Raw genomic sequence first — 55997 nt, forward strand, 5'->3', positions numbered from 1 at the left:
CATCAATAGACTATGGCTTTTTATAAGTTTTCAGTAACGGTTTTTCTATGTCATTTCCCAAGAATTTTCTCTGGGGCGGCGCTGTCGCCGCCAATCAATGCGAAGGTGCATACCAGGAAGACGGCAAGGGACTCGATATTCAGGATGTCCTGCCACATGGCTTCTCTTCACCGCCGACCGCAGAACCGACCCCGGACAACCTCAAGCTCAAGGCCATCGACTTTTATCATCATTATAAAGAAGATATCAAATTATTTGCTGAGATGGGCTTCAAGGTTTTTCGCACCTCGATTGCCTGGAGCCGCATCTACCCGCATGGCGACGACCTTGAGCCAAACGAAGCGGGGCTGCGCTTCTACGATGACCTGTTTGCCGAGTGCCATAAATACGGAATTGAGCCGCTCGTGACGATTTCCCATTACGAAACGCCGCTGCACCTGGCGAAAAAATACAACGGCTGGGCCAGCCACGAACTCATCGGCTTTTATGAGCGCTATGTGCGCACACTCTTTGCGCGCTACAAGGACACGGTCAAGTACTGGCTGACGTTCAACGAGATCAATTCCGTCCTGCACGTGCCGCTGACGAGCGGCGGCATCATGACACCGAAAAAGCAGCTTTCGCTGCAGGATCTCTTCCAGGCCTGCCATCACGAATTCGTCGCCTCGGCCAAGGCGACAAAACTCGCACACGAGATGATGCCGGATGCAAAAATCGGCTGCATGATCCTGGCCATGCCCATCTATCCCCTGACCCCGGCCCCTGATGACATCATCGCCGTCATGAAGGCCGACCATTTCAATGACTTCTTCGGGGATATGCACGCGCGCGGCATCTACCCCGGCTACATGAAGCGCTTTTTCCGGGAAAACGGGATTGCGATCAAGATGACGGAAGAGGAACTGCGCCTGCTGCGTGAGAACACGGTGGACTTTATTTCCTTCAGTTATTACATGAGCATCTGCGAGGGTACTTCCGGCCAGGCGGGCATCGGCAATATCCTCGGCGGCAAGAAAAATCCGTATCTCAAGGATTCCGAATGGGGCTGGCAGATCGACCCGCAGGGTCTGCGCTACATCCTGAACAAATACTACGACCGCTGGCAGAAACCGCTTTTCATCGTCGAGAATGGTCTCGGCGCCAAGGACGAGCTCTGCCGCGATGAAGCAGGAGACCTCACGGTAAACGACGACTACCGCATCGCCTATCTGCGTGACCACCTGCGAGCCGTGAATGAGGCCATCGAGGACGGCGTTCCCGTCATGGGGTACACCTCCTGGGGCTGCATTGACCTCGTCTCGGCCTCGACCGCTCAGATGAGCAAGCGCTACGGCTACATCTACGTCGACCGCAACGATGACGGCAGTGGCACACTCAAGCGATACCGCAAGAAATCCTTCTACTGGTACCGGGATGTCATCCACACCAACGGTGCCTGCCTAACCGCAGGCAAAACGCGCTGACACTTCTCCTTTTGACAAGAAACAGGGCTCCCTGGCTGCAATCTGCCGACAGGGGCCCTGTTTTTGTATATGCATATTGAATTAGAATAATTGCCATCATAACCTTCCGAAAACTTTTTCTGCCAAAGCTTTCAGTCCGTCGTGAACACCCCGCAGAGGCAGAGAACGAACGTGATCATGATTCCCAAAACAACGATAGCCATAATTTATCCCTCCATAAAAAGTTACAAGAAGCACAAGCGAAGAATTTACGCAGTAAACACAGGATATCAGGATGAATATGCCGTGATTCCTCAGTCTGTCGTAAATACACCGCAAACGCAAAGAACAAATGTGATCATAATTCCCAAAATTACAATAGCCATGATTTATCCTCCTATTTATTTCATTGATTTCATTTGTTCATATTATAACATACTTTCGGCGCTGTGACACAACTTTTTCGCTAATTTGTTAAAAAAATAACTATCATAAGAAAACCGACAGAATCCGAACAAGCAAACAAAAAAGACGAAACTTATCGCAAATTGTCGACAAATTTCGTCTTCTCTTCTAAGTTATGCTTCGGAAAAGTACCTGCTCAAACAGCAATCATGCCTGCTGCAAGAGTGCAAAGAGCTGGGCGATATTCTTTTTGCCAAAGTAAGGGCCTGCCTCATCGATGAGGAAGCAGGGCACGCTCATGACCTGGTATGCTTCGCGCAGCGCCGGATAACGGTTGAGGTCGTAGACATCCACTGTTATCTGCGGATTCAGTGTGGCGAGACGCTCGGCAGCGGTGACGAGTTCCGGGCAGAGCGTGCAGGAAAGGCTGACGAAGATGCGCAGATGGCAGGGCTTCTGCCAGGCAAGAATCTGTTCTTTCAGCTTCGCCTCGACAGCCTGTCCCGTTCCCGCCGCATTGTAGAGGCCCAGGACAAACGACGTGAATTCATGACCGCCCGGCACGCCGTGGAAGGCAAAGCCGGCGGGACGATGATCGCCGCGATAGACGCGGACGCAGGGCAGCTCTTCCTCCTGTTCCCCGGGAGCAGCCAGGGTAACGGACAGTTTCGGCGTCAGGCGGGCCAGTTCTTCCATGTAGGCCCGCAGTTCCTGGCTGGCCGGGGAAGCATCCAGGAACAGGCGAAGCTCCAGAGGATGTTCCATGCGGTCAAAAACCGTCTGCAGCTGTGCAAGGATCTCGGGCTGGAAAATATCTGACGCAGCCGTTTTTTCTTCGGCAGAAGCGGAAGCAGCCTCTTGCCGCAGGGGACGCAATGGACGCAGCCCCGTCTTTTTCTGCATCTGCAGGGCATAGCGTTCCAATTCCGTCGCGGCCAGCGCACCATCGCCCGCGGCCGTGATGCATTGGCGCAGCGGCTTGATGCGGATATCACCGGCTGCATACAGACCCTCACAGGATGTCTTCATCGTTTCATCCGTGATGATGTAGCCATGCGGATCGAGCTTTGCCAGCCCCCGGACGAGTTCCGTCGCCGGCTCATAGCCGGCAAAGACGAAGACGCCAAACGTTTCGCCGTCCCCTGCCTCATACGTCGTCTTCTCGCCGGTCTTGAGATTGCGGTATGTGAGCGTGCGCAGGGCTGTATCGCCCGTCACGGATTCGACGACCGTATTCGTGCGGATCGTGATGTTTGGGTTCTGCTTCGTTTCCTCGGCCGTGGCCTGCGCACAGGTGAAGTCATCTTCGCGGACCAAGCAGGTGACATGGGAAGCGTATTTCGTCAGGAAAACGCTCTCTTCAGCAGCTGCAAAGCCGCCGCCGATGACGAAGACCTGCCGCCCCTGGAAGAATTCGCCATCACAGGTCGCACAGTACGCCACACCGCGCCCGCGAAATTCTTTCTCTCCTGCAAAGCCGGCCAGACGCGGATGCGCTCCGGCCGCCAGCAGGACACCAAAGCAATGCAGTTCTCCCTGCGAGGTATGTACCGTCTTGATATCATCCGCCATGTCAAGAGCTGTGACCTCAGCCAGCTTGAATTCTGCGCCAAACGCCTCAGCCTGCTGGCGCATCTCGTCCGTTAGCGCCGCGCCGCTGATGGACGCCACGCCCGGATAATTGACAACGCGTTCGGTGATGGTGAGCTGCCCGCCAAACTGTTCTTTTTCCACGACCAGCACCCGGTAGCAGGCGCGCGCAAGGTAAATCGCTGCCGTGAGGCCCGCGGGACCGCCGCCGATCACGATGACATCATAAAGTTCGTTAACGGGATGCGCTGTCATTTACAACGCCCCCACCAGATCAAGGCTCGGCTTCAGCGTTTCTGCGCCTGGCTGCCATTTGGCCGGGCATACCTCATCGCCGTGCTCATGCACGAACTGGCAGGCCTGCACCTTGCGCAGCAGCTCTTCTGCATTGCGGCCCACATTGCCGGCATTGACCTCATACGCTACGATCTTCCCTTCCGGATTGATGATGAACGTACCGCGCTCCGCGACCCCGGCCGACTCGATCAGCACCTCGAAATCACGTGACAGTGCATGTGTCGGGTCCGCCAGCATCGGATACGTAATCTTTCCGATGCGCTCGGAATGATCGTGCCACGCCTTGTGGACAAACTCCGTATCACAGGAAACCGAATAGATCTCACAGCCTGCTTTCTGGAAGGCTGCATAATGATTCTCCAAGTCTTCCAGCTCGGTCGGGCATACGAACGTGAAATCGGCCGGATAGAAGAAGAATACACTCCACTTACCAAGCAAATCGGCCTTCGTAACGGTACGGAACGCCTCGTGCTGGTATGCTTTAGCTGAAAAATCGCTGACTTCTTTGTTGATCAAAGACATAAACAAGCCTCCTTTATTTGCTTCTTTTCTTTTTAAATAACGATAATTAATATCATTTACAGTTTAAAGTTTACCATAGAAGCAAAAAAATAGCAAGGGCAAAATCAAAAACCCTTGCTATTTTTTATTTAGGTAATTTGCGCTTGCCGGTCACGGACTCCACCTCGAGCATGTAAACCGCTGTACGCGGGATGGCCGCGGGATTGAAATACGCGTGCTCACCCGGATGGTAATGATCCATGAGACACTCAAGTGCCGCCTGTTTCTCTTCGTCCGGCACCATGAAGAGCCGCCCCCTGCCGATGACGGACTCATACGCATACGTGCAGTATCCCTTTTCGGCAAAGTACTGCAGCTGATGCTTGCCGTCCATCTCAAACGACGCGCGGTTGTCCCGGGCCATGAGCGTGAGTTTCCGCCCCTCCAGGGCGCTGTGGAAAAAGAGACGCAGTTTTCCTGCCCGCTCTTCCATGCCAAAATTCAGGGGCAGGATATACGGAAAGCCGTCTTCGTCATTGAGTGCCAGGCGGCAGACCTGCGCCCGCTTCATCACCGCGATGATGTCTGCCCATTCCTTGATTTCCCGATCTTGCCTGCGCATACGCATCCACCTTTCTATCCGTCACCTGCCCTCACTTGGCAAAGCGGCGCTGAACGAGCGCCGAGCGGATCGTCTCATTGTCACGAAACAACTTGGCCTGGCGCATCTCCTTTAGCTTTGCCTCGCTCTCGAGGATGAACGTCGAGAGCTTCTTGACATCGTCTTCTTCCAGTCCCGTGAGGGCGCCGTCGTGGGCATGGCCGCCCGCGATGACGAAATCGCCGAAGACGAGGTCCGGCCCTTCCGGGTCAAGGTAGGTTTTCTGCGCATCGCCCTGCAGGTAGAGCGTTGCCACGATGGTCTTCTTGCCGCGCGTGAAGATCTCATCGTCGTAGAATACCGTATATGCCTTGCCGAGATACGTAAAAGGGAACTGTGCATTGAGCCCGTACTCCGTCAGGACCTCCCTGGTCACTTCCTCGAGCGAGCTGCCCGTGAGCTCTGCCAGCGAGATGTTCCAGCCCGCCTTTTCCTTGCATGTCAAAACCTGCATCGAATAACCGCCTTTCTGTCATTTGCTGTTTGCCATCTGTTTATTATAACACAGCCGTCCCCTGCCCCGCTGTATCGAATCGCACATTTCTCTCAACCTCCGTCAGAACATGCAAGTTGCCGGTCTCAGGCGCGAATGTTCTTGAAGAAATGGCTGTCAGCCGTATCCGTCAGACGCAGGTCATAGCCGAGGGATGCCATCTCCCGCATCTTGATGAGCATGAGGTTGATGTTGCAGTGCATGCACTTGGAAATCGTATCGATATCCTCTCCCTCCCGCACGCGGCGGTAAACTTCATCGCTGTCGAGCAGCAGATGTGAGGCAAAGGCGTTCGCCTCGTATTCCGTGCGGTTGTTCATGCGGAAGAGCTCGAACTCCTGCAGGCCGCTCTCCGCCAGCTTGCGGTGCAGCTGGTCATGCCCGATTTCGTGCGCCACAACCATCGGCAGCCAGTCATCGTCGAGGCGGCTGTTGAGGAAGATGAAGCGGTGATGCCAGTGGCTGTAGTACATCCCGAGCAAGTCCTTGTAATCATCGGAAAACTCGACAAGGATGCCCAGCTCCTCCGCCAGTCCCAGCATATCCCGTGCCGCGGACTTCGCCTTGACCTGCTGCGCCTTCCGATAAAGCTGTAGCGAATTCATCCCGTTCCGTCACTTCCCATCTCAAGACTCTCATTTCCGATACTTCTTCGGCGTGTACTTCTTGTTGTCTTCCTTGGCCAGCCAGTACGCACGTTCGAGTGAGCGCATGACGGCTTCGCGGTCCTGGTCTGAGAGCTCGCCACCTGCGAACATCCCGGCCAGACGGCTCACGAGGTCCTGGGCCTGGGCCATGCCGCGGCTGCCGTACTGCGCGCCTGCCGCCTCGATGAACATCTCGTCGTCCGTGTAGAGATAATCGAAGCTGACATCAAAGAAATCCGCCAGTACCTGATACGTATCCTTCTTTTTCGGGTAACGGTCACCCGATTCGTAGCCGCTGTACGTCTGCCGCGTGATGCCGCAGGCAGCCGCCACCTCTTTCTGCGTGAGCTTGCGGGCACGCCGCAGCTGCAGCAATTTGTCACAGAATTTCACGATGTCCATCCTTTCTCATCCTGCACCGTCCCCTTTGTCCGAAACTGCGGAACGGTCTTCATTGCGTTGTTCTCATTCTACCATCTGGCCGCGAGCGGCGCAAGGCACCCTGCCCTCAGGCGATATGACGGTGTCTGGCTGCCGGGCAGTCAAGCTCGTCCTGCCAGTCAGATTGCCGCAGCTCCTCTCGCCTGTGCATGACCGTGCGGCGGCGCGGCCGGTACGCGGGGCGCTTACTCAGGTAGACAAAGGCAAACAGGCTCGCGATTGGCAGGCACTGCAGCACGAGGCAGCGGCGGCTCGCCCGGCAGTCGTTGCAGCGCCAGAGCGTCACGAGCATCAGCGCGAGTCCGAACGGAGCCGTCATCTCGAGGGAGGCGCCGGCACCCGCCTGATGCACGAAGAAACACGGCACACCATCGCCAAGGACGCGGAAGAAGCCAGAGAGAAACCCCTGCGGCTCCGTGACATACCGCCAGAATGTGCGGTGCTCCCAGGCATGCGCAAAGTACAATGGGGCCAGCACATAAATCCCGAGACTCATCATGAGGAACGGCAGGCGGCCGATGCGTTTCTGTAAGATATCCATATGTCAAACCTCCAAGCATCATATATTTAACTTTTGTTAATTTTATACTCTAATATTAACATATGGAAAGGATAAATGCAAGCATGCAAAAGAGCCGCTGCCTCCGAAAAAGAAGGCAGCGGCTCCGTCAGGATGCACTCACTTCTCGTCGAGAAGTTCGACGAGCTCATCGTAATCTTTTTTCAGTTTGTCGTACTCATCGGCAATCTGCAGTGCCGTGAGCACGGCGATTTTCGTGCCGTCGAAACTGCTGACCGAGCGGGCCGTGCGTTTCATGAGCTGATCGACGCCCTTGGCGAGCACCTTCAGATGCTCCGGGTCATCCGTTTTCAGGGGATAACTGTCGCCAAAGATCTCCACGACGACGCGCTGCGCCGGTCTTTTTTCCGCCTGCGGGGAACGGGAATCCTGATTGGGCATAAGAAGCACCTCCACAAACTCGAATCATGCGCGCAGTTCTGCGGCAAACTGTTTTTCCACGGCTTTGAGGATGTTCTGGAAGGCAGCATCAGCCTCTTCATCTGTCAGCGTCTTGTCCTTCGACTGGAACTGGAGGTTGAAGGCCAGGCTCTTCTTTCCTCTGGCGACATGCTCGCCCGTGTAGACGTCGAAGAGTGTCACGCCCTTGAAGTGCTTGCCGCCGTTCTTCGCGATGACGCGCTCGATGTCGGCTGCAGCGACATCCTCGTCCACGACGATGGCCAGGTCACGCGCAATGGCCGGATACTTCGGCAGGGACTCAAAATGGAAGTTCTTGCCCGTGTACTTCATGAGCACTTCAACGTCCATCTCAAAGAGGTAGACCTTCTGCTTGATGCCGAAGTTCTCTGCGGCCTGCGGATGCAGCTCGCCGACCGTCGCGATGACCTCGCGGCCCTTCTTGAAGAAGGCCGTCTTGCCCGGATGCAGGGCGAAGTGCTCGCCGGCTTCAACCGTATACTTCGTGATGCCGAGCACGCGGAAGAGTTCCTCGACGATGCCCTTCATATCGTAAAAGTCCACCATGTCGCCGGCCTGGTTCCAGCCGATCTCGTTGCGGCGGCCCGTAATGAGGCCTGCGACCTTGAGGCGTTCATCCGGCAGCTCTGTGAGCGGCAGGGCCTTCGGCAGGAAGACGGGCGCGACGTCGAAGAGCTTAAGGTCGTTGTTCTTGCGCGAGAAGTTGCGCACGGCGTTCTCCATGATGGAAGTCAGCAGGCAGGTGCGCACGAGCGGCGCTTCATCCGTCAGCGGGTTCATGATGGGGATGGCCTGGCGCAGCGGCGAATCAGCCGGTACGAGCAGCTTGTCGAAAAGATCCGTGCTCGTGAAGGAGAAGGAAAGCTCCTCCGTCATGCCAAGAGAGGCGAGCGTGTGCTTGATCTTGTCGACGAAATTCTGCCTGTCGCTCTGACGCCCCTGCACCATGCGGCCGAACGGCGTCGTGCTTGCGATCTTGTCAAAGCCGTAGATGCGTGCGACCTCTTCCGAGAGGTCTTCCATGTACGTGCAGTCATTGCGCCACGACGGCACCGTAACATGGTAAGCTTCATCGCCCTTTGCTTCAACCTTAAAGCCGAGCTCCGTCAGGATCTTCACCATCTCTGCGCCCGGGATGTCCGTGCCAAGGCGGCGGTTGATCTCATCCGTCGTGTAATCGATCGTTACCGGCTGCTTCGGCTCCGGATAGCAGTCGACGATGCCCTGCGTGACCGTGCAGGCGCCCATGTCCTGCAGCAGCTGGCAGGCACGCTCGAGTGCGCGCGGCGTATTCGTCACATCGACACCGCGCTCAAAGCGGCCCGAAGCCTCGGAGTGCAGGCCGCAGGCGCGCGCCGTGCGGCGAATGCTCGGACCATTGAACGAAGCGGCCTCAAGCACGACCGTCCGCGTCTTCTCCGTGACTTCCGTCTCAAGTCCGCCCATGATGCCCGCGAGGCCCGCCGGATGCTCGGCATCGGCGATGACGAGCTCCGTGCCCTTCGCAAGGCGTGAGCTGTCGTCGAGCGTATGGAGGTTCTCGCCTTCCTTTGCGAGGCGGGCCGTCAGCGTGTGGCCCGTGATCTCATCGTAATCATAGGCATGCATCGGCTGACCGAGCTCGAGCATGACGAAGTTCGTCACGTCGACGACGTTGTTGATGGCGCGGATGCCGGCACCTTCGAGGCGCTGCTGCATCCACTCCGGAGACGGGCCAATCTTGACGTTCTTGATGACGCGGGCGCTGAAGCGGTCGCAGAGGTCATGCGCCGCAATGCCCACGGAAATCATGTCGGCAGCCTTGGCCGCATCGTCCTCTTTGCAGGCGATTGCCGGCCATTTCGGCTGATTGCCCGTGAGTACGGCGATTTCGCGCACGAGACCAAGCACGCTGAAGCAGTCGCCGCGGTTGGCCGTGAGCTCAAACTCGAGCACGACATCGTCGAGGCCCAGCACATCCTTGGCCGGCACACCGACGGGCGTATCCGCCGGCAGGATGTAGATGCCGTTCTTCTCTTCCTCCGTCAGCTTCGTGAGGTCAAGGTGCAGCTCACCGGCCGAGCAGAGCATGCCGTTTGAGGGCAGGCCACGGAGTTTTCCCTTCTTGATGTGAAGGCCGTTCGGCAGATGTGCGCCGACCATGGCGACCGGCACGACCTGGCCCTCGGCCACATTCTGCGCACCCGTGATGATCTGAATAAGATCCTTCTCGCCGACATTCATCTGACAGATCTGCAGATGGTCGGAATCCGGGTGCTTTTCAAGCTTCTCGATACGGCCCGTCACGACCTTGTCGAGCCCTTCATCGGCACGGATGACATTCTCCACCGGCACGCCGGCCATTGTGAAACGGTCTGCGAGTTCCTCCGCCGACCAGTCGAAATCAATATAATCCTTTAACCATTTGATGGAAACCTGCATGGTATATCCCCTTTCTCACTCAGAACTGGCGCAGGAAGCGCATGTCGTTGTCATAGAACAGACGCAGATCATCCACGCCGTACGAAAGCATCGCGATGCGCTCCACGCCCATGCCGAACGCGAAGCCTGAAACCTTCTTCGGATCGTAGCCGCTCATTTCGAGCACATGGGGATGAACCATGCCGGCACCCAGGATCTCGAGCCAGCCCGTGCCCTTGCAGACCTTGCAGCCCTTGCCGTGACACATGACGCAGGAGATATCGACCTCCGTCGAAGGCTCCGTGAAGGGGAAGAAGCTCGGGCGCAGGCGGACCTTGACATCATCATTGAAAATCTGGCGCAGGAAGAGCTCGAGCGTGCCCTTGAGGTCCGCAAACGTGATGCCCTCGTCGATGACGAGGCCTTCGACCTGCGTGAACATCGGGGAATGCGTGGCGTCGTATTCATCGCGGCGGTAAACGCGGCCCGGCGCGATCATGCGGATTGGCGCATTCGGCTCGTTCTTCTGCATCGTGCGCGCCTGCACTGGCGACGTCTGCGAACGCATGAGGATATCCTCCGTGATGTAGAACGAATCCTGCATATCGCGGGCCGGATGATCCTTCGGCAGGTTCAGAGCTTCAAAATTGTAATAATCCTTCTCGATTTCCGGGCCTTCCTCGACGGAGAAGCCCATGCGGAAGAAGATATCCTTGATGCGCTCGAGCGTCAGCGTCAGCGGATGCAGATGGCCGAGCGGCTGCTGACGGCCTGGCAGCGTGACATCGATCTTCTCGCTCGCGAGCTTGTCAGCCATGGCGCGTGCCTTGAGCTCCTCATTCTTCTGCTGAATGAGCGCTGCGACCTGAGCTTTCGCCTCGTTGACGATTTTGCCGACACGCGGACGGTCTTCCTTCGCGATGGCTCCCATGCTCCTGAGGATGGTCGTAAACTCACCCTTCTTGCCCAGGAACTTGACGCGGATATCGTCGAGTTCCGAAAGATTTCCTGCGGCATTCTTGATGGCTTCGGCAGCTTGTGCCTTGAGCTGTTCAATCTTCTCTTCCATACCGAACCTCCTAAATATAAAAAACCTTCGACCCCTGGCCGTAAAAGCCATAGGGGCGAAGGTCTGTTCGCGGTACCACCCTGATTTATCACTTGCTTCTGACCATAACGCAGTCCTGCGTCCGTCATTTCCTACGGAGACTCCAAAGCGAACGTTCCCCTGCTGCCGTCATCCCGCTTCCAGTCCAGGCGGGACTCCCTGTCGGCGGCGCACAGGCTACTCTTCTTTTTCATCGTCATGATTCTTAAATATAGCACAAGGCGGGGAAAATTGCAACTGCTGTCTCACACGAGCAGACAGATTCCTGCATCTGTCCCCCGATTCAGGTCGCAAAGCCGCGGAACTGCGTCATGTAAAGGTCGTAATAGCGGCCGCCCGCCGCGAGCAGCTCCCGGTGGCTGCCCTGCTCGACGATGCGTCCCTCATCCATGACGACGATGAGATCGGAGTCCCGGATCGTGGAGAGCCGGTGGGCAATCACGATGGAGGTGCGGTTCTTCATGAGTTCCTGCATGGCCGACTGGATGTCTTTTTCCGTGCGCGTATCCACGTTCGACGTGGCTTCGTCAAGGATCAGCACGTCGGGATCGGCGAGGAAGGCCCTCGTGATGGCGAGCAGCTGCCGCTGACCCTGTGAGATGTTCCCGCCGCCGGCCGTGAGTACCGTATCGAGGCCCTGCGGCAGGGCGGCGATCATCTCCTGTGCGCGGCTCAGCCGTGCCGCCCGCCAGAGCTCTTCCTCCGTGGCCTCCGGACGCGCATACAGCAGATTTTCCCGGATTGTGGCCGAGAACAGCACGGTATCCTGCAGGACGATGGCCATACTGCCGCGCAGAGCAGGCCGCGCAATCGTGCGCAGGTCAGAGGGACCGATCCATATCGTGCCGCGTTCCGGATCGTAGAAGCGCAGAAGGAGATTCGCAAGCGTGGTCTTGCCCGAGCCCGTGGCCCCCACAAGCGCCACCTTGCGGCCGGCCGGTATCGAGAGCGAGAAATCGTGCAGGACTTCCTGCCCCGGAACGTAGGAAAAACTCACGTGATCAAAGCGGATATCGTTGCGGCCGCGCGGCGGATACGCCCCTCCCGCCATCATTTCAGGCGGCTCGTCGAGCACCTTGAAGACGCGCTCGGCACCGGCCACAGCCGTCTGCAGCTGTCCGTAGATGACGGCGAGCTCGTTGATGGGCTTCGAGAACAGGCGGATGTAGACGAGGAAGGCCGCGATGATGCCGACCGAGATCATGCCGTCAAGGGCGAATACACCGCCTGCCGCCGCACAAGCGACAAAGCCCGCATTGCTGATGCTATTCATGAACGGCCCCATGACGCCCGAGCAAATGTCCTGCCGGATACCGGCCCTGGTCAGCTCATCGCTCTTCTCACAGAAGGAGCGGATGACCGCCTGCTGATGGTGGCAGGCCACCACCGTGCGATAGCCGGCGATCATCTTCTCCACCATGCCGGTCTGCTCGCCGAGCAGCTGCTGGCGGGTGCGCGAATACCTCCGCACGACCCTGCCCATGCGCTTCGTCACGAAGATGGTCACGAAAACCGACAAAAACGAGAGCAGCGCGAGCTGCCAGCAGCTCCAAAGCATGATGAGTGCCGTGCCGGCAACGGTCAAGAGCCCTGAGCAGAGCGTCGGCAGGGAGGAAGATATGATGCTTGCGATATTTTCCACATCATTCGTCATGCGGCTCATGACATCGCCGTGCGAGTGGCGGTCGAGGTAACGGACGGGCAGGTCGACGATGTGCGCAAAGAGCTCCGTGCGAAGCGCCCGCACGATGTGCTGCGAGAGGCGCGCCGCCAGCTGCCCCGTCAGGAACTGCGACAGTGAGGCCAGCAGATAACAGAGTGCGAGATACAAGAGTTCCTGCCCGAGCTGCGGCAGCTGACCGCCGGTCATCGCATCGATGGCGGCAGCCTGCAGGAGCGGGGCATAAATGCTGCAGAGCGTCCCGAAGATGACGGCCATGAACAGCAGGACAAGCAGGCGGCTCTCTTTCGTGAAATAGCGCAGCAAGCGCCGCAGGGTGCCACGGATATCCGCCGCGTATTCCGCCTCGGCGAAGTGCGGCGGGCGGTGCATGCCGGGAGCTCTTCGCGCAAGATCCGCCTTGCGCGGAGAAAGCCTGTCATCCCTCATGATCCTTCGCCTCCTCTCCCAGCTGGGAATCGTACAGACTCCGATACAGGGCAGACGTCTGCAGGAGTTCTTCGTGCGTGCCGTCAGCCGCGATGCGGCCATGCTCGAGCAGCACGATGCGGTCGGCGTGGCGGGCCGAGACAATGCGCTCTGCCACGGTGATACGCGTCACACCGGCATCCTCGCGGTCAAGTGCCGCACAGAGCCTGGCTTCCGTGCGCAGGTCCAAGGCGCTTGTGCTGTCATCGAAGATCCGGATTTCTGCCCGGCGCAGGACGGCCCGGGCGATGGCGAGGCGCTGCTTCTGGCCGCCTGACAGGCTCGTGCCGCGTTCCGCCACCATCGCATCAAAGCCATGCGGCTGCCGCCGGATGAATGCTTCGGCCTGGGCAATGGCAGCCGCACGCCTGACCTCGTCAAACGAAGCATCTTCCTGTCCCCAGCGGATGTTCTCTGCCATCGTCGCCGTGAAGAGTTCACTGCGCTGGAGCGCAAAAGCGATGCGGCCGCGCAGCGAGGAAAGGCGGTAGTCGCGCACATCGACGCCATCGACCAGCACGCGTCCCTCCGTCACCTCGTAAAAGCGCGGGATGAGCGACAAGAGCGTCGTCTTGCCCGTTCCCGTCGCCCCCATGATGGCGACGTGCTCACCGGGATGAATGACGAGATTGATATCGTGCAGGATCTCCTGCCCTGAATGGTAGCCGAATGACACATGCTCGAAGCGGACTTCTCCTCTGCCCGGCGGCACATCGTGTGCGCCGTCCCGGATGGCCGGCTCCATCCGGAGCAGTGCGCGCAGGCGCTTCCAGGATGCCAGGCCGCGCGAGATCGTCTGAAAGAGCATCACGAGCATCATGACGCCCATGAGCATCGTCATCGTGTAGCTGATGGCCGCGATGACAAGGCCGGGGCGGATCATCCCCGCTGCCGCCATCTGGCCGCCCTGCCAGAGGACCAGCACGACGAGCGTTCCCATGACGAGATTGACGAGCGGATTCATCAGCGCGAAGAGCACGAGCACATGGAGCTGGGTGGTAAGCAGCGCTTCATTCGCCCGGCCAAAGCGCCGTTTCTCATATGCCTCACGCACGCAGGCCTTGATGATGCGGATACCGGCGATGTCTTCCGACAGGATGCGGTTAATGGCATCGAGTTCCGTCTGCAGGGCGAGGAACGAACGGTTTGTCAGATGCAGGATGGTGCCCATGATGAGTACGAGCAGCGGCAGGGCGATCACGATCAGCAGGCCAAACGCGTGATGCAGCTGATACATGAAGAAGGCCGAGCCGACGAGCAGGCAGCTCGTGCGCACAAGCCCCCGGATGAATTGTGAGAGCATGTTCTCCACCTGGGTCACATCGTTCGTCACCCACGTGATGAGCGTACCGGTGCCGGCCGCATCCACCTGCGAAAAGGAAAGCGACAGGATACGCGCGAAGCAGTCCTTGCGGATCTCGTTGCCCGCATGCTGCCCCGCGAGATTCACGAACACCGTATTCATCGAGCCGCAGAAACAGCCGAGCACCACACAGCCCAGCATCCAGAGTCCCAGATGCGCGATGATGCCCATATCGCTGCCGCCCGTGCCGAGTCCCATGACGCCTTCATCGACGATCCGGCTCATGAGCTTTGGCTGCATGAGGTCCATGCAGACCTCACCGCACATGAACGCCACGGCCAGCAGGCCCCAGAGAAGATACCGGCGGATATAGAAAAACATACCTCCACCCTTTCATTTAAACATCTGTCATTTCCTTTTGCATCTTACCCTGCTTTTCTTAATCTTTGCCAAGAACGAACAAGCGCGGCATAAAAATATCCCTGTCGCCGCCGCACGGGCAGGACAGGGATCAGGCAATCAGGTACCTGTGGCAATCAAGGCTGCTGCAAAACCGTACAAGACAATCTGCACGGCGAGACCGGACACGGAGAACAGGCCGCTGAGCGCACAGATCCAGAGGCGCTGGCAGCCGGCCAGACCCGCGGCAGCGAATGCGACGCCCAGGAGCAGCAGGCTCTTGCTGAAGCCCGAGAAGAACCGCAGTTCCTGCAAGGTGCCCCAGCGCCCTTCCGCCTTGTCCGACTGGTACGAGTCGATATCCGCCCGGGCCTGGGTGTTGTGCGTGAGCGCCACGGCCTTTTCCATCGAATCCGGAAGGTTTGCCAGGAGCAGCCGCTCCGATGCAAGGATGGAGCGCAGGATGGCGACATCTTCACTCGACTTCTGGCCGAGGCCCTTCTCCACGACCCCCTGATAGACATCGATGTTGCGTTCCACGACAGGAGCCCAGAAGCTCAGCAGGAATGTGCTGAGCAGCAGGAATGCGCCCATCAGGAATCTTGTCAGCATCGTGGTCTGCCGGCGCTTTTCTTCTTTGCGGCACCGGCGCCGCGCGGGATATTGACTCAAAAAAAGACCTTCTTTCACTTCCTGCCGCGTCTGTAATCCACGAGCGGAACCACCTTAGGCGTCCATTCAACGCGTCGCCGTTCTTCACACCGCAGCCGCGAAGATTCAACTTTATGATTCCTGCGCCATGCGCAGGAGATACTGACCGTACTCGTTCTTTTCAAGCGGCTCGGCCAGTTTCAGGACCTGTTCCTTCGTGATATATCCCATGCGGTACGCGATTTCCTCGAGGCAGGCGATCTTGAGCCCCTGGCGTTCCTGGATGGTCTGCACGAAAGACGCTGCCTGCAGCAAAGATTCATGTGTCCCCGTATCGAGCCAGGCATAGCCGCGGCGCATCGTCTCGACATGAAGCGTATGGCGCGCCAGGTACACCTTGTTGACGTCGGTGATCTCAAGCTCTCCGCGCGCCGACGGCCGGATGGATTTCGCGATCTCCACGATGTCTGCATCATAGAAATAAAGGCCCGTCACGGCAAAATGGGACTGCGGCACAGCAGGCTTCTCCTCGAGGCTGACGGCCTCGCCCGCCTCATCAAAGGCAACGACACCGTAACGCTCCGGGTCGCGCACATAATAGGCAAAGACCGTCGCGCCCATCTCCTGCTGCGCCGCCCGCTGCATCATGACGGCAAGATCCGAGCCGTAGAAGATATTGTCGCCGAGCACCAGCGCGCAGCCCTCGCCAGCCAGCCACTCCTCACCGATCAGGAAGGCCTGGGCAAGCCCCTGCGGCTTTGGCTGGACGGCATACGAAATCGAGATGCCCCACTGCGAGCCGTCGCCGAGCAGGCGTTTGAAATTCGCATTGTCCGTTGGCGTCGTGATGACGAGAATATCCCGGATTCCTGCGAGCATCAGCGTCGACAGCGGATAATAGATCATCGGCTTGTCGTAGACCGGCATGAGCTGCTTCGACACCGCAATCGTCAGCGGATACAGCCGCGTGCCCGAGCCGCCGGCCAAAATGATTCCCTTGCGTATCACGCATTACACTCCTTCCTCAAAAGCCCCCGTTCTGCTGCCATCCGCATCATTCATACACGAAATTCAGCGAGGACGCCAGGCGCTCCTTCAGCGACGGCGCCTTCTGGTCCTTGTCGGACAGGATGACCGGCTCGAGCGGCCAGACAACGCCGATGTCCGGATCGTCCCAGCGGATGTTGCCGTCGCACTCCGGCGCGTAATAATTATCGGCCTTGTACTGTACCTCGACATCATCCGTCAGCGTCAGGAAGCCATGTGCGAAACCGCGCGGGATGAAGAGCTGCTTCTTGTTTTCCGCCGAGAGTTCCACGCCGACCCATTGGCCGAACTGCGGCGATCCCTTGCGGATATCGACGGCCACATCGAAGATCATGCCGCGCGTCGCGCGCAGCAACTTGGCCTGGCACATGGGGTTCAGCTGGTAATGCAGACCGCGCAGCGTGCCTTTCTGCGCCGAATATGACTGATTGTCCTGCACGAAATTCACGAAGAGCCCTGCCTCTTCCATCTTGCGCTGCGACCAGCTTTCCATGAACCAGCCGCGTGCATCGCCGAACACCTGCGGTTCGAGCACGTAAACCCCTTTGAGTTTCGTTTCGGTTGCCTTCAATCCTATTACATCCTTTCGTTCGATATTTGTTCCAGGCAATCAGGAACGCCATTGCTTCATTATAACATAGTTCTTCTCACGAGCCAAACACCGCCCGAATGCAATAATAAACAATACGTTAATTCCAAAACAAACAAAAATCATCCTCGCGTGCCCAACGCCGAAATATCCATATCGACATCGATGAGGATGTCATAAGCGGGAAATGCCGCCTGAACCTCCCGATGCAGTTCCTTCAGGACAGCAGGGATGTCCGTGCCGAAGCGCACGACGACATCGAAGCGCATGTCCTTCTTCTCGCGGTTGACGTAGAAGCCGTGCACCTGCAGGATCCATTCGCGGTGAGCCAGCACGATCTTGTAGACCTGTTTGCGCATCGCGATGGCTTCATCATCGTTCGTATTGTAGGAATAGACCGTGACCCCCATCAGGCGCACGCCGGTCGCCTCATAGACCTTGTCGTGGATGCGGCGCGTCAGGCGGTCGACCTCCTCCACCGTCATGGTATCGGGCAGCTCGATATGCACCGACGCGTAATTGCGCCCCGGGCCGTAATTGTTGAGCATGAGGTCGTAGGCCCCGCGGATTTCCGGCTCGGCCGCCAGCATGCCCTTGATCCTGCGGACGAGTACGGGGTCCGGGCGTTCACCGAGGATGTCGTTGAGCGTGTCGCGCATCATGTCGATGCCGGATTTCAGGATGAAGATCGCGATGATGACGCCGACGTAGGCCTCGAGCGAGACGCCCGTGCCCAGGTAGATGAGTGCTGAAGCGAGCACGGAGAAAGACAGTACGGCATCGAAGAGCGCGTCGGCCCCTGAGGCCACGAGCGCGCCGGACTCCGCGGCTTTTCCCTGCTGCTTGAAGTAGCGGCCGAGCACGATCTTGACGAGGACGGCCACGGCGATGATGAAGAGCGACAGCAGGCTGTAGTCCGCGGGCTCCGGCTCGAAGATTTTCTTGCCCGATTCCCAGAGTGAGGTCAGGCCGGCATAAAAGACGATAGCCGCGATGATCATGGCGCTCAGATACTCGATGCGGCCATGGCCGAACGGGTGCTCGCGGTCCGGCTTGCGCCCCGCGAGTTTCGCGCCGGCCACCGTGATGACCGAGGACAGGGCATCCGAAAGGTTGTTGACGGCATCAAGGAGTACGGCGATGGAATTGGCCGTGAAGCCCACGGCTGCCTTGAAGGCTGCGAGCAGGATGTTGACGACGATGCCCACGAGGCTAGTCCGCACGATGATGCGGCCGCGTGCCGCCATCTCCTGTTGCACGGCAGATTGTTCTTCTGACAAAATATCAGCTTCTTTCCCTATAATTGAACTGGTACAAAAATGCCTTCCCCGCCGCCCGTCAGGAGGCTGAAGAAGGCAATTCCGCTTGACCCTGGCCAATCAGATCTTGGCGTATTCGAGGACGGCGCGGCTGTCATACATGCGCTCGTAATAACTCCGGTAATCACCGCTGATGATGCCCATCCACCAGTCGCGGTGTTCGAGATACCATTTTATCGTCTTCTTGATGCCGTCCTCGAATTTCGTCTCGGGCTGCCAGCCGAGTTCCGTCTGGATCTTCGTCGGGTCAATGGCATAGCGGCGGTCATGGCCCTTGCGGTCCGTGACGTATTCGATGAGCTCTTCGGACTTGCCGAGTTCCTTGAGGATGGTCTTGACGACATCGATGTTCGCGCGCTCATTATGGCCGCCGACATTATAGACCTCACCGACGCGCCCCTTCTGCAGGATCAGGTCAATGGCGCGGCAATGATCCTCGACATAGAGCCAGTCGCGGACGTTCCTGCCGTCGCCGTAAACCGGCAGTTTCTTGTCGGAGAGCGCGTTGATAATCATGAGCGGAATGAGCTTCTCCGGGAAATGGTACGGCCCGTAATTGTTCGAGCAGCGTGAAATCGTCGTTGGCAGCTTGTACGTGCGGTGATACGCCATGACGAGGAGATCAGCGCCGGCCTTCGAGGCCGAATACGGGCTCGAGGTCTTTAGATTCGTCTCTTCCGTGAAGAAGAGGTCCGGACGGTCGAGCGGCAGGTCGCCATAGACCTCATCCGTCGAGACCTGGTGGTAGCGGTCGATACCGTACTTGCGACAGGCATCGAGCAGCACGCTCGTGCCGATGATGTTTGTCTGGAGGAAAATCTCCGGATTCTCAATGGAGCGGTCCACATGGGATTCCGCCGCGAAATTGACGACGACGTCCGGTTTTTCCGCTTCAAAGATGCGGTAGACCGTCTTGCGGTCTGCGATATCTGCCCGGATGAATTTAAAGTTCTTTTTCTCCATGGCGCCCTCGAGCGTCTCGAGATTACCGGCATACGTGAGCTTGTCCACGCAGATGATGCGGTCGGACGGATGCTTCTTGAGCATATAATAGATGAAGTTCGAACCGATGAAACCGGCTCCGCCTGTAACGATGATATTCATGCTTATTCCCCCTGTTTCTATGCTGAATGACCTGCGGGCCGTCCGCCATGCAGCGGGCCTCAGCGGTCATTTTATATCCTTTCATACATATACGACAAAGTCAAAAAAATTCCTCTTTTTTCCGGCAATATGTTTCAATTATTCGGATTTTCTGTTGAACAGAACGGTGGTGATTGCTTATTTTTGAGTTTTGGTCTACTATTTAAGATATAAGTTTGTATCATCATCGCCTGCTGCCATCAGCCCGGCAGAGAATCGATGCGGAAAAGGAAGGGATTGACATGCTGAAATGTTCGATTTGCGGGCGTGAGATCTCGGAAAAAGAAGCGCTCATCAATCAGGATGAGGAAGGGCGCCGTCGCATCGTCTGCCGGGAATGCTTTGAAGAGGCGGTCGGGACGGACTACGACACATTCCGCTACCGCAAGGAAAATGCCAGACAGACGCTGATTGCCGTGCTCTTCTGCCTCGCAGCCACCATCTACGCCTTCATCGCACGCGGCCCGCTCTACGGCCTGCTCGGCATCGTCCTGACGGTACTCGTCTACCTCTTTGCCACCAAGAAGCCCAGACGCCGGAATGGACACACCAGGGAGAAATAACGCAGCGTGACCGCCGTACAGGCCTCTTGCGATGCGTTCAGAAAACGGCTGAGCGGCCATGCAGCTTCGCCAGGAACATTCCTGACGAGGATGCATGGCCGCTCTTGCGCCAACCATGAGTCGTGAGACTCCCGATCTTATTTCCTGTTTCAGAACATCAGAGCAGCATCTTGATGATGTCGCGGCGCGCAACGATGCCGTGCAGATGACCTTCACCATCGATGACGGGCAGGCGCTTGATGTGCTTGTCGAACATGAGCTTGGCCACTTTGCTGACTTCATCGTCCTCGCGGACCGAGATGACCTTCTCCGTCATGATCTGCTCGGCCGAAGTCGCGGCAATCTTGCGGAAGGCTTCGCGGTATTCGCGCAGTCCCGAATAATAGATGACGGCACCGAGGATGCAGAGTTCATCCGGCAGGTCCGGCGTGACCTCCTTGCACATGAGATCGCCCTCACTGACGATGCCGCAGACCTTGCCCGTATCGTCCACGACAGGCATCCCGGAGATGTGATTCTGGATGAGTGTCTCGGCAATTTCCCGGATCGAGGCATCCCGCTTGACTGTGATGACATCTTTCGTCATGATTTCTTTCACTAACATAGGAAACACCCCACTTTTCATAAATCAGCAAGATACACTGGAAATCCCCAGTTATCCATTTATTACTTAATTATTCGCGGTGCATTGACGACTATCCTTCTTTTGTAGAAAAATTCCGAGAAATAATTGCCGTTTTCTTCTGCGTTCCTGTACAAATCGTGTTATAATGAAACAAACGAAACCTTACAGGAAGTTTTTGGCCATCATTTTGACAATAAAAAGGGGCGTTGATCATGACTCAAGCGCAAAAATCCCGTACATCCAGACTCAAAAAGAAACTGCTGCCGCTCGCGCTGGCAGCCTGCCTTGCCGTACCGGGCGGCTACATGATTGCCCCGGCTCCGCAGGCTTCGGCGGCATTTGGCTGGGGCAGCATCATCGGCGCCGGCATCCAGGGCGCCGCCGCGCATGCACAACTCACGCAGATTCTCAAGAAGTACAACGATTCGGAGGAAGGGCGCCAGGAATTCTTCGAGGAAATGAAAAAGCAGTACGGCGTCAACAACGATGCCTACCTCAACAACCGCCTCGACACAATCATGGCCAATCTGACATCAGCCATCGGCGCCGTCGATCCGACCATCTATGACAAGCCTTACAACTACTTCATAAACAACGATACGAGCTTCAATGCCTTCTGCACGCTCGGGCACAACATGAGCGTCAACACGGGCCTCTTCTCCGTGCTGACGAACGAGGATGAGATTGCCGTCGTGCTCGGCCACGAGATGGGCCATGGCCAGAAGGATCATCCGGCCAAGGGCGCACGCCGCAGCCTCAACATGGCCATCATTGGTGCAGCCACGGGCTCGGAGCTCGGCAGCATCGTCACGAGCGTCATCAACAACCGCAACATCACGAAGCCGATGGAGCGCGAAGCCGATGCGCTGGCCTTCGAATACATCACACACTCCAATTACAATCCGGGCGCCTGTGCGGCCGTCTGGCAGCGCGTGCTCGACAAATCGAAGACGGAACCCAGCGCCCTGCAGCAGTTCCTGTCCGACCATCCGAGCGATAACGACCGCCGCGATGCCTACGTCAAGAAACTCACGGCCTACAGCAACAACCATGTGACCGTGAAGGACGGTGTCGTCAGCGTCAACGGCAAGGAATTCGACAAGCCGGCACCGCAGGGCGACATGTCCGCCGCCGAACGCTCGTATTTCGTCGCGGGCAACCTCGCCGCCGCCTACCACAACGGCCATAACAAGGAACAGGCCTATGCCGACGGCAATACCGTGATGCTCGGCGCACAGCCCATCATCAGCTGCAACAGTCAGGATGAATCGGCCGCAAGCCTCGCGGAAACGCTCAACAAAATAAAATAAATAAATGTAAAAAAAGTTGTTGACAAAGCCTCTGATTTTCCGTATAATACTTCTTGTGATTGCGGGATGTGGCACAGTTTGGTAGCGCGCATCGTTCGGGACGATGAGGCCGCAGGTTCGAATCCTGTCATCCCGACCATTTGAATGGTCAAGCCGTCAGCTTATGCTGGCGGCTTTTTTGTGTAAAAAAGAGGTGCGACAGCAAAACAGGCGCCACACCTCTCTTATATGATCCGGCAGTCAGCCGGCAGGACTCAGCTGAGCTTGGCATCTTCCGGCTGATAATCGATGCTCTCTCCCTGCTTCTCCTTCTCGACCACGGCATGCTGGAACTCGAAGCACTCCTCCGCGATGTCCTTGTTGAGCCAGAGCAGGCAGATGAGGTTCGGAATGGCCATGAGGCCGTTCATCGTATCGGAGAAATTCCAGACGACATCGAGCGTCGTCGTCGCACCGACGAACGTCACGAGGCTGAAGAGCACGCGGTAGCTCATGATGACCCTGCGGTTCTTGATGAGATACTCCAGCGCCTTCTCGCCGTAATACTCCCAGCCAAGGATCGTTGAAAATGCAAAAAGCGTCAACGAAATCGATACGATAAGCTTGCCATACGGGCCAAAGACCGTGCTGAACGCTGCAATCGTCAGCTGTGCACCCGAGAGCAGTTTGCCTGTCTCGGGGTCCGTCGTGCCGAGCACGCCCGAAGACGAGATGACAAGCGCCGTCAGCATGCAGACGATCATCGTGTCGAAGAACGTGCCCGTCATGTTGACGTAGCCCTGGCGCGACGCATGGTCCGTGCGCGCAGCGGCCGCGGCAATCGGTGCGGAGCCGAGGCCTGCCTCATTCGAGAAGACGCCGCGCGCGACGCCCCAGCGCATCGACGTCAGAGCCGTGGCCACGATGGAGCCGCCGACGCCGCCTGCCACCGAATCAAAGGAAAAGGCCATACGGAACATCTCGGCAATGCCGGCCGGTACGGCTTCAACGTTGACGACGATGACGATGAGCGCGACGACGAAATAAAAGAGTGCCATGGCCGGAACGACGATGCTCGAAACCATGCCGATGCGGCGGATGCCGCGAATCAGGACCGAAAGCGCCACGACGGCAATGATGATACCCGTTAGCTCCGTCGGGACGGCATAACTGGAGGCAAGCGCCGCCGAGATGGAATTGGCCTGCGTCATGTTGCCGATGCCAAATGAGGCCAGCACGACGAACGACGCGAACAGGAAGGCCAGCGTGCGTCCGACATACGGATTGCGGATGCCGTTCTTCATCGCGTACATCGGCCCGCCGGCCATCTCCCCCACGCTGTTCGTCTCACGGTACTTGACGGCCAGTACCGATTCGCCGTATTTCGTCGAGAGGCCGAAGGCCGCGCTGATCCACATCCAGACAATGGCGCCGGGACCGCCGAGCACCATGGCCGTCGCGACACCGACGATATTGCCCGTGCCTACGGTCGCCGAAAGTGCCGTCATCAGCGACTGGAACGGCGAAATGTCGCCCGCATGGCGGTCGCGATGGCGAAAGATCATCGAAACGGCATACCAGAGATTCCGCCACGGCAGGAAATGCAGCCGGATGGTCAGGAATATACCAGTGCCGACCAGCAGTGCGAGCATGACGGGGCCCCATACAAAGTTATTGACTTCTGCCAGAAGTTTAGCAAAATCCATACCAAGCCCTCCCAAAGATACGATAATTCCTTATGAAGTCCTAATAAAACCAACAATTCCTACAATTTCTGCAGCAATCCCCCTGCAAAAACGTCGGGCGGCGCCTGAAAACAATAAAACGCTCCGGCGTCTCCCCGGGAAAATGAGCAGTCCCAGCGAAGACTCCAGAGCGTCCATCGTTGACGTCTACATGTACTATTATAATGTACTTATGTAACTTTGTAAACTATATTTTATTTTTCCTGCAGGCGTTCGAGTGCACGGTGCGCAATATCCTTGCGGTAGAAGGCATCCTGGAACGTGATGGCAGCGACGCCCTTGTACGCCTTGTCCACGGCCTGCTTGACCGTCGGAGCCTTGGCAACGACGCCGAGGACGCGGCCGCCATTCGTGACAACTGCCCCGTCCTTCTCGGCCGTACCGGCATGGAAGACGAGCGTATCTGCGGCCTTGGCCTTCTCAAGGCCGTCAATCGCATAGCCCTTCTGATAAGATTTCGGATAGCCGCCCGATGCCATGACGACACAGACAGCCGCACCGTCGCTCCACTTGATGTCGAGATCCGCCAGGGTGCCATCCACGCAGGCGAGCATGATCTTGACGAGATCGCTCTCCAAAAGGGGCAACACGACCTGCGTCTCGGGGTCGCCGAAACGCGCGTTGAACTCGACGACCTTCGGCCCCTCATCCGTGATCATGAGACCGGCGTAGAGACAGCCCTTGTATGGACGGCCTTCCTTGGCCATGGCCGCGATGACGGGCTTCAGGATCTTTTCCGTGGCCTCGGCGACGAGCTCCTTCGTCATGACGGGAGCCGGTGCATACGTACCCATGCCACCCGTATTCGGCCCCTTGTCGCCATCATAGGCGCGCTTGTGGTCCTGCGAGCTGACCATCGGGACGATTGTCCTGCCATCGGTAAAGGCCAGGAGCGATGCTTCCTCGCCGTCCATGAATTCCTCGATGACGACGCGGCTGCCGGCCTTGCCAAAGGCCGCATCGTCCATGATCTCATGGACGGCCTCCAAGGCCTCTTCCTTCGTCATGGCGACGATGACGCCCTTGCCGGCAGCGAGGCCGTCCGCCTTGATGACAATCGGCGCACCCTCTTTTTCCACATAGGCACGGGCTTCGTCCGCATCGGTGAAAACCTCGTATTTTGCCGTCGGGATGCCGTATTTCTTCATGAGGTTCTTCGAGAAGGACTTGGAGCCCTCGAGCTCAGCGGCGAGCTTCGTTGGACCGAACGCCTTGATGCCGGCTGCGTTCATCGCATCGACGACGCCATTCGTCAGCGGGACTTCCGGACCGACGACGACAAGGTCGATGGCCTTGTCCTGCGCGAGTTTCACGAGCGCTGCATTGTCGCAGATATCCACGCCCGGGATGCATGTTGCGACTTCTGCCATGCCGGGGTTTCCAGGCACCGCGTAGAGTTTCGTGGCAAGGGGCGACTGCGCGAGTTTCCAGGCCAGCGTGTGCTCACGGCCGCCCGAACCAATTACTAAGATGTTCATGCTGATTCCTCCACAAAAACAGCCCTCTCCCGCAGGCGCAGGGGAATATCCCCTTTTCTGCGGGAAAAGGCTTCTTTTTATTTCTTGAGCTGTGCGGCGAGATAATCCTTGATCATCGTGTCGTAGGCTGCCGTATGCGCAAAGGCTTCCTGCGCAAGCTCCATGCGCGTGCGGTCATCGACGCAGCCGTTCTTCGTGACCTGCTCGGCAATCTCGTCGTAGCGGGCCGGATTCGTCACAATAGTGACGAACTTGAAGTTCTTGGCCGCCGCACGGACCATGGCCGGGCCGCCGATATCGATGTTCTCGATGGCTTCCGCAAGCGTGACGTTCGGCTTAGCGATTGTCTCCTTGAACGGATAGAGGTTGACGGCCACGAGGTCGATGCCCGTGATGTGATGCTCCTCCATCTCACGGACATGCTCGGGGTTGTCGCGCACGGCGAGGATACCGCCATGGATGTACGGGTTGAGCGTCTTGACGCGGCCGTCCATGATCTCCGGGAAGCCCGTGACATCGCTGACGTAGGTGACGGGGATGCCCGCTTCCTTGATGGCCTTCATCGTGCCGCCCGTCGAGACGATCTCAACGCCGGCCTCGTGGAGTTTGCGGGCGAATTCGACAACGCCCTGCTTATTCGATACGCTGATGAGTGCGCGTTTGATCTTCATGGTTTGAATCCCTCTTTCTTACTCTGTGATCCGCACATGGCGGCCCTCCACCTTCAGGCGGCCTTCGCAGTAAAGCTGGATGGCCTTCGGGTAGATGATGTGTTCCTGCTCGAGCACGCGCGCGCCGAGCGTTTCTTCCGTATCGTCATCGAGCACGGGTACGGCGGCCTGCAGAATGATGGGGCCGCTGTCCGTGCCCTCGTCGACGAAATGCACGGTGCAGCCGCTGATCTTGACGCCATAGGCGAGCACATCGCGGTGCGCATGCGCGCCCGGGAAGCTCGGCAGCAGCGCCGGATGGATGTTCATGATGCGGCCGGCAAAATGACGCACGAAATACGGCGTCAGGATGCGCATGAAGCCGGCGAGCACGACGAGCGTGACGCCCGCTTCCTCAAGCGCAGCCACGAGGGCCTTTTCGAAGGGCTCACGGCCCTTATACTGCTTGCGGTCGATGCAGACGGCCCTGATGCCGGCCGTTTCGGCGCGCGTCAGCGCATAGGCATCGGGCTTGTCCGTGAGCACAACGGCAATCGTGGCGTCCACTTCGCCGCGGCCGATGGCATCGATGATGGACTGGAGGTCCGTGCCGCGGCCGGAGCAGAGCACGCCCAGGACTTGTTTATTCATCGAACACGCCGCCTTTGATTGTCACATCGTGATTGCCGCGGACGACGCGGCCAATCTCGTAGACCGTCTCGTTCTCTGCCGCAAGGTAAGCCTTAATCTTGTCGGCTTCCTCGCGGCTCGCCATGATGACCATGCCGATGCCCATATTGAACGTGCGGTACATCTCATGCCAGTCGACGTTGCCCCACTGCTGCAGCAGGCGGAAGATCGCCGGCATCTGCCAGACGGAGCTGTCGATCGTGACGGCCATGTCGTCGGGCAGGGCGCGCGGGATGTTGTCGTAGAAGCCGCCGCCTGTGATGTGCACCATGCCGTGGATGTCGAATTTCTCGATGAGCGGCAGGCAGGTCTTCGGGTAGAGGCGCGTCGGCGTCAGGAGTTCCTCGCCGATGGTCTTGCCGAGCTCGTCGATGTATTCATCGCCCTTGAAGCCCTTGTGCTCAAAGCAGATCTTGCGCACAAGGGAGTAGCCGTTGGAGTGAACGCCCGAAGACGGCAGGCCGAGCAGCACATCGCCTTCCTTGACGCGCTCGCTCGTGATGACCTTCGATTTCTCGACGACGCCGACGGCAAAGCCGGCGATGTCGTATTCACCAACGGGATAGAAGCCGCTCATTTCAGCCGTCTCGCCGCCAATGAGCGCACAGCCGGATTCCTTGCAGGCATTTGCCACGCCCTTGACGACTGCTGCCACCTGCTCGGGGTCGAGCTTGCCGACGGCGAGGTAATCGAGGAAGAACAGGGGCTCTGCGCCCTGCACGAGGATATCGTTGACGCACATGGCCACAGCGTCCTGGCCGATGGTGTCATGCTTGTCGAGCATGAAGGCCAGGCGCAGTTTCGTGCCGACGCCGTCCGTGCCGGAGACAAGGACCGGTTCCTTATACTTGCCGGCATTCAGTGCAAAAAGGCCGCCGAAGCCGCCGAGGTCGCCGAGAACTTCGGAACGATACGTTGCCTTGACGCTGTCCTTGATGAGTTTGACGGAATAGTTGCCGGCATCGATATCGACGCCAGAATCTTTGTAGGTGAGTTGTTCTGCCATTTTCTTCCTTTTATTTCCTTTCCTGTCAACTGTCTGTCAGTGATATGCTTCAGCGCGCAGGGTTCAGCACTTGCGCTGCTCGAATACGTACTTGCTGTTGCCGGCCGGCTTCTCGCCATCCTCGATCGGATACGCGCTGTTGAAGCAGGCATAGCACATGTCATCGGCCTTGAGATTTGGCACGCACTGCTTGAGGCCTTCGATGCTCAGGAAGTGCAGCGAATCCGCACCGATGAACTCGCGAATCTCCTCGACGCTCTTTGTCGCAGCGATGAGCTCCTTGCGCACGCTGGTATCGATGCCATAGAAGCACGGATAGCCAATCGGTGGGCTGCTGATGCAGACATGGACTTCCTTCGCGCCGGCATTCCGGAGCATGCGGACGATCTTACCGCTCGTCGTGCCGCGGACGATGGAGTCATCGACCATGATGACCGATTTGCCCTCGACGACGGAGCGGATGGCATTGAGCTTGAGCTTGACGGCCGTGTCGCGCTTCTTCTGCGTCGGCTGGATGAACGTGCGGCCGATGTAACGGTTCTTGATGAGGCCTTCGACAAACGGGATGCCCGACTCATAGGCAAAGCCTGTGGCAGCCGTCGTGCCGGAGTCCGGCACCGAGATGACGATGTCGCCCTTGAAGCCGGATTCGCGGGCCAGGACCTGTCCCATGCGGAAGCGCGCATCGTGGACGCTCTGTCCGTCGATGACGGAATCCGGACGGGCGAAATAGATGTATTCAAAAATGCAGCCGGCCTTCTTCTCCTCCGTCGCGAACGGATACGACTTGAGACCGTGCTCGTCGATGACGACCATTTCGCCCGGCAGGACGTCGCGCACGAAGTCCGCGCCAACCACGTCAAGGCCGCAGGTTTCCGAAGAAATGACCCAGCTGCCTTCCTCCGTCTTGCCGATGCAGAGCGGGCGGAAGCCCTGCGGGTCACGGGCACCGATGAGCTTGTCCTCCGTCATGAGCGTCAAACAGTACGCACCCTTGATTTTCTTGAGGCTCTCGATGACCTTGTCCTCGATGTGTTCCTGGCGGGAGCGCGCGATGAGATTGACGAAGACCTCCGAGTCAATAGACGTCTGGAAAATCGTGCCCTGCTGCTCGAGCTCGTGGCGGATCTGTGCGGCATTTGTGAGGTTGCCGTTGTGGGCAAGCGCGATCTTGCCGCCCGCGTAATTGACCATGAGCGGCTGCGTATTCGCGAGAAGGCTTGAGCCCGTCGTGGAATAGCGCACATGGCCGATGGCGATGTACTGATTGTCCATATGCGGGACCTGATGGCGAAATACCTCATTGACGAGGCCCATGCCGCGCGTCACGTCCATCCAGGCGCCGTCCGTGATGGCGATGCCGGCACTTTCCTGCCCGCGATGCTGCAGGGCATAAAGGCCGAGATACGTCAGCCCGGACACATCCTCCGTATGGGAATAGACGCCGTAGACACCGCATTCTTCTTTCCATTTCGGTTCTGGGTTGTAGCCATTTTCATACATGGTTGTTCTGATTCTTCCTTTTCACTTTCATGCTTGATAAACTTGCCGCTCGTCAGAGAGACGCGGCGATGACGAAAAAACAGTCCACGAGAAGGTGGACCGCTCTTCCTTTCATCAGAGCTGCGCTGCTACGCGAGCTGCTTTCTTGTCAACTTCCTCAACCATCTTGGCGCGATAATCCGCAAGCTTCTGCCGGAGGCCTTCATCGGCGACGGCAAAGATTTCGACGGCAAAGATGGCGGCATTCTTGGAGCCGTTGATGGCCATGGTGGCCACGGGGATACCCGAAGGCATCTGGACCGTCGAGAGCAGGGCATCCATGCCGTTCAGAGCCGTGGCGTTGATGGGCACGCCGATGACGGGCAGCGTCGTGTAGCTGGCCACGACACCCGCGAGGTGTGCAGCCGCACCAGCTGCCACGATGAAGGCACCGACACCTTTTTCGGGCGCACCGAGCACGAACTCGCGCACCTTTGCCGGCGTGCGGTGTGCCGAGGCGACCTCGACGACGGACTCAATGCCAAACTGCTTCAAGAGTTCAACGGCTGGCTTCAGGATAGGCCAGTCGGAATCACTTCCCATGAGAAGAGCGACTTTCATGGATGATCATCTCCTAATCTGTAACGTGTATACCGTGCGATGTGGCGGTGGGATTATTCGAAATCCTTGCCCGTCAGCATCTTGAATGCTTCTTTGTACTTGGCGATCGTCTTGTCGATGACATCCTGCGGCAGCTCGTAATCGCTGTCCGGATTGGCCTTGAGCCAGTCACGGACGAACTGCTTGTCGTAGGACGGCTGGGACTTGCCGGCCTCATAGCCTTCGAGCGGCCAGAAGCGGGAGCTGTCCGGCGTCAGGACCTCATCGCCGAGGATGATGTTGCCGTTCTCATCGAGGCCAAACTCGAATTTCGTGTCGGCAATGATGATGCCGCGGGAACGCGCGTAATCGGCGCACTTCTTGTAAATCGCAATCGTATAGTCACGGACCTTCTCGGCGTATTCGCGGCCATGGCCCGGGAAGCTCTTCTCGAGGACTTTTGCCCCCTGTTCGAGGGAAACGTTTTCATCATGATCGCCAAGTTCTGCCTTCGTGCTCGGCGTGAAGATTGGTTCCGGCAGCTGCTGCGACTCCTTGAGGCCAGCTGGCAGCTCGATGCCGCATATCGTACCGTTTTCCTTGTAGCTTTCCCAGCCGCTGCCCGTGATGTAGCCGCGGACGATGCATTCCATCGGAATCATCGTGAGCTTCTTGCATTTCATGCTGTTGCCGATGAACTGCGGCTGCTGGAAGAACTCCGGCATATCCTTGTTGTCGACCGAGATCATGTGATTCGGCAGGATATCCTTCGTGAAGTCGAACCAGAACTTCGACATCTGCGTCAGGATCGCGCCCTTCTTCGTGATCTTGTTCTTGAGGATGTGGTCGAAAGCCGAGATGCGGTCCGTGGCCACCATGATGATGCTGTCGCCTGCGTCATAGACTTCGCGAACTTTTCCGGATTTAAACGGCTTGTACTCTTTCATGAATGATCGTCCTCCGTTTTTGCAATCGCAATGAGTGATATCTTTACATATCCATCATAACGAGATTTTTTCCACATGTCAACCAAAAAGGAGACACATGTCCTTGCATTGATTTCCTGAACGAAAAGAGCCGCCGCACATGCCATGGTTCTGCATGTACGGCGGCTCTTGGCCCTTATGGATATGGATACGCATTATGACAAGTCATTACGAGTGGCTTTCTGCGACCTTCATGGTATCGGTGTCCGCCTGTTCCTCCACGGACTCCTCTGCCTGCTGCTTCTGGGGGCCGCGTTCTTTCGCGACAGCCAGCATGAGCTTGAGCCGGTTGAGCTGGTTGACCTCCGACGAACCGGCATCGCAGTCGATGGCCGTAAGGTTTGCGCCCTTGTAGCTCTCGCGCAGCTCGTGCATGACGCCCTTGCCCGTGATGTGATTCGGCAGGCAGCCAAACGGCTGCAGGCAGACCACGTTGGGCACGCCCTCGTCGATGAGCTTGACCATCTCGCCCGTCAGGAACCAGCCTTCGCCGGCCATGTTGCCGAGGCTGACGTGGCGCGAGGCGAGCTCCGCCGTCTTGTAGATGGAATGCGGCGGCATGAAGTGGCGGCTCTTCTCGAGCGCCTTCTTCATCGGCTGACGGAAGAACTCGATGATTTTGATGAAGATCTTCGCGAAGAACTCGTCCTTGTACTTGCCGGCCAGGAGTTCGTGCTTCGAGATGGAGTCATAGGCCGAATACAGGAAAAAGTCCACGAAATCCGGCATGACGACTTCGGCGCCCTCTTCGATGAGCACGCTTTCGATGTGGTTGTTTGCCACCGGATGGTATTTGGCGAGAATCTCGCCGACGATGCCGACCTTCGGCTTCCAGAGCGTCTCGTCGATGGGGATATTGTCGAATTCCCGGACAATCTGCTTGATGGTACGCTTATAGGCGAAGAACCCGCCGTCGCGCAGCACATCCTTGCATTTTGCCATCCACTTGTCGTAGAGGCGCTGCGTCTCGCCCTTCTGGAGCTCGTACGGCAGCATGCGGTTGCGGACATTCTGCAGGAGATCGCCGAAGATCGCGGCCTTGACGGCCGCCACGAGCATCGGGCGCGTGAGGCGGAAGGAATCCGTCTCTTCCGGCAGGCCGTGCACGGCGAAGACCGGCACCTGCGGGAACCCCGCGTACTTGAGGGCCTGGCGCAGGACGCTCATGTAGTTCGTCGCACGGCAGGCGCCGCACGTCTGGAACATCGCGATGCTCGTGTGATCCGGGTCGTATTTGCCGGATTTGAGTGCTGCGATGAGCTGGCCGATGACGACGATCGACGGATAGCACATGTCGTTGTTGACGTAGCGCAGGCCGAGATCGATGGCCGCCTTGTCCGGCATCTGCGGCACCACAAGATTATAGCCGAAGTCGCGCATGACTTCCTTGATGAGCTCGAAGTGAATCGGTGCCATCTGCGGTGCGAGGATCGTGTGCGTCTTTCTGCATTCCTCCGTGAAATGCGGACGCTCAATCGGCGTGACTTCCTGATACGGCACGGGCTTGCGGCGTGCGAGCGCTGCCATCAGCGAACGCAGGCGGATGCGGGCCGCACCGAGGTTCGATACTTCGTCAAGCTTGATCATCGTATAGATGCGATGATGCTGCTCGAGGATTTCTTTGACCTGCCCCGTCGTCAGGGCATCGAGGCCGCAACCGAACGAACTGAACTGGATGAGTGTGAGGTTCGGGTGCTCCGCGACGAATTGCGCCGCATGGTAGAGGCGTGCGTGGTAGCTCCACTGATTGACGACCTCGAGCTTGCCGCCGTGGACCGGCATGTGGTAGACTGCATCCTCCGAGAGAATGGGCAGGTGGTACGACTGGATCATCTCCGGGATGCCGTGGTTGATTTCCGGATCGATGTGATACGGGCGTCCCACGAGCATGATGGCCTGTTCTCCCGTCATGGCGATGCGGTCGAGGATTTTCTGGCCGTAGTCGCGGACATCCTGACGATACTGTGCGAGCTCGCGGTAGCCGGCTTCCGCCGCCGCGGTGATCTCTTCCTTCGTCAGGTGTTCATGCGCGCCGAGTTCCTCCACGAGGCGCGCAATCATGCGCTTCTTGTCGTGGATGGGCAGGAACGGCTGGATGAAGTCGATGTCCTTCTCGCGCAGGATATCCATGTTGCCGCGGATATTCTCGGCATACGAGGCCACGATCGGGCAGTTGAAGTGATTCTCCGACGGATGCACATCGTCCTTCATGTTGTATGGTTCACAGGGATAGAAGATCTTCTTCACGCCCTTCTCGACGAGGTCCATGATATGGCCGTGTGCGAGTTTGGCCGGATAGCACAGGGAATCGGACGGGACCGTCGCCATGCCCTTGAAGTAGAGCTTAGCGCTCGATTTGCCCGAAAGCACGACGCGATAGTTGAGCTCCGTAAAGAAGGTGAACCAGAACGGATAATCCTCATACATGTTGAGCGTGCGCGGAATGCCGATTTCGCCGCGCTGCGGATGCTCGAGCGGGCGGTAATGCGCGAAGACACGCTCGTATTTGTAGCGGTAGATGTTCGGCGTATCGGCTTCCTTCTTTTCCCCGCCGATGCCGCGCTCGCAGCGGTTGCCCGTGAAATACCTGCTGCCGTCCGGGAACTTCTGCATCGTGATGAGGCATTTGTTGCCGCAGCTGCGGCAGCGGTACGAGCTCGTCGTCACAGAAAAGGCGTCGAGTTCGTCAGCCGACAGGATGGAGGAATGCTCCTGCCCCGTCTCGAGGGCCAGGATGGCCGCACCGTACGCACCCATGAGGCCGGCGATATCCGGGCGGATGACGTCGCGGTCGAGGAGTTTCTCCATGCAGCGCAGCACGGCGTCGTTGTAGAACGTGCCGCCCTGTACGACGATATGGTCACCGAGCTCGCGCACATCCTTGAGCTGCATGACCTTGAAGAGCGCGTTCTTGATGACCGAGAACGCGATGCCCGCCGAGATGTCGGCGACCTCCGCACCCTCCTTCTGCGCCTGCTTGACCTTTGAGTTCATGAAGACCGTGCAGCGCGTGCCGAGGTCGACAGGCGCCTTGGAATCGATGGCCTTCGCCGCAAACTCCGCCGGCGTCATGTGCAGGCCCTCGGCGAAGTTCTGGATGAATGAACCGCAGCCGGCCGAGCACGCCTCGTTGAGCGTGATGTTGCCGATGCTGCCGTCCTTGACGAAGAAGCATTTCATGTCCTGGCCGCCGATGTCGAGCACAAACGTGACCTCGGGACAGAACTCCTGTGCCGCCCGCAAGTGCGCAAACGTCTCGACCTCGCCGCCGTCGGCGTGCAGGGCCGCCTTGACGATGGCCTCGCCATAGCCCGTCGTCATCGTGCCGGCGATATGCGTGCCCTCAGGCAGCGCCTTGTAGAGCTCCTTGATTTCCTGTACGACCGTCTTCAGGGGCGAGCCGTGATTGCTGCCGTACGACGTGTAGAGGATCTCCTTGTCCCTGCCGATGGCCGTGATCTTGGTCGTCGTTGAGCCTGCATCGATGCCGACATAGACGGGGCCGCGATACGCGGCAAGATCGCCGCGCTTTACCTTGTCCTTGTCATGGCGTGCCTTGAAGCGCTCATAATCCGCGCGGTCCTCAAAGAGCGTGAAGTCGGCCTTGCGCGTCTCCTTGGCCGCTGCTTCCTTCGCCCGTTCGATACTCTGCTCGAGGATGGGCAGGTCGATGACCTTCGTCTCGTCGGATAGCGCCGCGCCCATGGCCACGAAGTAGTTGCCGTAGTCGACATCGACGACATGGTCATCGTCGAGCTCGAGCGTCTCGATGAAGCGCTTCTTGAGCTCCGGCAGAAAATGCAGCGGGCCGCCGAGGAAGGCGACCCGGCCGTTTATCGGCCGCCCCTGTGCGAGGTTGCCGATGGTCTGGTTGACCACGGCCTGGAAAATCGAGAGCGCAATGTCGGCCTTCTCGGCACCATCGTTCATCAGAGCCTGGATATCCGTCTTGGCAAATACGCCGCAGCGCGAAGCAATCGTGTAAATCTGCTTGCCTTTGGCGGCCAGATCGTTGAGCCCCTTGGCATCCGTCGAGAGCAGCGAAGCCATATGGTCAATGAAAGAGCCCGTGCCGCCGGCACAGACTCCGTTCATGCGCTGCTCCGGTGCATCGCCGAAGTAAGTAATCTTGGCATCTTCGCCACCGAGTTCCACCACGGTGTCCGTCTGTGGTATCAGCTGCTTGACCGCAGCCGCGCAGGCGATGACCTCCTGTACGAAGGGCAGGCCGATGCGCTGCGCAATGCCCATACCGGCAGATCCCGTCAGGGCAAATGAAAATTTCTGCTCACCAACGATGGATTTCAGATGCGTCAGATTCTCCTGCAGGGCATTGCCGATTTCTGAGAAATGGCGGGCGTAGTTCTTGTAGAGGATCTTCTTCTCATGGTCGAGAACCACGAGCTTGATCGTCGTCGAGCCTACGTCAATCCCCACGTTCAATACTGATTTCATGTTTACACCACCTAGTGTTATACCGTTGTTTACGAAAAAAGCCTTTTACAGGCTTCTTTCATATTTTAGCGCATATACAAGGGGGGTGCAAGTGCATTCGTTACAAATGCAAGTCATTCCCATATTCCACCTGTTCAAGAAACAGGCCGCAGGCCGGTGCCGTAGCAGCTGCCTGCGTGCGGTCGCGGCTCTCCATGATGCGCTGAAAGTCTGCTGGCGCGAGGTCGCCGAGCCCCACGCGCACGAGCGTGCCGATAATGTTGCGGACCATGTGGTAAAGGAAGCCGCTGCCATGAATCCGGCACGTGAGGATGCCGCGCGGCTCATCGGCAAGAACCGCCTCATACATGGTGCGGACAGGGCTCATCGGCGCGCCGCCGCTCGCGCGGAAGGCCGAGAAATCATGCGTGCCGAGAATCATCCGCAGGGCCTCCGCCATCGCTTCGCGGTCGAGCGGGCGGCGCACGTACCAGGCGTAGCGGGCCGAGAACGGATCCGGGACCTCCCCCTGCTGGATGCGGTAAAGGTACGTCTTGCTCTTCGCGCTGTGGCGCGCGCTGAAGTCAAAATCCGCCTCATCGGCCGCCAGTACGACAATGTCAGAAGGCAGCAGGCTGTTGACGGCGCGCACAATGCGGTCAACGGGAATGCGCCCGTTCGTAAAGAAATTGACGACCTGTCCGCGTGCGTGGACGCCGGCATCGGTGCGGCCCGAAGCCGCGAGTTCGATGGAATCGCCAAAGACGACCTGCAGCTTTTCCTCGAGCACATTCTGCACGGCGACGACAGGCAGCGTCTGGCGCTGGAAGCCATGGTAGGCCGTGCCGTCATAGGCGACCTTCAGGACGATGTTGCGCGCGCGGGCTTTCATCTCAGCCTTGTGTTCCGGTTTCATATTGCTGCAATATCCTTTCCAAAAACAGAGAAACGGCGGCGCGTTCAGCGCAGGAAGGCCAGGACGGCGAAGAGGGCAAAGGAGACGACGTATGCGACGTAATCGATGCCCGTCACCTGCAGGGCCTTCATCTGCGTCCGCCCCTCACCGCCGCGGTAGCAGCGGGCCTCCATGGCCATTGCGAGATCGTCGGCACGGCGGAAGGCCGAGAGAAAGAGCGGCACGAGGATGGGCACGAGCGCCCGGAGCCGCTTCATGATGCTGCCCTCACTGAAATCAGCTCCGCGCGACTGCTGTGCCTTCATGATGCGGTCAGTCTCCTCGATGAGCGTCGGCACAAAGCGCAGAGCGATCGTCATCATCATGGCCAGCTCATGCGCAGGCACACCGAAGCGCCGCAGGGGTGACAGCAGCCGTTCCATGGCGTCGGTAAGTTTCAGCGGGCTCGTCGTGAACGTCAGGAGCGACGACAGGAGAATCAGCAGTACGAGACGCAGGCAGATCAAAAAGCCCTGCACAAGCCCTTCTATCGTCACGGTAAAAATCCAGACTTTCGCCAGTTCCTCACCCGGCGTGCTGAACAGGTGGATGACAAAGGTAAACAGGATAATCCACCAGAGCGGCTTCACCGAACGCAGCATCATGCGCATCGGCACGCGCGAGACGAGCATGAGCGCCAGCGTCAGTCCCGAAAGCAGCGCATATGAGGCCGCGCTGCTGACGGCAAAGATGGCCACGAGAAAGAAGAAGAGCAGGATGATCTTCGTGCGCGGATCGAGCCGGTGCAGCAGGGAATCCCCTGGAAAAAACTGCCCAATTGTGATATCGGAAAGCATCAGGCCTTCCCTCCCTTCTGACAGGCCGCCAGTATGGCTCGTTCAGCCTCATCGATCGTCAGCGCGTCTTCTTGCAGCGGCAGGCCGGCTGCATGCAGTTCCTGCACGAGCGTCATGACATGCGGCGGGCGCAAGCCGGCTGCGCGCAGCATCGTCTCATCGGCAAAAGCCTCGCGCGGCGTACCGTCCGAGACGAGCCTGCCCTGATTGAGCACGAGCAGATGATCGGCCAGCCGTGCAATATCGTCCATGTTGTGTGAGACAAAGAGAATCGTCATCCCCTGCTTCTCGTGCAGCTGGCGGATGGTCGCGATGAGTTCCTCACGGCCGCGCGGGTCGAGCCCAGCCGTCGGTTCATCAAGCACGAGGTATTTGGGCCGCAGGGCGAGCACGCCGGCGATGGCCACGCGGCGCATCTGGCCGCCGCTGAGCTGGAAGGGCGAACGCTTTGCATACGTAGCGTAATCGAGGTGCACAAGCTGCAGGGCTTCCTGCACACGCTGCCGCGTTTCCTCTTCCGTGCAGCCGAGATTCCGCGGACCGAAGGCCACGTCAGCGGCCACGGTTTCCTCAAAGAGCTGCTGCTCCGGATACTGGAAGACCATGCCGACCTTGCGGCGTGCCTCCTTGGCCGCAGGACGCGCCTTCTTGTCGGCCGGCTGCAGATCGACGCCATCCACGAGCACGCGCCCCTTCGTCGGATGCAGCAGGCCATTTAGGTGCTGCAGCAGCGTCGACTTGCCCGACCCCGTATGGCCCGCAATAGCCGTGAAGGATCCTTCCTCGATGACGGCTGAGACATCCTGAAGAGCCCGCCGTTCAAAGGGGGTCTTGGGCATATAGATGTATTCGATATGTTCCAGCGCAATGGACAACGCGTTCACTCCCATCTTTTTCTTCCATAATAAAACACCCCGGCAGCATGCCTGGACAATGCACCGCACTCAAGGCACGAGGGCAGCGACAAGTTCCTCATCGGTCAGGATATCTGCGGGCAGCTTCAAGCCCTTCCTGCGCAGGCGCAGGGCGAGCTGTGACGCGAGCGGCACATCGAGGCCCAGCTTCTTCATGCGGTCAGCTTGGGCAAAGATCTCGCGCGGTGTGCCCACGGCGACGACATGTCCCTTATCCATGACGACGATGCGATCAGCTGCCGCCGCTTCCTCCATGAAATGCGTGATGTGTACGATGGTCATGCCGCGCTCCTCGTGGAGCTGACGCACCGTCGCCATGACCTCCTCACGGCCCTCGGGGTCAAGCATGGCCGTCGGCTCGTCGAGCACGAGGCAATGCGTCTGCATGGCCAGTGCACCGGCAATGGCCACACGCTGTTTCTGGCCGCCTGACAAGAGGTGCGGCGCAAACTTGCGGAAGCGCGTCATATGAACGGCTTCGAGCGCCCGATGCACGTTCTCGCGAATCATGTCGGGCGGCATGCCGAGATTCTCCGGACCAAACGCCACATCATCCTCGACGATGGCCGCGATGATCTGGTTGTCCGGATTCTGGAAGACCATGCTGACCTCCTGCCGAATCTTCCAGAGATCTTCCTCCTCGCACGTATCGCAGCCGGCAATGCGGCAGGTGCCGCGCGTCGGCAGCAGCAATGCGTTGAGATGCTTGGCAAGCGTCGACTTGCCCGAGCCATTCGTGCCGAGAATGGCGACAAACTCACCCCGCTCGATGGCAAGCGAAACATCGTCGAGTGCCTGATGCTCGTTCTCCGTGCCGGCATGGTAGATATGAGAGACATGGTCCAGCTCGATAAAGGCCATACTATCCGTTCCTTCCTTTTCGTATTTCAAATCGACCGTTCCATTATACCGCACTTCGATTGTCAAAACAAATCAAATCATCAGTTGACAATCCATGCATGAAAAAAGGCCACCTGCCGAAGCAGATGACCTCATGATTCCGTATGGAATTAGACGAGCTCAATGATGACCATCGGAGCAGCGTCGCCGCGGCGAACGCCGAGCTTCAGGATACGCGTGTAACCGCCCTGGCGGTCTGCGTACTTGCCTGCGATTTCATCAAACAGCTTTCTTACTACATCTTCATCAGCCAGCTGAGCGATTGCCTGGCGACGAGCGCTGAGATCACCGCGCTTTGCGAGCGTGATGAGGTTTTCAGCGAACTTGCGAAGCTCTTTTGCCTTAGCTTCCGTCGTCTCAATGCGGCCATATCTGAAGAAGGAAGTGAGAATGCTCGTGAACAGCGCCTTGCGGGCTGCGGAGTTACGTCCTAATTTTCTGTAGCTCATTGATTTCCCTCTTTCCTGTCAGTCGTTGTTTTGTTTGAGCGTTAAACCGAGTTCCTCGAGCTTCTTCTTGACTTCCTCAAGAGATTTGCGTCCGAGGTTGCGGACCTTCATCATGTCGTCTTCCGTCTTCTCAGCAAGGTCTGCGACCGTGTTGATATTGGCGCGTTTGAGACAGTTGAAGGAACGTACGGAGAGGTCGAGATCTTCGATGGTCATATCGAGAACCTTCGAAGAATTATCCTCTTCCTCCTCCGGGAAGGATGCTTCTTCCTCCTCCACTTCCTCCGGCAGCCCGTCCATGTTCTGGAACAGCTTGAGGTGCATGACGAGGATACCGGCAGCCTTGCTGACGGCTTCCTCCGGGCGCAGCGAACCATCCGTCCAGACCTCGAGGATCAGGCGGTCATAGTCCGTCACGTTGCCAACACGCGTATCCTGTACCGTGTAGTTCACGCGCTTGACCGGAGAGAAAATGGAATCGATTGGAATGACGCCAATCGTGTCGTCCGGCTTCTTGTTCTTGTCAGCCGGCACATAGCCGCGGCCACGCTCAACCGTCATCTCAATCTTGAGCTTGCCGTCAGCGTTGACCGTAGCGATGTGAAGATCCGGGTTGAGGACCTCGATGTCGGCATCACAGATGATGTCGGCAGCCGTGACCTCTTTCTCACCCTCAACGTCAATGCGGATGACGCGCGGCTCATTGCCCGTCATCTTGAGGCAGAGCTCCTTGAGGTTGAGCACGATGTTCGTGACATCGTCCCGGACGCCCGGAATCGTGGAGAACTCATGGAGCACGCCATCGATCCGGATGGAGGTAATCGCAGCACCTTCGAGAGAAGACAGGAGCATGCGGCGCAGGCTGTTGCCGAACGTCGTGCCGTAACCGCGCTCGAGTGGCTCGCAGATGAACTTGCCATAGCGGTTGTCTTCACTGATTTCCGCAATTTCAATTTTCGGTTTCTCGATGTCTATCATCTTGAATGAACCTCCTCAATAACACTATGCGCACAGGCACAAATATTCATTATTTGGAGTACAACTCGACGATAGCCTGCTCGTTGACAGGAACATCGATCTCATCACGGTTCGGGAAACGCGTTACCGTACCCGTGAGGTTGGCCTGATCGGCCTGGAGCCAAGCCGGAGCGGACAGGGCGTTGCTGCTCTCCTTGAGCTCCTTGAAGAATGCATTGCTCTGGCTCTTCTCTGCCACAGCGATCACATCGCCGACTGCAACGAGTGCGGACGGGATGTCAACGCGCTTGCCGTTGACCGTGAAATGGCCATGACGGACGAGCTGACGAGCCTGACGGCGCGTGTTGGCGAGGCCAAGGCGGAAGACAACGTTGTCGAGGCGGCGCTCGAGAAGGCCGAGGAGGTTTTCACCCGTAACGCCCTGCATCTTCTTTGCTTTATCGTAGTATCCACGGAACTGCTTCTCGAGCACACCGTAGATGAACTTTGCTTTCTGCTTTTCTTTCAGCTGCGTGCCATACTCGGAAACCTTGCGGTTCGTGCGGCGGAGCTGACGCTTCGATTCTTTGGAACGACCAATAACAGCCGGCTCGATGCCAAGGGCACGGCATCTCTTCAGGGCTGGTACTCTATCAATTGCCATCGGTTAAATGCACCTCCTATTATACTCTTCTACGCTTCGGCGGACGGCAGCCATTGTGCGGAATCGGAGTAACATCTTTGATCATGTTGACTTCGAGGCCCGTTGCCTGCAGGGAACGGATTGCGGCTTCACGGCCGGCACCAGGACCCTTAACGTAAACTTCGACCTGCTTGAGGCCATGCTCCATAGCTGCCTTTGCAGCCGTCTCAGCTGCCATCTGTGCAGCAAACGGCGTGCTCTTGCGGGAGCCGCGGAAACCAAGGCCGCCTGCGCTGGCCCAGGAAAGTGCATTACCGCTCTTATCGGTGAGCGTAACGATTGTGTTGTTGAACGTAGAGCTGATATGTGCTACGCCATATTCAATGTTCTTACGAACTTTTTTCTTCGTGCGAACTGCTTTCTTAACTGCCACCAGTTAACCCTCCTTTATTAGTCCTTTTTCTTGCCTGCTACAGCCTTTTTCGGGCCTTTACGCGTGCGGGCGTTGTTCTTTGTGTTCTGTCCACGGACAGGAAGACCAAGACGGTGGCGACGACCACGGTAGCAGCCGATATCAACGAGTCTCTTGATGTTCATCTGGCGCTCGCGGCGAAGGTCACCTTCAACCACGACGTTCTTATCGATGACATCACGAAGTTTTACAACTTCGTCCTCCGTGAGGTCTCGCATACGAGTATCCGGATTGATGCCAGTCATCTTCAGGAGATCCTGAGAAGTCTTGAGACCAATACCAAAAATGTACGTCAAAGCAATTTCAATTCTCTTGTCACGGGGTAAATCTACACCGGCAATACGTGCCATTAATAAAGCACCTCCTTATTCATTCATTAACCTTGTCTCTGTTTGTGTTTCGGATTTTCGCAGATGACCATTACACGGCCTTTGCGCTTGATGATCTTGCATTTCTCGCAAATCCGCTTTACTGACGGTTTTACCTTCATCGTTATATGCCCCCTTTTCGATATTGTCAGTCTTGTCATTTTGCTAGTATACCATGTTTCTTCGCTCCTGCCTAGTGGCAAAGGCGAAAAAAGTCAAATATTTTTTTATGACGGGCAAAATGAACAATTTGACTTATTTGAATCGGTAGGTTATACGGCCACGCGTTAAGTCATAAGGCGTGAGTTCAATCGTGACTTTGTCACCGGGAAGGATGCGGATGAAATTCATGCGGATCTTTCCGGATACATGCGCCAGTACAACATGACCATTCTCCAGCTCAACCTGGAACATTGCATTCGGCAGTGCCTCCAGGACTTTGCCTTCTACTTCAATAACATCTTGCTTCGACATGTCAGTTCTCCTTGTCATAGAAATTGGTTGGGCCAAAGTCATCTAAGGAGCTTCTGCATAATCTTTCAATGCCATGCCCAACAACAGGTTGTCATTTTCCTCTAATCATTGTAATGGGCGGCCACTGGCCGCCCTTACAACACTTCTATCAATTCGGTGAATTCACCGGCAATCCTCAAGCCTTCAAGGCATCAATGAGGTCCTGCGTGACTTTGTCGATTGCCTGTCTGCCATCGACTTCCGTATAGACACCGGCTTTTTTGTAATAGTCGATGAGCGGCTTCGTGGAAGCCTCGTATACGGAAAGGCGATTCTTCATCGTCTCCGCGTTATCATCTGCACGCTGGAAAAGTTCGCTGCCACATTCGTCGCAGATGCCTTCCTTCTTCGGCGGATTGAACTTCGTGTGATACGTAGCTCCGCACTTCTTGCAGATGCGGCGGCCGACTGCACGCTCGATGAGATCCGCAGCCGGAACGCTGATGTTCAGGACGCGCGTCAGGGAAAGACCGAGATCCTTGAGGATTCCCGTCAGGGCATCGGCCTGTTCGACGGTGCGCGGGAAGCCATCGAGGATGAATCCCTTCTTGCAGTCGTCTTTGGCGAGACGCTCACGAACAATGCCGATCGTGACTTCGTCCGGAACAAGTTTGCCTGCGTCCATGCATGCCTTCGCCTGCTTGCCGAGTTCCGTTCCTTCCTTGACAGCTGCACGGAACATATCGCCTGTGGAGATGTGCGGAATGCCGAACTCTTTGACAAGATTAGCCGCCTGCGTGCCTTTACCGGCACCCGGGGGGCCCATTAACAAGATATGCATAATGTACTGCCTCCTCTTATTTCATGAACCCTTCGTAGTGACGCATGACGACCATGGATTCGATCTGCTTCATGGTCTGGAGCGCAACGCCCACGACGATGAGCAGGGCCGTACCGCCGAAGTAAACGCCTTCGATATGAGTTGCCGCAGCAATCATATTCGGCAGGACGGCGATAAAGGCCAGGAACACGGAACCCGCAAGCGTGATACGAGTCATGACATGATCCAAATAATCTGCCGTTGGCTGTCCAGGGCGGATGCCCGGGATGAAACCACCGTATTTTTTCAGATTCTCTGCCATATCCGATATCTTTACAGTAACCGCAGTATAGAAATAAGTGAAGAAGATGATCAGGCCGACGTAAAGCGCCGTCTGAAGCGGCTTGCCCCACTCAAGATAACTGGCAACGGTCTTTACCCAGGGTACATCAATAAACTGGGCAATGGTTACTGGAAACATCAGCACGGATGACGCAAAGATGATTGGGATAACACCCGCCTGATTGACTTTCAGGGGGATGTGGCTGGAATGACCACCATAGGCTCTCTGACCGACCACTCTCTTGGCATACGAGATGGGAATGCGGCGGAAGCCTGTCTCAATGTAAACGACGAACATGACCATCGCGAGCGCGATGACGCCGAACATGAATACACTGAAATAGCTGATGGTGCCAGCCTGTACGTAATGGTAAAGAGTTCCAAGGTTCTTCGGAAGAGCCGCGACGATACCGGCAAAGATGATCAAGGAGATACCGTTGCCGACACCCTGTGCCGTAATCTGCTCACCGACCCACATGAGGAAGACCGTCCCCGCTGTGAGGGTGATGGCAATGATGAGGATGTTCACCGGATTCGGATTGAGGATGGCGGACTTGAGGCCAATGGACATGCCAATTGCCTGCAGGAACGCCAGCACCACCGTGAGGTAGCGCGTGACCTGGGTCGTCTTCTTGTGACCTTCCTCGCCTTCCTTGGACCACTGCTCGAGCGTCGGGATGACGACATTGAGCAGCTGGATGATGATAGCCGCATTGATGTACGGCGTGATACTCATCGCGAAGATGGAAAATTTACTGAACGCACCGCCAGAAAAGAGGTCTAACAGACCAAACAGGTTGCCGTTGGCGAAGAGCTTCTCAAGCGCCGTCGGGTCAACCCCCGGAACGGGGATATGCGTCCCCATCCGGAAGACGGCAAACATGATCAGCGTGAAAATGATCTTTTGCCGAAGTTCTGGAATCTTAAAGATGTTGCCAAGGGCTGAGAGCACCTCAGATCACCTCTACTTTGCCACCTGCTGCCGTAATCTTCTCTTCTGCGGATTTCGTGAAGCCGTTTGCACGAACCGTCAGCTTCTTCGTAAGCTCGCCATTGCCGAGGATACGGATGCCGTCCTGCACGTTCTTCAGGATACCGGATTCAACGAGCACAACTGGATCAACCGTCGTGCCATCTTCAAAGCGGTTCAGCGTCTCGACGTTGACCTCAGCAAAGGTCTTAGCCCAGACATTCTTGAAGCCGCGTTTCGGGAGACGACGGTAAATCGGCATCTGGCCGCCTTCAAAACCCGTGCGTACGCCACCGCCGCTGCGGGAATTCTGGCCCTTCATGCCGCGGCCAGCCGTCTTGCCGTTGCCGGAGCCGAGGCCGCGACCGACGCGGTTGCGAACCTTGCGGGAACCAGCTGCTGGCTGTAATTCATGTAATTTCATCTAGTACACCTCCTGTTCCGTCTTAGTCTGCGATTTCTTCTACCTGGATCAGATGCTCGACCTTGTGGAGCTGGCCACGGATGGCCGGGTTGTCCGGAAGCTCAACAACGGAGTTGATCTTGCGCAGTCCAAGAGCACGAACGGTCTTGCGCTGCGTTTCCGGGCGGCCGATCAAGCTTCTCTTCAGCGTGACTTTAACTTTTGCCATTTTGTGAGCCTCCTATTAACCTAAGATTTCCTGAACCGTCTTGCCACGGAGCTCAGCAACAGCCTCTGCACGCTTGAGTGCCTTGAGGCCTTCCATCGTTGCGCGGACCATGTTGTTCGGGTTTGCGGAACCGAGGGACTTCGTCAGGATATCGCGGATACCTGCGAGCTCAAGGATGGCACGAGCCGGGCCGCCGGCGATAACACCAGTACCTTTTGCAGCCGGCTTCATCATGACTTTGCCGGCACCGAAGACACCGATCATCTCATGAGGAATCGTGCGGTTGTCGTAAAGAGCAACCTCGATGAGGTTCTTCTTTGCATCCTCGACACCCTTGCGGATTGCTTCCGGAACCTCAGCAGCTTTGCCGAGGCCAACGCCTACTTTACCTTTCTTGTTGCCAACGACAACAAGGGCGCTGAACGAGAAGCGACGGCCGCCCTTGACGACTTTCGCTACTCGATTGATATATACAACTTTCTCCTCGAACTCAGGAGTCTCGTTGTCCATATTTCTAGCCATTCATTTACCTCCTTCAGACGTTATCTTAGAATTTCAGACCAGCTTCACGAGCTGCTTCTGCGAGAGCTGCAACACGGCCATGATAAACATAACCGCCACGGTCGAATACGACTTCCGTGATGCCCTTTTCAAGAGCACGCTTGGCGACTTCAGCACCGACAGCCTTAGCTGCTTCGATGTTGCCGCCGTAGTTCTCAAAACCCTTGTCCTGGGAGCTTGCGGAGACGAGCGTTACGCCCTTCTCATCATCGATAACCTGCGCATAGATGTTTGCGAGGCTGCGATATACGTTGAGGCGCGGACGAGCCGCCGTGCCTGCGATATGGTTGCGGACACGCAGATGACGTTTCTGACGTGCCTTGTTCTTATCTGCTTTAAGAAGCACAGAGATTCACTCCTTTCCCGAATGCGTTCCTTATTTCTTACCCTTAGCGCCGGCTTTACCTTCCTTGCGGCGGATATGCTCACCAGCGTATTTGATGCCCTTGCCTTTGTACGGCTCCGGCTCACGGAAGCCGCGGATCTCAGCTGCGATCTGGCCGACAACTTCCTTATCGATGCCCTTTACCGTGATGGCATTGGCGGACGGTACGTCGAACTCAATGCCCTGCGGCGGCTCGACGACAACCGGATGGGAGAAACCAAGGGACAGGTTGAGGTTCTTGCCCTGCTTCTGGGCACGGTAACCGACACCATTGATTTCGAGATTCTTGGAGAAACCTTCCGTTACGCCGACAACCATGTTGTGGATCAGCGTACGGGACAGACCGTGGAGGGATCTGTGCGTTTTATCGTCGGACGGACGCGTTACCGTGATAACGTTGCCTTCGACGGTTACTTTCATTTCCGGATGAATGTGGCGGGAAAGTTCACCTTTCGGGCCCTTTACTTTCACCAGATTGTCCTCGCCGAGCGTAACCGTTACGCCAGCCGGGATTTCAATCGGTGCTCTACCAATTCTTGACATCTGTACACCTCCTGACTACTATCAATTACCAAACGTAAGCGATGACTTCGCCGCCGAGACCAGCCTTGCGGGCCTGCTTGTCGCTCATGATGCCCTTGGACGTGGAAATGATGGCGATGCCGAGGCCGCCGAGAACACGCGGAAGCTCATCGTGCTTTGCGTACTGGCGAAGGCCCGGCTTCGAAATGCGTTTGATACCGGAGATGACCTTCTCGCGCTGAGGGCCATACTTGAGGGCGATCGTGATGACACCCTGCTTGTTGTCCTCCGTGAACGTGTAGTCTTTGATGAAACCCTCTTCCTTCAGGACCTCTGCAATAGCGGTCTTGATCTTGGAACCCGGGATTTCCACCTTCTCGTGGAATACAGAGTTTGCATTGCGCAAACGAGTCAGCATATCTGCAATAGGATCAGTCATTACCATTGAATCGATATCCTCCTTTCAAATGTCAATAATTACCAGCTGGCTTTGGTTACGCCAGGAATAGCGCCTTTGTAGCTCTGCTCGCGGAAGCAGATACGGCACATGTCGAACTTGCGCATGTAGCCATGCGGACGGCCGCAGATCTTGCAGCGGTTGTACTTGCGCGTGGAGAACTTCGGTTCTTTGCTCCACTTCTCAACCATAGACTTCTTAGCCAAGTTTCCTTACCTCCTTATGCTTTGAACGGCATACCCATGAGTTTCAGGAGCTCTCTGGCTTCTTCATCCGTCTGTGCCGTCGTAACAATTACAATGTTCATGCCACGGATCTTATCGATTTTATCATACTCGATTTCCGGGAAGATGAGCTGCTCTTTGAGGCCGACTGCGTAGTTGCCGCGGCCGTCGAAAGCCTTATCCGATACACCACGGAAGTCACGGACGCGCGGGAGAGCAACGTTCATGAACTTATCGAGGAACTGGTACATACGCGTGCCGCGCAGCGTTACTTTGCAGCCGATCGGCATGCCCTCACGCAGCTTCCAGGCTGCGAGGGACTTCTTTGCACGAGTCAGAAGCGGCTTCTGGCCAGCGATGATCGTCAGATCGCTCACTGCTGCATCGAGGGCCTTCGGGTTGCCGACAGCCTCGCCAACACCCATGTTGATGATGACCTTCTCGATTTTCGGGAGCTGCATCACGTTCTTGTAGCCAAACTTCTCCGTCATGGCTTTGCAGACTTCGTTCTGGTATTTTTCCTGTAATCTATCCACTTATGTTCCTCCTTTCTCGCTTATTTCGTCTGGTCGATGACTTCGCCGCACTTCTTGCAGGCACGGACCATCTTGCCATTGACTTCCTTGTGGGCAACGCGCGTTGCCTTCTTGCAAGCCGGGCAGACGACCATGACTTTGCAGGCATGCATCGGAGCTTCCTTCACGAGGATGCCGCCCTGCGGAGCCTTCTGGTTCGGTTTCGTGTGACGCTTTACTTTGTTGACGCCCTCGACGATAACCTTGCCCTTCTTCGGCATAGCCGTGATGACTTTGCCCTGTTTGCCTTTATCCTTACCGGACAGCACGACGACCGTGTCGCCCTTCTTAACGTTCAGTTTTACGAGTGACAAAATAGCACCTCCCCACAATTAAAGTACTTCAGGAGCCAGGGAAACGATCTTCATGAAGTCTTTATCGCGAAGCTCTCTGGCTACTGGTCCAAAAATACGCGTGCCCTTCGGCGTCTTGTCGTCCTTGATGATGACAGCGGCATTCTCGTCGAAGCGGATGTACGAGCCATCTGCACGGCGCAGGCCCTTGACGCTGCGGACTACGACTGCCTTCACGACATCGCCCTTCTTGACCGTGCCGCCAGGAGCAGCAGACTTAACTGCAGCTACGATAATATCACCAATGTTAGCGTACTTGCGATAGGAACCGCCGAGCACGCGGATGCACATGATCTCTTTTGCACCCGTGTTGTCACCAACATTCAGGATGGTTTGCTGTTGGATCATTGTTTGACCTCCTTCTTCGATAATTTTGGATTATTTTGCACGCTCGATGACTTCAACAACTCTCCAGCGCTTCGTCTTGGAAAGCGGGCGGGTTTCCATGAGGGATACCTTGTCGCCTACATGTGCGTCGTTCTTCTCATCATGTGCATGGAACTTTACCGTTCTCTTGACCGGCTTTTTGTAAAGCTTGTGCTGCTCGAGTTCCTCGACTGCAACCACAACGGTCTTGTCCATCTTATCGGAGATGACTTTACCAATTTTCGTCTTACGTACGTTTCTTTCGCTCATCAGGGAGCCTCCTTCCTTTTGCATATCAGTTTCCGTGATTAAGCCTTGAGCTCGTTCTCACGCTGGATCGTCTTGATGCGGGCGATCGTCTTCTTTACTTCTTTGATACGCATCGGGTTCTCAAGCTGGCCGGTGGCAAGCTGGAAACGGAGGTTGAACAGCTCCTCTTTGAGCGAAGCAAGTTTCTGGTTGAGTTCCTCAGCATTCATCTCGCGAATCTCATTAACCTTCATTTACTTCACCGCCCTCTGCTTTATTATCTTCCTTCATAACGAACTTCGTCTTGATCGGGAGCTTGTGACCAGCGAGACGCATAGCTTCCATTGCGATCTCCTTGGAAACGCCGTCCATCTCGAAGAGGACGCGGCCCGGCTTAACAACAGCTACCCAGTACTCCGGCGAACCTTTACCGGAACCCATGCGGGTCTCGGCCGGTTTAGCCGTTACCGGCTTATCCGGGAAAATCTTGATCCAGACCTGGCCGCCACGCTTGATGTAACGCGTCATGGCGATACGAGCTGCCTCGATCTGACGGTTCGTGATCCAAGCCGGCTCGAGGGCTACGAGGCCATACTGGCCATGGCTAACCGTATTGCCGCGATGAGCCTTGCCCTTCATACGGCCACGGAACTGCTTGCGATATTTGACTCTCTTTGGTAATAACATTAAGCTTCGCTCCCTTCAGCTGCAGCCTTCTGCTGCTTTCTTTCCGGAAGAACTTCGCCCTTGAAGATCCAGACCTTTACGCCGATGCGGCCATAAGTCGTGTGAGCTTCTGCCGTACCATAATCGATATCAGCACGGAGCGTATGAAGTGGAATACTTCCTTCACGATACGATTCCTTACGTGCGATCTCTGCACCGCCGAGGCGACCGCTGCAAGCGATCTTGATGCCCTTGGCGCCGAGGCGCATCGTGCGGCCAACTGCCTGCTTCATCGCGCGGCGGAAAGCGATGCGGCGTTCGAGCTGCTGAGCGATGTTCTCAGCAACGAGCGTTGCGTCCATATCCGGCTGTTTGATTTCTGCAATGTTGATGTCCACGCGCTTCGTCGTGTAATTCTTCAGACCCTCTTTGATCTGCTCGATGCCCGAACCGCCACGGCCGATGACCATGCCCGGCTTAGCCGTGTGGATCGTGATCTTCAGGCGGTTCTTGCTGCGCTCCGTCTCAATTCTGGAAACACCAGCTGCCTGAAGGCTCTGCTTCAGATAATCACGGATCTTGATATCTTCATGCAGGTTTGCTGCAAAATCTTTATCTGCATACCACTTAGCATCCCAATCCTTGACAATGCCAAGACGAATACCATGCGGATTTACTTTCTGACCCAAACCGTTTCCCTCCTTACTCAGTTCTTCTCGTCAACGACGATGGTTACATGGGACGTACGCTTCAAAATCTTGAAGGCCTGTCCACGGGAACGCGGATGGATGCGCTTGAGCGTCGGGCCCTGGTCGACGAATGCCGTCTTGACGAAGAGCTTCTCGACGTCCATATCAAAGTTGTTCTCAGCGTTTGCAACAGCAGAACGCAGAACCTTCTCAACTACTTCAGCGCCAGCCTTCGGCGTGAATTTCAGAATCGCGAACGCTTCAGCGACGTTCTTGCCACGGATGAGATCCATGACCACACGAACTTTGCGCGGAGCGATGCGAACATATTTAGCTACTGCTTTCGATTCCACAAGGATTCTCCTTTCGCAAAATTATTTCAGAGCGGTCTTTCTCTCTTCGCCTGCATGGCCCTTGAAAGTACGCGTCGGAGCGAACTCACCGAGCTTGTGGCCAACCATGTCTTCCGTGATGTAAACGGGGACATGCTTGCGGCCGTCATGAACAGCAATCGTATGACCAACGAACTCCGGGAAAATCGTGGAGCTTCTCGACCAGGTCTTAACAACTTTCTTATCGTTAGCCTCGTTCAGGGCCGTGATCTTCTTCATCAGGCTCTCTGCAACGTAAGGTCCTTTTTTAATAGATCTTGACAAAGTGTCTCCTCCTTTCGTCAGGCGGCACTAGGCTGCCTGTCGATTTCTATTATTTCGTGCGTCCTTTGACGATGAGCTTGTCGGAAGCCTTCTTGCGACGGGTCTTGGCACCCATTGCGCATTTGCCCCACTTCGTAACAGGGTGCTTGCGGCCAACAGGAGAACGGCCCTCGCCGCCGCCATGCGGATGATCGTTCGGGTTCATGGCAACGCCGCGGTTCTCCGGGCGAATGCCGAGCCAGCGGGAACGGCCAGCCTTGCCGAGCGTGATGTTCTCGTGCTCGAGGTTGCCGACTTCACCGATCGTTGCACGGCAGTTGATGTGGACTTTGCGAAGCTCGCCGGACGGCATGCGGAGGAGTGCATAATCGCCTTCCTTAGCCATGAGCTGAGCGGACGTACCAGCACTGCGAACGAGCTGTGCGCCCTTGCCGATCTTCAGCTCAACGTTGTGTACCGTAGTACCAACCGGGATGTTCTTGAGCGGAAGTGCGTTGCCGACCTTGATATCAGCGTCCGGGCCGGAAACGACCTGATCGCCGACCTTGAGGCCGTTCGGTGCGAGGATGTAGCGCTTCTCGCCGTCTACGTAGTTGAGCAGAGCGATGCGAGCGCTGCGGTTCGGATCGTACTCAATCGTAGCGACGCGAGCCGGGATACCGTCTTTCGTGCGCTTGAAGTCAATGACACGATAGAGACGCTTGTGGCCGCCGCCCTGATGACGGACGGTCAGACGGCCCTGCTGATTGCGGCCGCCCGTTTTCTTGAGGCGTTCCGTCAGGGACTTCTCAGGCTTGCTTGCCGTGATCTCATCGAACGATGCGACCGTCATGAAGCGTCTGCCTGCAGAATATGGTTTAAAACTCTTTACTGCCACTTAAGTGTACCTCCTTTTCTCGATTATGCTTCGAAGAACTCGATGCTTTCGCCAGCAGCGAGCTTCACGATAGCTTTTTTATAGTCAGGGCGCTTGCCAGACGTGCGGCCCATGCGTTTCGTTTTGCCAAGTACGTTGACCGTATTGACCTTTTCAACCTTGACGTTGAAGATTTCAGCGACTGCTTTGGCAATCTCAATCTTGTTGGCTGCTTTCGCAACAACGAAGACGTACTTGCCTTCAGCCATGAGCTGAGTCGTTCTCTCAGTGATCAGCGGACGGATCAGGATATCACGTGCTTCCATTATGCGAATACCTCCTCGATGCGGGTGATGGCATCCTTCGTGATGAACAGCTTGCCATGATTCAGGATATCATAGACATTCAGTCCCAGCGCCTGGATAGCTTTTGCACCCGGAATGTTGCGTGCGGATTTCTCAACGTTCTCTGCCTCGTCAGCCGTGACGAAGAGAGCCTTGGAATCTACGCCGAAGTCGCCGAGCATCTTGACAACCTGCTTCGTCTTCGGAGCATCGAAATCGAGGCTCTCGAGAACGATCAGATCGCCGCTCTTGACCTTATCGGAAAGTGCGCATTTGAGAGCGAGACGACGCTGCTTGCGCGGCATGGAGAAAGCATACTTGCGCGGATGCGGTCCGAAAACCGTACCACCGCCGACCCACAGCGGGCTGCGCGTCGAACCAGCGCGGGCACGGCCCGTGCCTTTCTGCTTCCAGGGCTTGCGGCCACCGCCACGGACAAAGCCGCGCGTTTTCGTGGCATGCGTGCCAAGGCGCTGAGCTGCGAGCTGCATAACAACGGCCTGATGCAGGAGGCCTGCATTCATCTCTACGCCGAAGATGCTGTCATTCAATTCGATATCGCCAACCTGATTGTTGGTGATGTCATAAACTGCTACTGTAGCCATAATTGTTGGTGTCCTCCTTCCAATCAGTTTTTGCCCGGCTTAACGGTGCTCTTGATCACAACGAAGCTCTTCTTCGGGCCCGGAATTGCGCCCTTGATGAGGATAAGGTTGCGGTCTGCATCGACACGGACGACCGTGAGGCGCTGAACCGTAACGCGCTCGCCACCCATGCGGCCCGGGAGCTTCTTGCCCTTGAGGACACGTCCACCAGGACCGGAAATCATGGCACCAGTGGAACCCGGCTCACGATGGGATTTGGAACCATGTCCCATAGGACCACGAGCGAAGTTGTGACGTTTGATACCGCCGGCAAAACCCTTACCTTTGGAAGTACCCGTAACATCAACCAGTTCTCCAGCACTAAATATGTCAACGCCGATGGAATCACCGACTTTATATTCAGAAGCATCTGCAAGACGCATCTCGCGAATGAACTTTACAGGGCTTACGCCAGCCTTCTCGAAATGGCCTTTCAGGGGTTTGTTTACTTTATTTTCTTTAACTTCACCGAAGCCGAGCTGTACTGCGTTGTAGCCGTCAGACTCAACCGTCTTGTTCTGGATCACGATGTTGTTGCCAGACTCTACGACCGTAACCGGGACAACTTTGCCTTCTTCCGTGAAGATCTGAGTCATACCAAGTTTTCTACCTAAGATAGCTTTAGACATTCATTCCACCTCCTCGGATTACAGTTTGATTTCGATGTCTACGCCTGCCGGCAGGTCAAGACGCATCAGAGCATCGACCGTTTTGTTGGTCGGCTGCAGAATGTCGATCAGACGCTTATGCGTGCGCATTTCAAACTGCTCACGGCTGTCCTTGTTGACATGCGGGGAACGCAGGATCGTATAGATGTTCTTTTCCGTCGGAAGAGGAATCGGACCGGATACCATTGCACCAGTCTTCTTTGCCGTATCGACAATCTTTACGGCACTCTGATCGAGGGCTTTATGATCATAAGCCTTCAAACGGATTCTGATTTTCTGCTGTTTCGACAATTTGTTTTCCTCCTTATCGTCCAGGCTCTTGGCCCAAACATTTCTCCGTAACAGTTCCCTCGGGTACACCCGAGCCATCTGCCACGTCATCGCATTGGGGGGTACCATATATATTTTAACCTTTAAATAAGAGCGACGCGAGCGCCGCTCTTATGAAAAGATTAAGTTTGAAGATTAGCCTTCGATTTCCGTTACGCGGCCAGCACCAACCGTGTGACCACCTTCGCGGATAGCGAAGCGCAGGCCCTTCTCGATAGCGATCGGGGTGATGAGCTCAACTTCCATCTCGACGTTATCGCCAGGCATAACCATCTCCGTGCCTTCCGGCAGTTTGACTACGCCAGTTACGTCCGTCGTGCGGAAGTAGAACTGCGGGCGATAGTTCGTGAAGAACGGCGTATGACGGCCACCTTCTTCTTTCGTCAGGACATAGACCTGAGCCTTGAACTTCGTGTGCGGATGAATCGTGCCCGGCTTTGCGAGAACCTGACCACGCTCGATCTCTTTGCGGTCGATACCACGGAGCAGAGCACCGATGTTATCGCCAGCCTCAGCGAAATCAAGCATCTTGCGGAACATCTCGATGCCCGTGACAACCGTCTGACGCGGCTCGTCCTGCAGACCAACGATCTCAACCGTATCGTTCATCTTGAGCTCACCACGCTCAACACGGCCCGTAGCAACCGTGCCGCGGCCAGTGATCGTGAAGACATCCTCGACCGGCATCAGGAACGGCTTAGCGTTGTCGCGCTCCGGCGTCGGGATATAATCATCAACAGCTTCCATGAGCTTGAGGATGTTCTTCTTCTGCTCTTCGTCGCCTTCGAGGGCCTTCAGAGCGGAACCAGCGATAACAGGGATGTCATCGCCCGGGAAGTCGTAGCTGGAGAGCAGCTCGCGAACTTCCATCTCAACGAGCTCGAGGAGCTCAGGATCGTCAACCTGGTCAACCTTGTTGAGGAAGACAACGATTGCCGGAACACCAACCTGACGAGCGAGCAGGATGTGCTCACGAGTCTGCGGCATCGGGCCATCAGCTGCGGAAACAACCAGGATAGCACCATCCATCTGAGCAGCGCCGGTGATCATGTTCTTGACATAGTCAGCATGGCCCGGGCAGTCAACGTGTGCATAGTGACGTTTCGGCGTCTCATACTCAACGTGAGCCGTGTTGATCGTGATACCGCGCTCACGCTCTTCCGGAGCCTTATCGATATCTGCATAGTCTTCGAAGGAAGCCTTGCAGCCTTCCGTCTCGGAAAGGACTTTCGTGATTGCAGCCGTCAGCGTCGTCTTGCCATGGTCAACGTGACCAATCGTACCGATGTTGACATGCGGTTTAGTTCTTTCAAACTTTTCTTTAGCCATTGTGATGTTTTCCTCCCTTATTCACCTTTGTTTTTTGCGACAATCTTGTCAGCAATATTTTTAGGAACTTCATCATAGTAAGCAACTTCCATGCTGTAGTTCCCGCGGCCCTGGGTCTTGGAACGCAAATCCGTCGAGTAACCGAACATCTCGGAGAGCGGAACGAAGCCGTTGATGACCTGGGAACCATTGCGTGCTTCCATGCCATCGATGCGGCCGCGGCGGGAGTTCAGGTCGCCGATAACGTCGCCCATGTACTCTTCCGGAACCGTGACTTCGACTTTAACATACGGCTCGAGGAGAACCGGATTTGCCTTTTCTGCGCCGTTGCGGAACGCCATGGAACCAGCAACCTTAAACGCTGCCTCCGAGGAGTCGACTTCGTGGAAGGAACCGTCAAAGACCGTTACCTTGACATCGACAACCGGATAGCCGGCAACAACGCCTGCTTCCATAGCCTGCTTGACGCCATCTTCGATCGGCTTGATGAATTCCTTCGGAATTGCACCGCCGACGACTTTGTTTTCGAATACAAAGCCTTCGCCCGGCTCCTGCGGCTCGAGCTTGAGCCAGCAGTGACCGTACTGGCCATGACCACCGGACTGGCGGACGAACTTGCCTTCTGCCTCGACAGACTTGCGGATCGTCTCGCGGTAAGCAACCTGCGGCTCGCCAACTTTGCAGTCGACCTTGAACTCGCGGAGCATACGGTCAACGATGATCTGCAGGTGAAGCTCACCCATGCCGGAGATGATTGTCTGGCCCGTTTCCTGGTCCGTGCGGACGCGGAAGGTCGGATCTTCTTCAGCGAGCTTCTGAAGGGCAACGCCCATCTTCTCCTGGTCGTTCTTCGTGGACGGCTCAACCGCAACGGAGATAACCGGATCCGGGAAGACCATGGACTCGAGGATGATCGGATGCTCTTCATCGCAGAGCGTGTCGCCCGTCGTCGTGTCCTTGAGGCCGACGGCAGCAGCGATATCACCGCTGTAAACGCGGTCAATTTCCTTACGGTTGTTGGCGTGCATCTGCAGGATACGGCCGATACGCTCTTTCTTGCCCTTCGTAGAATTGTACACGTAGGAGCCACCATCGAGGATACCGGAGTAAACGCGGAAGAATGCGAGCTTACCAACGTAAGGATCCGTCATGATCTTGAATGCGAGTGCGGAGAACGGAGCCTCGTCACTTGCCGGACGATGGTCTTCTTCACCCGTCTCAGGATTCACACCAGCGATCGGCGGGATATCCGTCGGAGCCGGCATGTAATCAACAATCGCATCGAGGAGCGGCTGAACGCCCTTGTTGCGATAGGAAG

At 56.8% G+C, this 55997-nt stretch carries 66 protein-coding genes and 1 tRNA gene (1 of these 67 running past the window's edge); 4 read left to right on the forward strand and 63 right to left on the reverse strand.

Annotated elements, in window-relative coordinates; translation table 11 throughout:
• Window positions 1-47: 47 nt before the first annotated feature.
• The gene (locus tag DWX75_RS02625) at window positions 48-1463 is read left to right on the forward strand and encodes a glycoside hydrolase family 1 protein (RefSeq protein WP_118014716.1); all 1416 of its coding nucleotides are present in this window, start codon (window positions 48-50) and stop codon (window positions 1461-1463) included.
• A gap of 591 nt (window positions 1464-2054) precedes the next feature.
• Here the strand turns inward: DWX75_RS02625 and DWX75_RS02630 are convergent.
• The 17 genes from DWX75_RS02630 to rfbB all read right to left on the reverse strand — a co-directional run bounded on the left by DWX75_RS02630 (window position 2055) and on the right by rfbB (window position 19546).
• A complete protein-coding gene (locus DWX75_RS02630) occupies window positions 2055-3692 on the reverse strand; it encodes an FAD-dependent oxidoreductase (RefSeq protein ID WP_118014718.1) in 1638 nt (545 codons plus the stop codon).
• Window positions 3693-4256 (reverse strand): alkyl hydroperoxide reductase subunit C, encoded by a 564-nt coding sequence (gene ahpC, locus DWX75_RS02635; protein WP_118014720.1) that lies wholly within the window; start codon window positions 4254-4256, stop codon window positions 3693-3695. It lies immediately after the preceding gene.
• Window positions 4257-4380: 124 nt separating this feature from the next.
• Window positions 4381-4857: a pyridoxamine 5'-phosphate oxidase family protein gene (locus DWX75_RS02640; RefSeq protein WP_118014722.1), complete on the reverse strand. Its 477-nt coding sequence runs from the start codon at window positions 4855-4857 to the stop codon at window positions 4381-4383.
• A gap of 31 nt (window positions 4858-4888) precedes the next feature.
• Window positions 4889-5350, reverse strand: a complete 462-nt coding sequence (locus tag DWX75_RS02645; RefSeq protein ID WP_118014724.1) for a hypothetical protein — start codon at window positions 5348-5350, stop codon at window positions 4889-4891.
• 125 nt (window positions 5351-5475) lie between these two features.
• The gene (locus DWX75_RS02650) at window positions 5476-5994 is read right to left on the reverse strand and encodes an ImmA/IrrE family metallo-endopeptidase (protein WP_118014726.1); all 519 of its coding nucleotides are present in this window, start codon (window positions 5992-5994) and stop codon (window positions 5476-5478) included.
• A gap of 30 nt (window positions 5995-6024) precedes the next feature.
• On the reverse strand, window positions 6025-6438 hold the full coding sequence (locus tag DWX75_RS02655; RefSeq protein WP_118014728.1) for a helix-turn-helix domain-containing protein: 414 nt from the start codon (window positions 6436-6438) through the stop codon (window positions 6025-6027).
• Window positions 6439-6544: 106 nt separating this feature from the next.
• The gene (locus DWX75_RS02660) at window positions 6545-7018 is read right to left on the reverse strand and encodes a hypothetical protein (protein WP_118014730.1); all 474 of its coding nucleotides are present in this window, start codon (window positions 7016-7018) and stop codon (window positions 6545-6547) included.
• Window positions 7019-7156: 138 nt separating this feature from the next.
• Window positions 7157-7438: a cell division protein ZapA gene (locus DWX75_RS02665; RefSeq protein WP_118014732.1), complete on the reverse strand. Its 282-nt coding sequence runs from the start codon at window positions 7436-7438 to the stop codon at window positions 7157-7159.
• Window positions 7439-7462: 24 nt separating this feature from the next.
• Window positions 7463-9898: a phenylalanine--tRNA ligase subunit beta gene (gene pheT / locus DWX75_RS02670; protein ID WP_118014734.1), complete on the reverse strand. Its 2436-nt coding sequence runs from the start codon at window positions 9896-9898 to the stop codon at window positions 7463-7465.
• Window positions 9899-9917: 19 nt separating this feature from the next.
• Window positions 9918-10946 carry a phenylalanine--tRNA ligase subunit alpha gene (gene pheS / locus DWX75_RS02675; protein WP_118014736.1) on the reverse strand — a complete coding sequence of 343 codons (1029 nt, stop codon included), beginning with the start codon at window positions 10944-10946 and terminating at the stop codon, window positions 9918-9920.
• A gap of 322 nt (window positions 10947-11268) precedes the next feature.
• Window positions 11269-13095: an ABC transporter ATP-binding protein gene (locus tag DWX75_RS02680; protein WP_118014738.1), complete on the reverse strand. Its 1827-nt coding sequence runs from the start codon at window positions 13093-13095 to the stop codon at window positions 11269-11271.
• Complete coding sequence (locus DWX75_RS02685; protein ID WP_118014739.1) at window positions 13085-14818, reverse strand: ABC transporter ATP-binding protein; 1734 nt, start codon at window positions 14816-14818, stop codon at window positions 13085-13087. Before DWX75_RS02685 ends, DWX75_RS02680 begins: the two co-directional genes overlap by 11 nt.
• Before the next feature lie 138 nt (window positions 14819-14956).
• The gene (locus tag DWX75_RS02690; RefSeq protein ID WP_118014741.1) at window positions 14957-15508 is read right to left on the reverse strand and encodes a hypothetical protein; all 552 of its coding nucleotides are present in this window, start codon (window positions 15506-15508) and stop codon (window positions 14957-14959) included.
• 111 nt (window positions 15509-15619) lie between these two features.
• Window positions 15620-16495 (reverse strand): glucose-1-phosphate thymidylyltransferase RfbA, encoded by an 876-nt coding sequence (gene rfbA, locus DWX75_RS02695; RefSeq protein ID WP_118014743.1) that lies wholly within the window; start codon window positions 16493-16495, stop codon window positions 15620-15622.
• 46 nt (window positions 16496-16541) lie between these two features.
• A complete protein-coding gene (rfbC, locus tag DWX75_RS02700; protein ID WP_118014745.1) occupies window positions 16542-17105 on the reverse strand; it encodes a dTDP-4-dehydrorhamnose 3,5-epimerase in 564 nt (187 codons plus the stop codon).
• A gap of 140 nt (window positions 17106-17245) precedes the next feature.
• The gene (locus DWX75_RS02705; protein WP_199497501.1) at window positions 17246-18403 is read right to left on the reverse strand and encodes a cation diffusion facilitator family transporter; all 1158 of its coding nucleotides are present in this window, start codon (window positions 18401-18403) and stop codon (window positions 17246-17248) included.
• Between the two features lie 99 nt (window positions 18404-18502).
• Window positions 18503-19546 carry a dTDP-glucose 4,6-dehydratase gene (gene rfbB, locus DWX75_RS02710; protein WP_118014749.1) on the reverse strand — a complete coding sequence of 348 codons (1044 nt, stop codon included), beginning with the start codon at window positions 19544-19546 and terminating at the stop codon, window positions 18503-18505.
• A 281-nt stretch (window positions 19547-19827) separates the two neighbouring features.
• Between rfbB and DWX75_RS02715 the strand changes: the two genes are divergently transcribed.
• Complete coding sequence (locus DWX75_RS02715) at window positions 19828-20148, forward strand: hypothetical protein (RefSeq protein WP_118014751.1); 321 nt, start codon at window positions 19828-19830, stop codon at window positions 20146-20148.
• 157 nt (window positions 20149-20305) lie between these two features.
• Here the strand turns inward: DWX75_RS02715 and DWX75_RS02720 are convergent, their stop codons facing one another.
• Entirely contained in the window at window positions 20306-20752 is a 447-nt protein-coding gene (locus DWX75_RS02720) for a CBS domain-containing protein (RefSeq protein ID WP_118014753.1), read from the reverse strand.
• A 233-nt stretch (window positions 20753-20985) separates the two neighbouring features.
• Between DWX75_RS02720 and DWX75_RS02725 the strand changes: the two genes are divergently transcribed.
• Complete coding sequence (locus DWX75_RS02725) at window positions 20986-22083, forward strand: M48 family metallopeptidase (protein ID WP_118014902.1); 1098 nt, start codon at window positions 20986-20988, stop codon at window positions 22081-22083.
• Between the two features lie 62 nt (window positions 22084-22145).
• Window positions 22146-22222: transfer RNA gene (locus DWX75_RS02730), tRNA-Pro, on the forward strand.
• 115 nt (window positions 22223-22337) lie between these two features.
• On the opposite strand, the gene DWX75_RS02735 is transcribed toward DWX75_RS02730, so the two are convergent.
• The 45 genes from DWX75_RS02735 to fusA form a co-directional block, all read right to left on the reverse strand.
• Window positions 22338-23768 carry a sodium:alanine symporter family protein gene (locus DWX75_RS02735; RefSeq protein WP_118014754.1) on the reverse strand — a complete coding sequence of 477 codons (1431 nt, stop codon included), beginning with the start codon at window positions 23766-23768 and terminating at the stop codon, window positions 22338-22340.
• Between the two features lie 233 nt (window positions 23769-24001).
• Complete coding sequence (gene purD / locus DWX75_RS02740) at window positions 24002-25285, reverse strand: phosphoribosylamine--glycine ligase (RefSeq protein ID WP_118014756.1); 1284 nt, start codon at window positions 25283-25285, stop codon at window positions 24002-24004.
• 77 nt (window positions 25286-25362) lie between these two features.
• Entirely contained in the window at window positions 25363-25956 is a 594-nt protein-coding gene (locus DWX75_RS02745) for an IMP cyclohydrolase (RefSeq protein ID WP_118014758.1), read from the reverse strand.
• Window positions 25957-25974: 18 nt separating this feature from the next.
• Window positions 25975-26586: a phosphoribosylglycinamide formyltransferase gene (gene purN, locus DWX75_RS02750; RefSeq protein WP_118014760.1), complete on the reverse strand. Its 612-nt coding sequence runs from the start codon at window positions 26584-26586 to the stop codon at window positions 25975-25977.
• Window positions 26579-27631 (reverse strand): phosphoribosylformylglycinamidine cyclo-ligase, encoded by a 1053-nt coding sequence (purM, locus tag DWX75_RS02755; protein ID WP_118014762.1) that lies wholly within the window; start codon window positions 27629-27631, stop codon window positions 26579-26581. The genes purN and purM overlap by 8 nt, the downstream gene beginning before the upstream one ends.
• Before the next feature lie 63 nt (window positions 27632-27694).
• Entirely contained in the window at window positions 27695-29134 is a 1440-nt protein-coding gene (gene purF, locus DWX75_RS02760; RefSeq protein WP_118014764.1) for an amidophosphoribosyltransferase, read from the reverse strand.
• A 114-nt stretch (window positions 29135-29248) separates the two neighbouring features.
• Window positions 29249-29734, reverse strand: coding sequence for a 5-(carboxyamino)imidazole ribonucleotide mutase (purE, locus tag DWX75_RS02765; RefSeq protein WP_118014766.1), 486 nt, complete (start codon window positions 29732-29734; stop codon window positions 29249-29251).
• A gap of 53 nt (window positions 29735-29787) precedes the next feature.
• Window positions 29788-30660 (reverse strand): phosphoribosylaminoimidazolesuccinocarboxamide synthase, encoded by an 873-nt coding sequence (locus DWX75_RS02770; RefSeq protein ID WP_118014768.1) that lies wholly within the window; start codon window positions 30658-30660, stop codon window positions 29788-29790.
• Window positions 30661-30867: 207 nt separating this feature from the next.
• On the reverse strand, window positions 30868-35154 hold the full coding sequence (locus tag DWX75_RS02775) for a 2-hydroxyacyl-CoA dehydratase (RefSeq protein WP_118014770.1): 4287 nt from the start codon (window positions 35152-35154) through the stop codon (window positions 30868-30870).
• Window positions 35155-35254: 100 nt separating this feature from the next.
• Window positions 35255-36049 (reverse strand): tRNA pseudouridine(38-40) synthase TruA, encoded by a 795-nt coding sequence (truA, locus tag DWX75_RS02780; RefSeq protein WP_118014772.1) that lies wholly within the window; start codon window positions 36047-36049, stop codon window positions 35255-35257.
• 44 nt (window positions 36050-36093) lie between these two features.
• Window positions 36094-36885, reverse strand: a complete 792-nt coding sequence (locus tag DWX75_RS02785) for an energy-coupling factor transporter transmembrane protein EcfT (protein ID WP_118014774.1) — start codon at window positions 36883-36885, stop codon at window positions 36094-36096.
• Complete coding sequence (locus tag DWX75_RS02790; RefSeq protein ID WP_118014776.1) at window positions 36885-37760, reverse strand: energy-coupling factor transporter ATPase; 876 nt, start codon at window positions 37758-37760, stop codon at window positions 36885-36887. Before DWX75_RS02790 ends, DWX75_RS02785 begins: the two co-directional genes overlap by 1 nt.
• 69 nt (window positions 37761-37829) lie before the next feature.
• Entirely contained in the window at window positions 37830-38660 is an 831-nt protein-coding gene (locus DWX75_RS02795; RefSeq protein ID WP_118014778.1) for an energy-coupling factor transporter ATPase, read from the reverse strand.
• A gap of 149 nt (window positions 38661-38809) precedes the next feature.
• Window positions 38810-39148: a 50S ribosomal protein L17 gene (gene rplQ / locus DWX75_RS02800; RefSeq protein ID WP_118014780.1), complete on the reverse strand. Its 339-nt coding sequence runs from the start codon at window positions 39146-39148 to the stop codon at window positions 38810-38812.
• An 18-nt stretch (window positions 39149-39166) separates the two neighbouring features.
• Entirely contained in the window at window positions 39167-40126 is a 960-nt protein-coding gene (locus DWX75_RS02805; protein ID WP_118014782.1) for a DNA-directed RNA polymerase subunit alpha, read from the reverse strand.
• A 49-nt stretch (window positions 40127-40175) separates the two neighbouring features.
• The gene (gene rpsD, locus DWX75_RS02810) at window positions 40176-40769 is read right to left on the reverse strand and encodes a 30S ribosomal protein S4 (protein ID WP_118014784.1); all 594 of its coding nucleotides are present in this window, start codon (window positions 40767-40769) and stop codon (window positions 40176-40178) included.
• A gap of 19 nt (window positions 40770-40788) precedes the next feature.
• The gene (gene rpsK / locus DWX75_RS02815; protein ID WP_005842142.1) at window positions 40789-41181 is read right to left on the reverse strand and encodes a 30S ribosomal protein S11; all 393 of its coding nucleotides are present in this window, start codon (window positions 41179-41181) and stop codon (window positions 40789-40791) included.
• A gap of 17 nt (window positions 41182-41198) precedes the next feature.
• Window positions 41199-41570, reverse strand: a complete 372-nt coding sequence (rpsM, locus tag DWX75_RS02820; RefSeq protein ID WP_118014788.1) for a 30S ribosomal protein S13 — start codon at window positions 41568-41570, stop codon at window positions 41199-41201.
• A gap of 26 nt (window positions 41571-41596) precedes the next feature.
• A complete protein-coding gene (gene rpmJ / locus DWX75_RS02825) occupies window positions 41597-41710 on the reverse strand; it encodes a 50S ribosomal protein L36 (RefSeq protein WP_005842139.1) in 114 nt (37 codons plus the stop codon).
• A gap of 133 nt (window positions 41711-41843) precedes the next feature.
• Window positions 41844-42062, reverse strand: a complete 219-nt coding sequence (gene infA, locus DWX75_RS02830; protein WP_009645081.1) for a translation initiation factor IF-1 — start codon at window positions 42060-42062, stop codon at window positions 41844-41846.
• Window positions 42063-42237: 175 nt separating this feature from the next.
• Complete coding sequence (locus DWX75_RS02835; protein WP_118014790.1) at window positions 42238-42882, reverse strand: adenylate kinase; 645 nt, start codon at window positions 42880-42882, stop codon at window positions 42238-42240.
• 16 nt (window positions 42883-42898) lie between these two features.
• Window positions 42899-44155 carry a preprotein translocase subunit SecY gene (gene secY / locus DWX75_RS02840; RefSeq protein WP_118014792.1) on the reverse strand — a complete coding sequence of 419 codons (1257 nt, stop codon included), beginning with the start codon at window positions 44153-44155 and terminating at the stop codon, window positions 42899-42901.
• 1 nt (window position 44156) lies between these two features.
• Window positions 44157-44597, reverse strand: a complete 441-nt coding sequence (gene rplO / locus DWX75_RS02845) for a 50S ribosomal protein L15 (protein WP_005842128.1) — start codon at window positions 44595-44597, stop codon at window positions 44157-44159.
• 22 nt (window positions 44598-44619) lie between these two features.
• Window positions 44620-44805, reverse strand: coding sequence for a 50S ribosomal protein L30 (gene rpmD, locus DWX75_RS02850; RefSeq protein WP_005842127.1), 186 nt, complete (start codon window positions 44803-44805; stop codon window positions 44620-44622).
• Window positions 44806-44820: 15 nt separating this feature from the next.
• The gene (gene rpsE / locus DWX75_RS02855) at window positions 44821-45327 is read right to left on the reverse strand and encodes a 30S ribosomal protein S5 (RefSeq protein WP_118014794.1); all 507 of its coding nucleotides are present in this window, start codon (window positions 45325-45327) and stop codon (window positions 44821-44823) included.
• 25 nt (window positions 45328-45352) lie between these two features.
• Window positions 45353-45712, reverse strand: coding sequence for a 50S ribosomal protein L18 (gene rplR, locus DWX75_RS02860; protein ID WP_036377745.1), 360 nt, complete (start codon window positions 45710-45712; stop codon window positions 45353-45355).
• A 30-nt stretch (window positions 45713-45742) separates the two neighbouring features.
• Window positions 45743-46294, reverse strand: coding sequence for a 50S ribosomal protein L6 (rplF, locus tag DWX75_RS02865; RefSeq protein WP_118014796.1), 552 nt, complete (start codon window positions 46292-46294; stop codon window positions 45743-45745).
• A 25-nt stretch (window positions 46295-46319) separates the two neighbouring features.
• Window positions 46320-46718, reverse strand: coding sequence for a 30S ribosomal protein S8 (rpsH, locus tag DWX75_RS02870; RefSeq protein WP_118014798.1), 399 nt, complete (start codon window positions 46716-46718; stop codon window positions 46320-46322).
• A gap of 32 nt (window positions 46719-46750) precedes the next feature.
• Window positions 46751-46936 (reverse strand): type Z 30S ribosomal protein S14, encoded by a 186-nt coding sequence (locus tag DWX75_RS02875; RefSeq protein ID WP_147369891.1) that lies wholly within the window; start codon window positions 46934-46936, stop codon window positions 46751-46753.
• Window positions 46937-46950: 14 nt separating this feature from the next.
• Complete coding sequence (gene rplE, locus DWX75_RS02880) at window positions 46951-47490, reverse strand: 50S ribosomal protein L5 (RefSeq protein WP_118014802.1); 540 nt, start codon at window positions 47488-47490, stop codon at window positions 46951-46953.
• A 20-nt stretch (window positions 47491-47510) separates the two neighbouring features.
• The gene (gene rplX, locus DWX75_RS02885) at window positions 47511-47843 is read right to left on the reverse strand and encodes a 50S ribosomal protein L24 (protein ID WP_118014804.1); all 333 of its coding nucleotides are present in this window, start codon (window positions 47841-47843) and stop codon (window positions 47511-47513) included.
• A gap of 18 nt (window positions 47844-47861) precedes the next feature.
• Entirely contained in the window at window positions 47862-48230 is a 369-nt protein-coding gene (gene rplN, locus DWX75_RS02890; RefSeq protein ID WP_005842114.1) for a 50S ribosomal protein L14, read from the reverse strand.
• Window positions 48231-48260: 30 nt separating this feature from the next.
• A complete protein-coding gene (gene rpsQ / locus DWX75_RS02895; protein ID WP_118014806.1) occupies window positions 48261-48518 on the reverse strand; it encodes a 30S ribosomal protein S17 in 258 nt (85 codons plus the stop codon).
• A 38-nt stretch (window positions 48519-48556) separates the two neighbouring features.
• Window positions 48557-48751: a 50S ribosomal protein L29 gene (gene rpmC / locus DWX75_RS02900; protein WP_005842110.1), complete on the reverse strand. Its 195-nt coding sequence runs from the start codon at window positions 48749-48751 to the stop codon at window positions 48557-48559.
• A complete protein-coding gene (gene rplP / locus DWX75_RS02905) occupies window positions 48741-49184 on the reverse strand; it encodes a 50S ribosomal protein L16 (protein ID WP_118014808.1) in 444 nt (147 codons plus the stop codon). The genes rpmC and rplP overlap by 11 nt, the downstream gene beginning before the upstream one ends.
• Window positions 49184-49852: a 30S ribosomal protein S3 gene (gene rpsC, locus DWX75_RS02910; protein WP_118014810.1), complete on the reverse strand. Its 669-nt coding sequence runs from the start codon at window positions 49850-49852 to the stop codon at window positions 49184-49186. Before rpsC ends, rplP begins: the two co-directional genes overlap by 1 nt.
• Window positions 49853-49869: 17 nt before the next feature.
• Window positions 49870-50205: a 50S ribosomal protein L22 gene (gene rplV / locus DWX75_RS02915; RefSeq protein WP_199497502.1), complete on the reverse strand. Its 336-nt coding sequence runs from the start codon at window positions 50203-50205 to the stop codon at window positions 49870-49872.
• 21 nt (window positions 50206-50226) lie between these two features.
• The gene (gene rpsS, locus DWX75_RS02920) at window positions 50227-50508 is read right to left on the reverse strand and encodes a 30S ribosomal protein S19 (protein WP_118014814.1); all 282 of its coding nucleotides are present in this window, start codon (window positions 50506-50508) and stop codon (window positions 50227-50229) included.
• A 49-nt stretch (window positions 50509-50557) separates the two neighbouring features.
• The gene (rplB, locus tag DWX75_RS02925) at window positions 50558-51385 is read right to left on the reverse strand and encodes a 50S ribosomal protein L2 (protein WP_118014816.1); all 828 of its coding nucleotides are present in this window, start codon (window positions 51383-51385) and stop codon (window positions 50558-50560) included.
• Window positions 51386-51408: 23 nt separating this feature from the next.
• Window positions 51409-51690 (reverse strand): 50S ribosomal protein L23, encoded by a 282-nt coding sequence (gene rplW, locus DWX75_RS02930; RefSeq protein ID WP_118014818.1) that lies wholly within the window; start codon window positions 51688-51690, stop codon window positions 51409-51411.
• On the reverse strand, window positions 51690-52313 hold the full coding sequence (gene rplD / locus DWX75_RS02935; protein WP_118014820.1) for a 50S ribosomal protein L4: 624 nt from the start codon (window positions 52311-52313) through the stop codon (window positions 51690-51692). The genes rplW and rplD overlap by 1 nt, the downstream gene beginning before the upstream one ends.
• A gap of 23 nt (window positions 52314-52336) precedes the next feature.
• Window positions 52337-52981, reverse strand: a complete 645-nt coding sequence (rplC, locus tag DWX75_RS02940) for a 50S ribosomal protein L3 (protein WP_118014822.1) — start codon at window positions 52979-52981, stop codon at window positions 52337-52339.
• Window positions 52982-52999: 18 nt separating this feature from the next.
• Window positions 53000-53311 (reverse strand): 30S ribosomal protein S10, encoded by a 312-nt coding sequence (gene rpsJ / locus DWX75_RS02945; RefSeq protein ID WP_029540488.1) that lies wholly within the window; start codon window positions 53309-53311, stop codon window positions 53000-53002.
• 174 nt (window positions 53312-53485) lie between these two features.
• Entirely contained in the window at window positions 53486-54679 is a 1194-nt protein-coding gene (tuf, locus tag DWX75_RS02950; protein WP_118014824.1) for an elongation factor Tu, read from the reverse strand.
• A 17-nt stretch (window positions 54680-54696) separates the two neighbouring features.
• Window positions 54697-55997 carry the 3' portion of an elongation factor G gene (fusA, locus tag DWX75_RS02955; protein ID WP_118014826.1) on the reverse strand. It continues 778 nt past the right edge of the window, so the window shows 1301 of its 2079 coding nt (coding positions 779-2079); the start codon falls outside the window, past its right edge; it ends in the stop codon at window positions 54697-54699.

It is taken from the genome of Mitsuokella sp. AF21-1AC (assembly GCF_003458855.1).
Taxonomy (GTDB): Bacteria; Bacillota; Negativicutes; order Selenomonadales; family Selenomonadaceae; genus Mitsuokella.

Excerpts from the sequence above, each read along its gene's own strand:
- rplQ (WP_118014780.1), bottom strand. The coding sequence starts at position 39,148 with ATGAGCTACAGAAAATTAGGACGTAACTCCGCAGCCCGCAAGGCGCTG.
- DWX75_RS02725 (WP_118014902.1), top strand. The coding sequence starts at position 20,986 with ATGACTCAAGCGCAAAAATCCCGTACATCCAGACTCAAAAAGAAACTG.
- infA (WP_009645081.1), bottom strand. The coding sequence starts at position 42,062 with ATGTCGAAGCAAGATGTTATTGAAGTAGAAGGCAAAGTCCTGGAGGCA.
- DWX75_RS02745 (WP_118014758.1), bottom strand. The coding sequence starts at position 25,956 with ATGAAGATCAAACGCGCACTCATCAGCGTATCGAATAAGCAGGGCGTT.
- DWX75_RS02770 (WP_118014768.1), bottom strand. The coding sequence starts at position 30,660 with ATGAAAGAGTACAAGCCGTTTAAATCCGGAAAAGTTCGCGAAGTCTAT.
- pheT (WP_118014734.1), bottom strand. The coding sequence starts at position 9,898 with ATGCAGGTTTCCATCAAATGGTTAAAGGATTATATTGATTTCGACTGG.
- DWX75_RS02685 (WP_118014739.1), bottom strand. The coding sequence starts at position 14,818 with ATGTTTTTCTATATCCGCCGGTATCTTCTCTGGGGCCTGCTGGCCGTG.
- rplO (WP_005842128.1), bottom strand. The coding sequence starts at position 44,597 with ATGAAATTACATGAATTACAGCCAGCAGCTGGTTCCCGCAAGGTTCGC.
- DWX75_RS02680 (WP_118014738.1), bottom strand. The coding sequence starts at position 13,095 with ATGAGGGATGACAGGCTTTCTCCGCGCAAGGCGGATCTTGCGCGAAGA.
- purE (WP_118014766.1), bottom strand. The coding sequence starts at position 29,734 with ATGAAAGTCGCTCTTCTCATGGGAAGTGATTCCGACTGGCCTATCCTG.
- purF (WP_118014764.1), bottom strand. The coding sequence starts at position 29,134 with ATGTATGAAAATGGCTACAACCCAGAACCGAAATGGAAAGAAGAATGC.
- rplN (WP_005842114.1), bottom strand. The coding sequence starts at position 48,230 with ATGATCCAACAGCAAACCATCCTGAATGTTGGTGACAACACGGGTGCA.
- DWX75_RS02645 (WP_118014724.1), bottom strand. The coding sequence starts at position 5,350 with ATGCAGGTTTTGACATGCAAGGAAAAGGCGGGCTGGAACATCTCGCTG.
- DWX75_RS02805 (WP_118014782.1), bottom strand. The coding sequence starts at position 40,126 with ATGATAGACATCGAGAAACCGAAAATTGAAATTGCGGAAATCAGTGAA.
- pheS (WP_118014736.1), bottom strand. The coding sequence starts at position 10,946 with ATGGAAGAGAAGATTGAACAGCTCAAGGCACAAGCTGCCGAAGCCATC.
- DWX75_RS02715 (WP_118014751.1), top strand. The coding sequence starts at position 19,828 with ATGCTGAAATGTTCGATTTGCGGGCGTGAGATCTCGGAAAAAGAAGCG.
- tuf (WP_118014824.1), bottom strand. The coding sequence starts at position 54,679 with ATGGCTAAAGAAAAGTTTGAAAGAACTAAACCGCATGTCAACATCGGT.
- DWX75_RS02640 (WP_118014722.1), bottom strand. The coding sequence starts at position 4,857 with ATGCGCAGGCAAGATCGGGAAATCAAGGAATGGGCAGACATCATCGCG.
- DWX75_RS02795 (WP_118014778.1), bottom strand. The coding sequence starts at position 38,660 with ATGGCCTTTATCGAGCTGGACCATGTCTCTCATATCTACCATGCCGGC.
- rpsQ (WP_118014806.1), bottom strand. The coding sequence starts at position 48,518 with ATGAGCGAAAGAAACGTACGTAAGACGAAAATTGGTAAAGTCATCTCC.
- DWX75_RS02735 (WP_118014754.1), bottom strand. The coding sequence starts at position 23,768 with ATGGATTTTGCTAAACTTCTGGCAGAAGTCAATAACTTTGTATGGGGC.
- DWX75_RS02655 (WP_118014728.1), bottom strand. The coding sequence starts at position 6,438 with ATGGACATCGTGAAATTCTGTGACAAATTGCTGCAGCTGCGGCGTGCC.
- rpsM (WP_118014788.1), bottom strand. The coding sequence starts at position 41,570 with ATGGCACGTATTGCCGGTGTAGATTTACCCCGTGACAAGAGAATTGAA.
- DWX75_RS02630 (WP_118014718.1), bottom strand. The coding sequence starts at position 3,692 with ATGACAGCGCATCCCGTTAACGAACTTTATGATGTCATCGTGATCGGC.
- rplC (WP_118014822.1), bottom strand. The coding sequence starts at position 52,981 with ATGTCTAAAGCTATCTTAGGTAGAAAACTTGGTATGACTCAGATCTTC.
- rplW (WP_118014818.1), bottom strand. The coding sequence starts at position 51,690 with ATGGAAGCACGTGATATCCTGATCCGTCCGCTGATCACTGAGAGAACG.
- DWX75_RS02775 (WP_118014770.1), bottom strand. The coding sequence starts at position 35,154 with ATGAAATCAGTATTGAACGTGGGGATTGACGTAGGCTCGACGACGATC.
- DWX75_RS02650 (WP_118014726.1), bottom strand. The coding sequence starts at position 5,994 with ATGAATTCGCTACAGCTTTATCGGAAGGCGCAGCAGGTCAAGGCGAAG.
- rpsD (WP_118014784.1), bottom strand. The coding sequence starts at position 40,769 with ATGGCAATTGATAGAGTACCAGCCCTGAAGAGATGCCGTGCCCTTGGC.
- rpmC (WP_005842110.1), bottom strand. The coding sequence starts at position 48,751 with ATGAAGGTTAATGAGATTCGCGAGATGAATGCTGAGGAACTCAACCAG.
- rfbB (WP_118014749.1), bottom strand. The coding sequence starts at position 19,546 with ATGAATATCATCGTTACAGGCGGAGCCGGTTTCATCGGTTCGAACTTC.
- DWX75_RS02665 (WP_118014732.1), bottom strand. The coding sequence starts at position 7,438 with ATGCCCAATCAGGATTCCCGTTCCCCGCAGGCGGAAAAAAGACCGGCG.
- purD (WP_118014756.1), bottom strand. The coding sequence starts at position 25,285 with ATGAACATCTTAGTAATTGGTTCGGGCGGCCGTGAGCACACGCTGGCC.
- rpsE (WP_118014794.1), bottom strand. The coding sequence starts at position 45,327 with ATGGCTAGAAATATGGACAACGAGACTCCTGAGTTCGAGGAGAAAGTT.
- truA (WP_118014772.1), bottom strand. The coding sequence starts at position 36,049 with ATGAAACCGGAACACAAGGCTGAGATGAAAGCCCGCGCGCGCAACATC.
- rplF (WP_118014796.1), bottom strand. The coding sequence starts at position 46,294 with ATGTCAAGAATTGGTAGAGCACCGATTGAAATCCCGGCTGGCGTAACG.
- purM (WP_118014762.1), bottom strand. The coding sequence starts at position 27,631 with ATGGCAGAACAACTCACCTACAAAGATTCTGGCGTCGATATCGATGCC.
- DWX75_RS02625 (WP_118014716.1), top strand. The coding sequence starts at position 48 with ATGTCATTTCCCAAGAATTTTCTCTGGGGCGGCGCTGTCGCCGCCAAT.
- ahpC (WP_118014720.1), bottom strand. The coding sequence starts at position 4,256 with ATGTCTTTGATCAACAAAGAAGTCAGCGATTTTTCAGCTAAAGCATAC.
- DWX75_RS02720 (WP_118014753.1), bottom strand. The coding sequence starts at position 20,752 with ATGTTAGTGAAAGAAATCATGACGAAAGATGTCATCACAGTCAAGCGG.
- DWX75_RS02835 (WP_118014790.1), bottom strand. The coding sequence starts at position 42,882 with ATGCATATCTTGTTAATGGGCCCCCCGGGTGCCGGTAAAGGCACGCAG.
- DWX75_RS02660 (WP_118014730.1), bottom strand. The coding sequence starts at position 7,018 with ATGGATATCTTACAGAAACGCATCGGCCGCCTGCCGTTCCTCATGATG.
- rplD (WP_118014820.1), bottom strand. The coding sequence starts at position 52,313 with ATGGCTACAGTAGCAGTTTATGACATCACCAACAATCAGGTTGGCGAT.
- purN (WP_118014760.1), bottom strand. The coding sequence starts at position 26,586 with ATGAATAAACAAGTCCTGGGCGTGCTCTGCTCCGGCCGCGGCACGGAC.
- rpsH (WP_118014798.1), bottom strand. The coding sequence starts at position 46,718 with ATGGTAATGACTGATCCTATTGCAGATATGCTGACTCGTTTGCGCAAT.
- rpmD (WP_005842127.1), bottom strand. The coding sequence starts at position 44,805 with ATGGCAAAAGTTAAAGTCACGCTGAAGAGAAGCTTGATCGGCCGCCCG.
- DWX75_RS02785 (WP_118014774.1), bottom strand. The coding sequence starts at position 36,885 with ATGCTTTCCGATATCACAATTGGGCAGTTTTTTCCAGGGGATTCCCTG.
- rpmJ (WP_005842139.1), bottom strand. The coding sequence starts at position 41,710 with ATGAAGGTAAAACCGTCAGTAAAGCGGATTTGCGAGAAATGCAAGATC.
- rplP (WP_118014808.1), bottom strand. The coding sequence starts at position 49,184 with ATGTTATTACCAAAGAGAGTCAAATATCGCAAGCAGTTCCGTGGCCGT.